The organism is Dactylosporangium vinaceum, assembly GCF_019904175.1.
In the GTDB taxonomy this organism is placed as follows: Bacteria; Actinomycetota; Actinomycetes; order Mycobacteriales; family Micromonosporaceae; genus Dactylosporangium; species Dactylosporangium vinaceum.
In genome coordinates, this window is the sequence record NZ_CP061913.1 from 746,775 (window position 1) to 801,541 (window position 54,767).

The following is a 54,767-nucleotide window of genomic DNA, read 5'->3' on the forward strand; positions in this document are numbered from 1 at the left end:
AGGGCCAGTTCGCCACCGGAAGCCCGGTCGCTGTCGGGCGCGCGGCCGTCGTCGGCCAGGTCCGTCGAGTTCCGCGCGTTTTCCCGGCGGAACGTCTCGTAGATCTGGGTGAGCGACTGCTTCTGGGCCGTGGTGAGGTCACTGTCCGCGGCGATCGCGGCCAGCACATCGTGCCCCTCGCGCTCCAGCAGCCCGGCCCGCAGGTACATCAGCGGGGTTGACACCCGCAGTGCGCTCGCGAGCTGGGCCAGGACCTCGGCGCTTGGTTTGCGCAGGCCACGTTCGATCTGACTCAGGTATGGGTTGCTCACTCCGGCCTGCTCGGCGAGCTGCCGCAGCGAGATACGCGCGTTGCGGCGCAGGTCACGGATGAACCCACCCAGGTCGCGCGGCTCTTCGTTCACGCTTACCGACGGTAGCGCGGAGTGCTAGCTGGTTGCAAGCAAAACGCTAACTCTGGCTAGCGTGAAGCCGGTCACGCCTACCAGACCGAGCGAACCACGCCGACCGGGCGCCCGCCCCCCAAAACCGCAACCTGCCCCGGCAGGTTCACCCCGAGGCGGCCGAACCCGGCCGCGAGCACCGGGAAGCGGGCCCGCATCGCCCCGTCGTCGATCTTGAGCGCGACCGCCCCGACGCCGGGCAGGGCGGCCGCCGCCACGCCCTCGGCGCCGCCCTTGAGCAGCAGCCCGGGCACCGCGCGCATGAGCCGCGTGTCGTCCTCCGCGGGGTCCTCACCGGAGACCAGCAGCGGGTGCTCCCGCATGGCGTCGGCCACCGCCCGCTCCTGGCTGCCCGGGGCCGCGCTGACCAGCCGCAGGAACGACGAGGCCAGCCCGCGCAGCGAGAACGCCGGCGTCGGCGCCCCGCACCCGTCGACCGCCATGGCCGCGATCGGCTCCCCGGCCAGCTCGGCCATCGTGTCGGCCAGCCGGCGCTGGAGCGGGTGGTCCGCCTCCAGGTAGGTCTCGAGCGGCCAGCCGTTGACCTTCGCGGTGCGCAGCATCCCGGCGTGCTTGCCCGAGCAGTTCATGAACACCCGCTCGCGCCCGTGCCCGGCCCGGACCACGGCGTCGCGGGCGTCCTCGGCCAGCGGATAGTCGGGCGGACACCGCAGGTCCTGCACCGTGAGGCCGGACCTGTGCAGCATGTCGCGAACCCCCGCGAGGTGTACTCCCTGCCCGCGATGGCTCGCCGCGACGAGCGCCAGCTCCGGGCCGTCCGCCGCGAGCCCGGCCCGCAGCATCCCGACCGCCTGCAGCGGCTTGACCGCCGAGCGCGGGAACACCGGCCCGAGCACGTCCCCGGCCCAGGCCGCGACCTCCCCGTCCGCCCCGAGCACGACGACCGACCCGTGGTGCCGGCTCTCCACGACGTCGTTGCGCACCACCTCGGCGAGCAGCTCCCCGCCGGCGTAGAGATCAGTCACGAGAGGCTCCGAACAGCGTGTGCGGGATATGGGCGGCGCGGCGGTCGACCGGAGCGGGGCCCGGGCCGTGGTCAGACATCGGCGATCCCGAGGAGCGTGCGGGCGTCGGCGGGGGTCATCGGCGGGCGTTGGGCGAGGCGGGCGAAGCCGGTGGCCCGGGCCACGAGCTGGGCGTTGCTCTCGACGGGCTGGCCCTTCGCGTAGGTGACGGTGTCCTCCATGCCGACCCGCAGGTGGCCGCCCGCGGCGAGGGAGGCCAGCAGGACCGGGAGCGAGGAGCGGCCGATGCCGGTCGCCGAGAACGTCGTGCCCGCCGGCAGGTCCTTGATCGCGGACTCGCAGGCGGCCAGCGCGGCGACAGTGCCGGGCATCCCGCCCGGGACGCCCATGACCAGGTCGACGTGGACGTGGCCGCCGGCCGGGAGGCCGTGCTTGTCGAGCAGGCGCTGCAGGGCGGTGAGCTGGCCCAGGTCGAAGATCTCGTATTCGGGGACGATGCCCCGCTCCTGCATGCGGGTGTGCAGGTCGACGATGAACGCCCAGCGGTTGAGGAACACGTCGTCGCCGAAGTTGACGGTGCCCATCGTGCACGAGGCCATGTCGGGCTGGGCCTCGAGCACGCGGAGCCGGTCCTCCTCGGGGTCGGTGACCGCCCCTCCGGTGGACAGCTGCACGATCAGGCCGCTGCCGGCGCGCAGGGCGGCCACGGTGTCCTTGAGGCGGCCGAGGTCCAGGGTGGGGTCGGCGGCGTCGTCGCGGATGTGGACGTGGATGACGCTCGCCCCGACCGCCTCGCAGTCGCGGGCCGTCGTCACCAGTTCGTCAAGGGTCACGGGCAGGGCCGGCGCGTCCGTTTTGCGGATCTCCGCGCCGGTCGGGGCCACCGTGATCAACGTCGTTGTCATCACGGCGCCGAGTCTTTCACGCCCCAGGTGTCAGCTCGGTGTCAACCGCTGCTGTCGAGGGGCCCACCCGCAGTACGGATGCGGCAGTCAGGTTCTGCTTGACGACGGCCAGCGCGATCATGCCCAGCTCGTAGTGGCGCACGGCCGTCCCCACGAAGCCGACCGGCCGCTCGTTGCCCTCGACCAGGACCGGGGTGTGGCGTGCGGGCAGCTCGTCGGTGGCGATGCCGTCCAGGTGGATCAGGACCAGCTTGCGCGGCGGGCGGCCGAGGTGGTGCACGCGGGCGATCGTCTCCTGGCCGCGGTAGCAGCCCTTCTCCAGGTGCACCGCCGGGGCGGTCCAGCCGACCTCCGCGGGGAGCGTCTTGTGGTCGGTCTCGAAGCCGGCCCGGGGGCGGACCGCGGCGACCCGCATCGCCTCGAACGCCCAGATGCCCACCAGCGGCAGGCCGAGGTCCTCGGTCAGCTCGGGGACGGTGGCGCGGGGGACGAGGAGATCGGCACCGTACGGCATCCGGCGGACCCAGCCGCCGCGGGGCAGTGCGGCCACCGCGTAGATCGCCGTCGCGCGGGGCGGCACCGAGCTGCTCGCGAACTTCGCCTCCGGCACCGGCAGCAGGTCGGGCGGCAGCATCGGGCCGACGCCGAGCGAGATCAGGGCCTCGTCGGTCTGCGGCCCGGCGATCGACAGCAGCGCCCAGTCCTCGGTGACGTCGGCCGGCTCGACCCGCATCAGGAACCGCATCCGCTCCAGGAACTGCAGCAGCCCGGGCGCGTCGGCCGTGTCCAGCCAGGTGGTGGTGCCGTCGTCGGTGAGCACGGCGTGGTGCTCGACGTGCCCGTGCGGCGAGAGGACCAGCAGCTCGGAGCCGGTCATCGGGGCCAGGTCGGTGAGGTGCTGGGTGGTGAGGCTGTGCAGCCAGCCGAGCCGGTCGGCGCCCGGGATCGCGATGATGCCCGTGTGCGAGCGGTCGACGAGGCCCGCGGCGGTGTCCAGGATGCGCTGCTCGCGGGCCGGGTCGCCGTAGTGGGCGACGGCGCCCGCGTCGGGGTCGGCGGGGTCGAGGGCGGCGACGGGTACGGCGCTCAGCATGGTGTGACTCCGGCTTCTCGGTTCGTATCGCAGTCGCCGCAGAGGCCGAACAGCGCCACGTGCCCGATGTCCAGGCGGAAGCCGCGGCTGTCCCGCAGCTCGCGGGCCAGGCCGTCGAGGACCGCCGACGGCAGCTCCCGCACCGAGCCGCAGCCCCGGCACACCAGGTGGGCGTGCTGGTGCTCATCGACCGCGTGGTAGGTGGGAGCGCCGTGCGACAGGTGCGCGTGGGTGATCAGCTCCAGCTCCTCGAGGAGCTCGAGCGTGCGGTACACGGTGGTGATGTTGACCCCGGCGGCCTTGCCCGCCACCTCGGCGTGGATCTGGTCCGGGGTGGCGTGGCGCAGCCGGTAGACGGCCTCGAGCACGAGCTGCCGGGGTGCGGTCAGCCGGAGCCCACGAGACCGGAGTACTTCCGCGAGGTCCACAGCACCTAATCTATCCCGCGGCGCGCCCCTACCCCGCGACCCGCTCCAGGCGGGCGGACAGGTGGACCTGGAGGGGCTGGCCGACGGCGGCCATGTCGAACGTGTACAGCAGCGCCTTGTCGACGATGCCGTAGAGACGCTGGCCGCCGCGCACCTCCTTGGCGGTGGCGGTGCGCCCGATGCCGTCCGTGGCCATCTGCCACTGGGTGGTGGTGATGATCTGGCCCGAGTACAACTCGATGATCCCGGTCGGTGAGGACGTCAGGATCTCCAGCTCCTCGGTGGCCTTGCCGTCCACGATGACCGGGCGCCACCAGCCGACCTCGCGGTGCGACGGGCGGATCGGGTTCGCGTCGGCGTCGATGATCCACGAGCGCGACTCGTAGAACAGGAACGGCCGGCCGTCGTGGCTGAACCGGATCTCCTGGCCGTAGTGGAAGCCCTCGATCGTCGGGTAGTCGCCCTGCCCGCGCCCGCGCCACACGCCGACGAGCGGCAGCAGCCCGAGCAGCGCGGGGTGCAGGTCCGGCCCCGAACGCAGGTCGTGCGTCTCCTCGAACGGATACTCGCCGACCGGGGCGAGCCCCTCCCACGGTGGTGGCTGCACGTCGGTCACCAACGCCCCCTCGAAACTCGTACCGCAAGATAGATCAGCCCGCCGGCCAGCGCACCCATGCCGGCGACGAGCAGGCTCACGAACCCGATCTCCGTAACCATCACCGGAATCCTATGCTGCGGGGTATGGCCCGTTCTCTCGTCGTCAAGGCAACCGCCGGATCGGATGCTCCCGAGCGCTGCTCGCAGGCGTTCACCGTGGCCGCAACCGCTGTCGCGGGTGGCGTGCCGACATCACTGTGGCTCACCGGGGAGTCGGCCTGGTTCGCCCTCCCGGGGCGGGCGGCCTCCTTCGAGCTGCCCCACGCCGCGCCGCTGCCCGACCTGCTGGAGGCGATCATCGCCGGCGGCTCGGTGACGCTGTGCACGCAGTGCGCGGCGCGGCGGGGGATCGGGCCGGACGACGTGCTGCCCGGCATCCGCATCGCCGGGGCCGCGGTGTTCGTGGAGGAGTCGCTGCAGGAGGGCGCTCAGGCGCTGGTGTACTGATCGGCCGCCGGTCGCCGGGTCAGCAGCCGGTGGTCGAGGTCACGGTGAGGGTGTCACCCTCGGTGCGCAGGGTGATGGCCGCCGCGGACGTGCGGTATGCGAACAGCTTCTCCGTGTCGAGCACGACCGAGCCCGCGTCCACCGTCGAACGCACCCGAGCCGCGTCCCCCGTGATGTCGGCCTCGACGGTGGACAGGGAGCGGCACGACGGGCTCGTGAGCTGATGGGTGCGCCACTGCGAGGCGGTGGTGCCGAGCGTGGTCAGGACGGCCTGGACCGGGGCGCGGTCGGGCGGGGTGGGGGTCGGCTCCTGGGCCGGTGCGTCCTGGACGCGGCAGCCGGTGTCGGCGGTGAAGCGGATCGTGCCCTGGTCGGTCACGGTGCCGCGGAGCAGGACGAAGTCGCCCGCGTCGGCGCTGAGGACGTCGGTCGCGCCGCTGTGGGTGACCGACGGCTCGTACGAGGCCGGCAGCGCGGCCTTCACCCGGTCGAGCGTCGCGGCCTCGGTGGACGGCTTGACGTACACGAGAAGCTCGCGGGTGAACCGGGTGCCGTCGCGGGCCGAGGTGACCCGGCAGCTCACCTCGGTGCGGCGGTATCCGCCGAGCACGGACACCGACGCCGACGGGTCGAGCGCCGCGTGGATGCGGGCCAGCGCGGTGTCGACGGTCGGCAGGGCGTCGGCGATGGTGGTCTGGTCGCGGGTGGTGGCCGGATCGTTGAAGTACGACCACAGCCCGGCTCCGGCGATGACCGCGATCCAGGCGAGCACTCCGGTGACGACCCAGCGACGCTTCACGCCGGACATCCTCGCAGCCGGAACGCGAAACGCCGCCCACCGGGGGTGAGCGGCGTTCGCGAAGCGGACGAGCGGCGTTTCGAACGTACTTACCCGACCGCGACCGCGACCTCGTTGATGCCACGGTTCGCGGCGACCGCGGCGTCGCCGTTGCCCGCGCGGGACAGGGCGCGCAGCGTCCAGTTGCCGGGGGCGGCGAAGAAGCGGAACTGCCCGGCCGGCGAGGTGACGACCTCGGCCGTGAACTCGCCGGTGGAGTCGAGCAGGCGTACGTAGGCGCCGGCGACCGGGTCGGAGCCGTTGCGCACGACGCCGGTGATCACGGTCTCCTTCTCGACGTCGACGCTCGCGGGGAGCGGGGCGCTCTGGTCGGGCGCGGCGCAGCTGTCAGCAGTGCTCATGGTCTCGATCCTCTCTCTCGCCCGGACTTAGTTGGCGCTGCCGGGCTCGTCGCCCAGGGCCACCGGCACGCCGACGAGCGAGCCGTACTCGGTCCACGAACCGTCGTAGTTGCGCACGTCGGAGTGGCCCAGGATCTCCTTGAGCACGAACCAGGTGTGCGAGGAGCGCTCGCCGATGCGGCAGTACGCGATGGTCGGCTTGCTGTTGTCGAGCCCGGCGTCGCCGTAGATCTTGGCCAGCTCGTCGTCGGACTTGAACGTGCCGTCCTCGTTCGCGGCCTTGCTCCACGGCACCGAGATGGCGGTCGGGATGTGGCCGGGGCGCTGGGCCTGCTCCTGCGGGAGGTGGGCCGGGGCGAGCAGGCGGCCCGCGAACTCGTCGGGGGAGCGGACGTCGACCAGGTTGGCCACGCCGATCGCCTTGACGGCGTCGTCGCGGAAGGCGCGGATCGAGAGGTCCTGGTCCTGCACGGCGACGTAGGTCGTGGCGGGCCGGTCGACCTCGTCCTTGCTCAGCGGGCGGCCGTCGAGCTCCCACTTCTTGCGGCCACCGTCGAGCAGCTTGACGTCGCCGTGGCCGTAGAGCTTGAAGTACCAGTACGCGTAGGCCGCGAACCAGTTGTTGTTGCCGCCGTAGAGGACGACCTGGTCGTCGTTGCCGATGCCCTTGCTGGACAGCAGCGCCTCGAACTGCTGCTTGTTGACGAAGTCCCGGCGGACCTGGTCCTGCAGCTCGGTCTTCCAGTTGATGCGCACGGCGCCGGGGATGTGCCCGCCATCGTAGGCGGTGGTGTCCTCGTCGACCTCGACGAACACGACGCCGGGGGTCTCGAGGTTCTGCTCGGCCCAGTCGGCCGTGACCAGGGCGGATTCGCGACTCATGGGTGTTCTCTCTCCCAGGATTGGTGGGCACACGGGCATGCAACCGCGCGCCCCAGAAGGACGGGATCACGGTTTCCCCGATGAGTCGGTCGCACAAGAAATGCCAGACCCATCGGTCTGGGGCGTCGCTGCCTCGAGCCGTTAGACGAGCACGCTGCAGGGCCGCACCACTAGGGGCGGCAACAGAGGCAGGTGGCCACGCGGCACAGGTCGACCGCGCGCCGCTTGGTGAGCAGCATGCTCATAGTCCGGCAGCCTAGCATCGCCGAGCGTGCCCGCCCAGGGTCCGCCGCGTCACTGGCTCGTGAGCTTGACGTCCGCGGCCGACGCCGTGACCTGCAGGCCCGTGTCGGTCGTCGTCACGGAGTTGACCACCAGGTTGTAGGGGAGGCCGGGCAGCTTGACCGTGACCTGAAGCTTGCTCTGGTACTGCTTGATCAGGTTGTTGACCTGCTGGGGCAGATTGCCCTTGTCGGTGGTCACCGACTCGAGCTTGAGCCGGACCTTGCCGGTCTCGACGACCATCGCACCCTTGGCGATGAGCGTGACCTTGATGCCCTGGAAGGACAGCGGCACCCGCATCTCGATCTTGTTGTCGACGACCTTGAGGTCCACATTCGAGGGGTCCACGCCCGAGGGCAGCCCGGCGACCTCCAGCAGCGGCCGGACGTTGTCCCAGCCCATCGTCGCGTTGCCGGTCACGACCCCGGCCACCACGTCGCCCTTGCCGTTCATGAGGTCGCGGGCGTCGGCCTTCACCGACCGGGCCTCGACGGTCAGGGTGTCGAGCTTGACGTTGTTCACCTGCGGCTTGGTGAGCGAGATCGTGATCTTCTTGTACTCCCCGGCGATCACCTGCGTCAGGAACGGGAACCCGGTGATGTCGACGTCGGGCTCGCCCTCGTACTTGACGTTGTTGGCCGCCAGCTGGGTCTTCGTCTCCTGGGTGATCCGGTCGTCGGCCGCGCCGGCCGCGATCCGGTCCACGACGATGAACACACCCACCAGGATGATCGCCAGCACGACCAGCACGATGCCGATCTTGGCCCCTCGCGTCGCCGCCACTGGCGCTCCCTCCAACGTGGTGCCCGCTGGTTACCCAAGCGAGAGAAGTTCGTACCCGATGTGCTGACGCCTATAGAAGCAGGAGCGTGCTAGCCACGTAGGCGGCCGGCGCGGCGAAGGCCATCGCGCCGATCGGACCCTGGATATGGCGGGCCAGCCACAGGGCCGGCTCGTCCCCGTCGATGATCCGGCTCGCCTCCGCGTAGCCGACCGACAGGTCCACCATCACCGCCACGATCGCCGTGGCCAGGCCGGCCAGCGCGCTGGACAGCGGGCTGAGCCCGTCCAGGTAGTTGCCGATGGCGCCGGCCGCGGCCGTGCCGACCATCGTGCCGAGCACCACGCCGGCGCCACCGCGGGGCACCTGCGGCGCGATCCGGGGCACGGCCGCGATCGAGTCGCTGAAGCGGGCGATGAACAGGGCGATGCCGGCCGCGGCGAGGCAGGCGACGATCGCCTGGGTGCCCTTCGGGCTGCGGCTCAGCACGATCAGGCTGGCGAAGGAGACGACGCCGAGGGTGACCACGAGCGACGAGCCCAGCGACTCGGTCACCCGCTGGCGCCCGGCCGGGCGGGTGAGCTGGCCGACGACGCCGATGATGAAGCCGGCCGCTGTCACGTACGCCAGCGGCGCCAGCGAGGCCGGCCGGGTGAAGACCGCCGCCGCGTCGGTGCCCAGGGCCACGGCCAGCCCGACGGTGCCGACGACCTTCGGCGCCGGCGGCCGGCTGGCCATCACCCAGACCGCCACGAAGAGCGCCTGGACGCCGAACATCACGACGGCGTACGACTCGTGCCGGGTCTGCGCGCCGACGATCAGGGCAATCGCGACCAATGCCGCGAACCCTGCCACGCCGAGCGAGACGAGCCGGCGGACCGGGGGCAGCGGCTGCGGTGGCCGGCTCTCCCGCTCACCCGTTCGGGGGTCATCGGCCGAGTGGTGTCCGTCACCGCCGTGGCGGCGATGGGCGGCCGGCTCGGCGGCCTCTGACCAGGCGCCGAAATCCTCGGCGGGCGACGACGGGGTTGCGGGCACGGACCGATCGTGCCAGAAACATCCGGATCCGGCCTCAGCGGGGACGCGCATAGCATGTCAGGGGAAAGGTTGGGGTGTGGCTCACCCGACTGTCTCGAACTGCGGTTCGGCGGGTCGCAAAACGTGAATACTCCGATATTCTCATGCGGGATACACCCACAACCGCCCGTCACTGATGCCGGGTCGACAGCGAGCCGCCGCCCTGTCCAGGGGCGCCACAGCGCCCCTCGATGAGGTGCGCCGCGGCCACGGAGGTGACTCGTGGAGATTCTGCTGCTGACCGCGGCTCCGGCGGGCCAGGTGGTCCTGCCGGGCCTGGACCTGCTGCCCCACACGGTGCGCACCGCCCCTCGGGACGTCCGCACACTCGTGAGCGGACCCAGCCCCGACGCCGTCGTCGTCGACGCCCGCACCGAGCTCGCCGACGCCCGGGCCACCTGCCGGATGCTGCACGCCACCGGGCTCGGCGTCCCGCTGCTCGCCGTCGTCACCGAGGCCGGCCTGGTCGCGCTGCACGCCGACTGGGGCCTCGACGACGTCATCCTCGCCACCGCCGGCCCGGCCGAGATCGAGGCCCGCCTGCGCCTGGCCGTCGGCCGCCTCAACTCCGCCGCGGCGGCCAGCGGCGGCACGATCAAGGCCGGCGAGCTCTCCATCGACCCGGACACCTACGCCGCGAAGCTCAAGGGCCGGCCGCTCGACCTCACGTACAAGGAGTTCGAGCTGCTGAAGTTCCTCGCCCAGCACCCCGGCCGGGTGTTCACCCGCGACCAGCTGCTGCGCGAGGTCTGGGGCTACGACTACTTCGGGGGCACCCGCACGGTCGACGTCCACGTCCGGCGGCTGCGGGCCAAGCTCGGCTCGGAGTACGAGTCGATGATCGGCACCGTGCGCCAGGTCGGCTACAAGTTCGTCGTCCCGCCGTCGCGCCCGCTGCACGACTCCGAGCCGGTCCGGGTCTGACCGCTTAAATTGATCTCATGACGCCCGTGCACCCGCTCGACCGTCTCTCGCCCGAGCAGGTCGAGCAGGTGCTGGCGCTCGCCCGCGCGGCCGACGACACCGACGGGACGGCACCGCTGTCCGAGCAGGTCATGCTGCATCTGGACAGGTCGGGCACGCACCTCGTGGTCGAACAACACGGACATGTCGTGGGCTACGCCCAGATCGACGACGACGCCGCGGAGCTCGTGATCCACCCGCTGCACCGGCGGCGCGGTCTCGGCCGCGCCCTGGCCGCCGCGGTCCTGGCGGCGAGGGGCGACGGGGACCTGAAGGTCTGGGCCCATGGCGACCACCCGTCCGCGTCGGCGCTGGCCATCCGGCTGCACTTCGACCGGGCCCGCGTCCTGCTGCAGCTGCGCCGATCGCTTTCCCGGCCGCTCGCCGACTTCCAGATGCCCGCGGGTGTACTGCTACGAGCCTTCGTCCCCGGTGCGGACGACGAGCGCTGGCTGGCGCTCAACTCGGCCGCGTTCGCCGAGCACCCCGAGCAGGGCCGGTGGACCCTCGACGACCTGCGCCTGCGCCTGGCCGAGCCCTGGTTCGACCCGGCCGGGTTCCTCCTGGCCGAGCGCGACGGCGAGCTGGTGGGCTTCCACTGGACAAAGGTGCACCCGGGGCCGGAGCCGATCGGCGAGGTGTACGTGCTGGGCGTGGCTCCCGGCGCGCACGGCGGCGGGCTCGGGCGGGCGCTTACCCTCGCCGGCCTGCACCACCTCCGGGGCCGGGGCCTGGCCCAGGTCATGCTCTACGTGGACGAGGACAATCCGCGGGCCGTGGCGCTGTACCGGGGGCAGGGCTTCGTGCGCTGGACCGGTGACGTTCAGTATCGGCGAGGTCACTGACTACTGCCGGTGACGGTGATCACGGGGCAAAACCGGGCACCAGGCATCACCTTTGGGCAGTTCACCCAATGGACAGCTCGCCTCCGGGCAGACGTCATCCGCTGCAAGTGACCTGTTCACTGCTCGTTCACCCTTCCCCGGAGGGGTGGTTACCTGCCGCTCTTAGCGTCCTTGCAAGTCGACGGCCTGCGTCGGCCTTCCGTGATCCTCCCCAGGCATCGGAAGTCGGTATACCCCCCGACGAAGGGACCGCAGTGAACTTCAAGCGGCACGGCCTCATCGCCGGCTTCGCGCTCACCGCGACGCTCGCGCTCGCCGCGTGCGGCTCGGACAACAACGACCCCTCCACCTCGGCCACGAACGGTGGCGCCTCGCAGGGCGCCGGCAGCACCGTTGCGTGTGCGAGTGGCACGCTTACCTCGCAGGGCTCGAGTGCCCAGGGCAACGCCATGTCCGAGTGGGCCAAGGCCTACCAGCAGAAGTGCTCGGGCGCCCAGGTGAACTACCAGGCGACCGCCTCCGGCGCGGGCATCACGGCGTTCCAGGGCGGCACGGCGGACTTCGCCGGCTCCGACTCGGCGCTGAAGGCCGGCGACGAGCAGACCAAGGCCGCCGCCCGCTGCGGCGGTGCCCCGGCGCTCAACCTGCCGATGGTGACCGGTCCGATCGCGATCGCCTACAACCTCGACGGCGTCAAGGACCTGCAGCTGAAGCCCGACACGCTGGCCAAGATCTTCGCCGGCACGATCAAGACGTGGGACGACGCCGCGATCAAGGCCGACAACCCGAACGCCACGCTCCCGTCGACCGCGATCCTCGCCGTGCACCGCGGTGACTCCTCGGGCACCACCGACAACTTCACCGGCTACCTGACCGCCGTCGCGCCGAGCGTCTGGACCTTCGGCAAGGACAAGGTCTGGAAGGCCCCGGGCGGCTCCGGCGAGCAGAAGTCCGACGGTGTGGCCGGCGCGATCAAGAAGACCGCAGGCGCCATCGGCTACGTCGAGTGGTCCTTCGCCAAGACCAACACCCTCGCGACCGCCAAGATCCAGAACGGCGCCGGTGAGTTCACCGCGCTGACCGGCGAGGCGGCCGGCAAGACCATCGCGGGTGCCAAGATCACCGGCACCGGCGACGACCTCGCCCTGTCGATCGACTACAAGACCACCGAGGCCGGGGCCTACCCGATCGTCCTGGTGACCTACGAGATCGTCTGCAGCAAGGGCAACGACGCCGCGAAGCTCCCGCTCCTCAAGGGCTTCCTCGGCTTCACGGTCAGCACCGACGGTCAGAAGCAGCTCGACAAGCTGGGCTACGCCCCGCTGCCCGAGACGGTTCGCGCCAAGGTCGAAGCCTCCATCAAGAACCTGGCCTGACAGGAAGTTTCGTTGAGCCAGACGACTCAGTCCGCCACCTCCGTCGGTTCGCCCGACGGGGGTGGCGGTCTTCCGCCGCGCAAGCGGTTCAGCGGAGACATGCTCTTCCGTGGAACCGCGACGGCCGCCGGCTCGATGGTGCTCGTCATCATCGCGGCCATCGCCATTTTCCTGCTGGTCAAGGCGATCCCGGCCATCAACAAGGACACCGAGAACTTCCTGACGTACAAGGACTGGTTCACCGACGGCGACCAGCCCAAGTTCGGCATCGCGGCCACCGCGTTCGGCACCGTGCTGACGGCGGCGCTCGCGCTGCTGATGGCGGTTCCGGTGGCTCTCGGTATCGCGCTGTGCCTCTCGCACTACGCGCACCGGCGCGTCGCCACGGCGCTGAGCTTCATCATCGACCTGCTCGCGGCGGTTCCGAGTGTCGTCTTTGGTCTCTGGGGCCGCGACTACTTCTACGAGCCCATCGCGAACTTCTCGAAGTGGCTCCACGACGTGGCCGGCTGGCTGCCGATCTTCGGCAGCAACGGCCCCTACGGCAAGTCGGTCCTGCTGGGCTCGGTCGTCCTGGCCATCATGGTGCTGCCGATCGTGACCTCCCTGTCCCGCGAGGTCTTCCTGCAGACCCCGCCGGAGAACCAGGAGGCGGCCCTCGCGCTTGGCTCGACCAAGTGGGAGATGATCCGCACCGCGGTGATCCCCTACGGCCGCGCCGGCATCATCGCCTCGGTCATGCTCGGCCTCGGCCGCGCGCTCGGCGAGACGATCGCGCTGGCCCTGACCCTCGGCAGCGTCTTCGCCGTCAACTTCGACCTGCTCGGCCCCGGCGGCGTCACGATCGCCTCCAACATCGCCAGCCGGTTCGGCGAGGCCAACGAGTTCGGCCGCAGCGCGCTCATCGCGTCCGGTCTCGTGCTCTTCGCCATCACCCTCGTCGTCAACATGGCCGCTCGCGCGATCGTGTACCGGCGGCGTGAGTTCGTGGGAGGCAGTGCGTAATGGCCGTCGAGACCCCCACTCCCACCCGCAGCACCGTCGGCGTGACCGACGCGTCGCAGCTGCGGACCAAGTCGCTGCCGAACTGGACCCCCTGGGTGGTCGTGGTCGCGGCGATCGCACTGGCGTACCTGCTGATCAACCTCACCGGCGCGGGCGGCTGGGTGCTGACCGGCGTCGTGGCGGCCGCCCTGTTCGTGATCCTCATGGGGGCCGCGGCGACGGTTGTCGAGGGCGGGCGCTCGGCTCGCAACCGCATGGCCACGATCCTGATCTACGGCGCGTTCGTCCTGGCCCTGCTGCCGCTGCTCTCGGTGGTGTGGACGCTGCTGAACAAGGGCACCGAGCGGCTGGACGGCAACTTCTTCAACAGCTCGATGAACAACATCGGCCCGTTCGACTCCAACGGCGGTGCCTACCACGCGATCATCGGCACGATCGAGCAGGCCGGCATCGCGACGCTCATCACGGTGCCGCTGGGCATCCTGGGCGCGATCTACATCGTGGAGTACGGCCGGGGCTGGTTCGCCAACACGATCCGGTTCTTCGTCGACGTCATGACCGGTATCCCGTCGATCGTGGCGGGTCTGTTCATCCTGTCCTTCTGGGTCTTCACGATCACGCCGCTGTACAGCTCCGACGGCTTCGCCCACTACTCGGGCTTCGCCGCCGGCCTGTCGCTCAGCGTGCTCATGCTGCCGACGGTGGTCCGCTCCAGCGAGGAGATGCTCCGGCTGGTGCCGACGGCGCTGCGCGAGGGCTCCTACGCCCTCGGCGTGCCGAAGTGGAAGACGATCACGAGCATCGTGCTGCCCACCGCCGGCCCGGGTATCGTCACCGGTGTCATGCTGGCCGTGGCCCGTGCGTGCGGTGAGACGGCACCGGTGCTGCTCGTCGCCGGTGGCGCCTCCGCGATCAACTTCAACCTGTTCGACGGCAACCAGTCGTCCCTCTCGCTGTTCGTGTATCAGCAGGCCGGTGTCGCCTCGGAGTTCTCGCCGGGGCGGGCCTGGACGGCCGCGCTGACGCTGGTTGTCCTCGTCCTGGTCCTCACCGTTGCGGCGAAGCTGCTCGCCCGCCGCAACAAGCTCGCCCGATAATCACTGGAGCGCCACTATGGCAAAGCGGATCGAAGCCCACGGCGTCACCTCGTACTACGGATCGTTCAAGGCCATCGACGGCGTGTCGATGACGATCGAGCCCAAGTCGGTCACCGCCCTGATCGGGCCGTCGGGTTGCGGCAAGTCCACGTTCCTTCGGTCGATCAACCGCATGCACGAGGTGCTGCCCAACGCGCGGATCGAGGGTCAGCTCCTGATCGACGGGCAGAACATCTACGACCGGGACGTCGACGTCACGGCCGTGCGCCGGATGATCGGCATGGTGTTCCAGCGCCCCAACCCCTTCCCGACGATGTCGATCTTCGAGAACGTCGTCGCCGGCCTGCGCCTCAACGGCGTGCGCAAGAAGTCGGTGCTGGAGGAGGTCGCGGAGAAGGCGCTGCGCAGCGCCAACCTCTGGAACGAGGTCAAGGACCGGCTGGGCCGCCCCGGCGCGGGCCTGTCCGGCGGTCAGCAGCAGCGGCTCTGCATCGCCCGGACGATCGCGGTCGAGCCGCAGGTCGTGCTGATGGACGAGCCCTGCTCGGCCCTCGACCCCATCTCGACGCTCGCGATCGAGGACCTCATCACCGAGCTGAAGAACCAGTTCACGATCGTCATCGTCACGCACAACATGCAGCAGGCGGCCCGCGTCTCGGACCGCACCGGCTTCTTCTCGATCGACAAGACCGGGGAGCCCGGCCGGCTCATCGAATACGACGACACGGCGAAGATCTTCACCAACCCGTCGGTGAAGAAGACCGAGGACTACATCACCGGCCGCTTCGGCTAGGCCGCTGCGTCAGGCGACAGGGCGGATGGCGTCGGCCGGGTTGCGGGCCGGCGCCGCCGCCAGGGCGCCGTCGATGCCGCCGGCCTCCGCGAGCTCCAGCAGGGTGTAGCGGGTCGGCGGCAGCATCGTGTACCGGCCGTCGGCCGCCTCCCCGGGCGGGCACCACACGTGGTCGTCGGCCTCGCCGCCCACGTCCCGGGTCACCTGGCCCTCGGGCAGCAGGGCGAGGAAGAAGTACGTGTCGAAGCGCCGCGGCTCGAACTCCGGCGTGATCCAGCGCGACCACGGCACCAGCAGGTCGCTGCGCAGCACCAGGCCGTTGCGCTCGAGGAACTCGGCGAAGCCCAGCTCCCGCGCGATGAGCGCCTGCCGTGCTCGCTCCCAGTCCGGGCCGCTGACGTCGCCGACCACCGTGTCCGCGTCGGCGCCGGCCAGCAGCACCCCGGACTCCTCGAACACCTCGCGCACGGCCGCGCACACGACCGACCGGGCCACCGACTCGTCGAGCTGCAGCCGGGCCGCCCACTCCGCCGGTGCCGGGCCGGCCCACCCGGGCTGGACGGTGGCGTCGCGCGGGTCGACACCACCGCCCGGGAAGGCGTACATAGAGGCCGCGAACGCCATCGTCGCGACCCGGCGGATGAGGTACACCTCGGAGGGCTCCCGCAGCAGCACCACCGTGCTGGCCAGCCGGGGCGGCACCGGCACGCCACCCTCACGCTCGAAGCGCCGGGCCATCTCGGCAAGTTCGGACGGAAGCTGGAACTCGACCATTCCTGTACGTTAGTCGGCCGTGGAGCTCGGCACCGCTTCGTGCCCGGCGCGCCCGTGGGTGCGGCGCCGCTCCTTCATCTCGGCCTCGAACAGGTGCCGGCGGCCACCGGCCAGCTTCTCGCGGGCCTCGCGCTCGACGTCCTTGAACGCGGTGTAGTACCCGTCGTCGAAGTCCTCCACGATCTGGAAGGTCCACCGGCCCGCGATGACGTTGCGCCCGAGCACGTCGGTCGCCACCCGCTCGGCCATGTCGCCGTGCCCGGCGGCGCGCAGCAGCTCGACCGCGTCGTCGAGCATGAGGTCGGCGTGGCCGATGAGCTGGTGCAGGTCGTAGAGGTGGCCGCGGGCCCGTTCGACGGTCTCCAGGGCTTCGCTGAGCTTGCCGAGCGCCTCGACCGTCTTGTCGTCGAGGCCGGCGGGGCGGGTGTGTGCGGCGTCCGGGCCGTCCCTGTGCTGGTCGTTCATGAGAGCGCTATACCCACCTAAGCTACGGTCATGAGCGATCGCATCCGTTGGGGAATCCTGTCGACCGGCGCCATCGCCGCCACGTTCGCCGAGGACCTGAAGCTGCTGCCGGACGCGGAGCTCGCGGCGGTCGGGTCCCGCACCGCCGAGTCGGCCGAGCGCTTCGCCGCCGCGCACGGCGTGGCCCGGGCCCACGGCTCGTGGCGGGCGCTCGTCGAGGACCCGGACGTCGACGCGATCTACGTCGCCACCCCGCACAACGCCCACTACGAGGCGTCGATGCTCGCGCTGCGGGCCGGCAAGGCGGTGCTGTGCGAGAAGCCGCTCACGCTCGCGGTGTCCGAGGCCGAGGAGATGGCCGCGGTGGCCCGCTCCGGCGGGGTGTTCCTCATGGAGGCCATGTGGATGCGGTGCATCCCGGCGATCCGCCGGATCGTGGAGCTGGTGCGCGAGGGCGCCATCGGTGACGTGGTCGCCGTGCACGCCGACTTCGGCATCCAGGGGCCGCTCCCGGAGGACTCGCGGCTGCGCGACCGCAAGCTCGGCGGCGGCGCCCTGTACGACGTGGGGATCTACCCCGTCACGTTCGCCCACCTGTTCCTGGGCGCGCCCGCCACCGTGCAGGCGTGGGCCCGGATGAGCGACGGCGGGGTGGACGAGAACACCGGCATGCTGTTCGGCTACGACTCCGGCGCCGTCGCCGCCCTGACCTGCTCACTGCTCGGCGACACCCCCCGCACCGGCAGCATCACCGGCACCCTCGGCCGCATCGACGTGCGGCGCGACTTCTTCCACCCGCAGGGCTTCACCCTGTGGCGGGGCGACGAACCCCGGGAGTTCGACCTGCCGTACGAGGGCAAGGGCTACCAGTTCGAGGCGGCCGAGGTGCACCGCTGCCTGCGCGAGGGGCTGCTCGACAGCCCGGTCGTGCCGATCGCCGAGACGCTCGACATCCTGCGCCTGCTGGCCGAAGTGTCGGGACTTGTCGGACTTGACTATTCAAGCTGAGGGCTGAACGGGGCGGACGCAGCGTCCCCCCGTCACTACGGTGCGCCGTATGGGACAGCAACTCCGGGCCGATCCCGACCAGCTGATCACCCTCGCCGCGGCCTGCCTGGACGCGGCGGCCACCATCGGCGAGCACTACCGCTCCGGCCTGCGCGAGCTGACGCTGCCGGCCGACGCCTTCGGCAACACGGCGGCGTCGGCCGGGCTGGCCTCGGCGGCCGCGGCCGTCGGCGCCAACGCCCAGCCCGCCGTCGCCGGGCACGTCGAGATCCTCGAGGAGGACGCCGACGCGCTCCTGCAGACCGCGTTCGCCTACCGCGAGGCCGACCGCGCCGCCGCGCAGACGACAGGCGACTCCCGGCGGGCGGGCCTGTGATGCGCAGCGTCGGGGCGCTCGAGGTGGCCGCCATCGCCGTGGATGACGTGTGGGAGCTGGGCGGGCGGCCGGAGGTGCTGGGCCGGGCGGCGGCGGCCTGGCGGGCGGTCGGGGCCGACGTGCGCGGCGGGGTCGAGGCGCTCGTGACGGCGGCGGCGCCGGTCGTATCCGGGGACTGGGACGGGGAGGCGGCCGAGGGGTTTCGGCGCCACCACCGGCAGTACGTCGAGAGCCTGGGTGAGCTCGACCTCGCCATCGGTGACACGGCGCTGGCGCTCGACGGCGCGGCCGCGCTGCTGCGGATCGGCCAGGAGCAGCTCGACACCGTGTTCGCCACGGCCGCGGGAGTACCGCACCACCGCGCCGCCGGCACCGTGACCTTCGCGCCCGCGGACGAGGGGCAGGCCGCGGCGGTCCGGGCGGCGATCGCGGAGGCCGGCGCGATCCGGGCCGACATCGAGCGCGGGCTGGCCGAGCACCACGGACGGCTGGACGGCGCGCGGACGCGGTGGGAGATGCTGGCCCGGACCTGGCTGCCGGTCATCGGGCGGGTGTTCGCCGACTGGGTGCCGCCGCCGGCCTCCGGTGCACCGGACGCGCGCCTGGTCGCAGACCTGTTCGTGGTGCAGGCCGGCGGGGGCGCGAACCGGGTCGAGGTCGGCGCCGGCTTCGTGGTCGTCGACGGCGAGCGGCTGGCGATCCCGGACGGCGCGCGGCTCGTGCTGCGCACCGGTGCGGGCGACGACACGGTGGAGGTCGCCGGGAGCGACGGGGTGACGGTGCTGGGCGGCGACGGTGACGACCAGCTCACCGGCGGGTCCGGCGACGACGTGCTCATCGCCGGGATGGGCGTGGACACGGTGACCGCCGGGGCCGGCGCGGACCGGGTGAGCCTCGGCGCGATGGTGCCGACCGCCCGGACGGCCCCCAGGGACGCGGTCGAGCGGGCCGACCTGGGTGACGGCGACGATCGCCTCTGGGGCAGCTTCGGAGGTGATGACGTGGTGGGCGGGTCAGGTGCCGACCTGCTGTTCGGGGGTACGTCCGGCGACCGCCTCTCGGGAGATGACGGCGACGACACCGTGGCCGGCGGGGGAGACGGTGACCACCTGCTCGGCGGGGGCGGGTTCGACCTGGTCGACGGCGGCGACGGGCGGGACTACCTCGACGGCGGGGCCGGGGACGACCGGCTCGACGGCGGGCGCGGTGACGACACGCTCTACGGGCTGGACGGCGCCGACGTGCTGCACGGCGGCGAGGGCGATGACTTCGCCGACGGCGGCGCCGGGGCCGACCTGGTGGCCGGGGACGACGGCGCGGACGTGGTCTCCGGCGGCTCGGGCGACGACCTCGTCGACGGCGGTGGCGGGGACGATGTGGCGTACAGCGGAGCCGGCCGGGACACGGTGAGCGGGGGCGCCGGGACCGACACGCTCTTCGGGCAGGGCGAGGATGACGCGGCGGGCGTCGAGCGGCTGGAGGCGACGGCGGCCGGCGGGGACCTGACCGGGTTCATCGAGGTCGGCGGCGACCCCGCGTACCAGGCCCGGGTCCGCGCCGACCTGGACCTGCTGGCGGCCTCGCCGGCCGGGCGGGCGATGCTCGAGGACCTGCGCGGCTCCGGGGTGCGGCTGCACATCGTGCCGACCGCCGACGCCAACGGCTACGCGAACTACGACGGCGGGGTGCCGACGATCCAGTACAACCCGGCGTACGACGCGCGGCCGCCGGCCGTCACGCTCTTCCACGAGATGGCGCACATCCACGACTACGAGCACGGCAGCACCGACCGGGAGCCGTACAACGAGGGCAGCGGGCCCGATTACCAGTATCAGGGCGGGCCGCCGGTGCCGAACTACGAGCGGCAGGCCGTGGGGCTGCCGATCGACGACGACGGCGACCCGCTGACGCCGAACCGGATCGATCCCGCGCACGAACTGCGGCTCACCGAGAACGGGCTGCGGGCCGAGATGGGGCTGCCGGCCCGGGAGCGCTACGGCTCGGCGTCGTAGCGGCGCGCGGCCGGGGTTTCAGGGGTCGGGAGCCCCTTGCTTTGCCGCTTCGTGCCCTAGAACGCGAAGTGGGCGACCGTGTAGGTGAGGATCGCGATCATGGCGGCGGCAGGGAAGGTCAGCACCCAGGCGATCAGGATGTTGCCGGCGACCTGCCAGCGGACGGCCGAGAGTCGCTTCGTGGCGCCGACGCCCATGATCGCCGAGGTGATGCTGTGGGTGGTCGAGATCGGCAGGCCCATCTGCGAGGTGGTGAAGAGCACGCCGGCGGCGACCGTCTCGGCGGCGAAGCCCTGCGCCGGGTCGAGGTCGATGACCTTGCGGCCGAGGGTGCGGATGATGCGCCAGCCGCCCGAGTACGTGCCCAGGGCCAGCACCGTCGAACAGGCCAGGAACACCCACTCCGGGATGTCGGTCTTGCTGGCGTGGTAGCCGCCCGTGTACAGCGCCAGCACGATGATGCCCATGGTCTTGGCCGCGTCCTGCATGCCGTGGCCGACCGCCATCGCCGCCGCCGAGACCGTCTGCGCGCGGCGGAAGCCCTGGCTGCGCGGGGGGCCGTTCCGGAACGCCCACATGATGGCGATCATCAGCAGGGCGCCCAGGACGAAGCCGACAAGCGGCGAGGCGACCATCGGCACGACGACCTTCTCGACGATGCCGGACCAGAGCACCTCGGCGTTCACGCCGAACCAGACGGCGCAGAGCGAGGCCCCGACCAGGCCGCCGAAGAGGGAGTGCGACGAGGAGGAGGGCAGGCCGAAGTACCACGTGATGAGGTTCCAGGCGATGGCGCCGACGACGCCGGAGAACACGATGCCCAGGCCGTTCAGGCCGGTGGGCGGGTCGATGATGCCGCTGCCGACGGTCTTGGCGACGTGGCCGCCGAGGTGCGCCCCGATGAAGTTGCCGAGCGCGGCCATGGTCAGACCGACCCGCGGCGTCAGCGCCCGGGTGGAGACCGACGTGGCGATGGCGTTGGCGGCGTCATGGAAGCCGTTGGTGTAGTCGAAGACCAGCGCCACCGTGATGACGGCCAGGACCGCGACGAGTTGCCCGCTGATGGCTACGACTCCTTGACCACAATGGTCTCGACCGTGTTCGCCACGTGCTCGAAGGCGTCGCAGGCGGCCTCGAGCTCGTCGATGACCTCCTTCATCTTGAGCACCGTCAGCGCGTCGTACTCGCCGGAGAAGAGCCGGACGAGGGCCATCCGGTAGGCGCTGTCGCCCTCGTTCTCGAGGCGGTTGCACTCCACCCAGTACGGCTCCAGGTCCTTCATGGACTTGAGCCGCGGCATGGCGTCGGCGGTCAGGCGGGACTGCTGGTCGAGCACCTTGACGATCTCGTGGATCTCGCGGGGGAGCGCCGGGAGCTTGGTGAGGCCGTAAAGGTACAGCAGGCTGCCCACCGCCTCCAGGTGGTCCATCACGTCGTCGAGCAGCGACCCGAGGCGGTAGATGTCCTCGCGGTCGAAGGGGGTGATGAAGCTGGAGTTGATCTTCTTGTACAGCTCGTGCGTGATCGCGTCGCTGTCGTGCTCGACCTCGACCAGCCGCTCGCTCACGGACTGGACGTCGGCACCCGGGACGGCCAGCTCGGAGAGCAGGTCTGTCCCCTTGACGAGATTCTGGGCCGCGCGGCTGAAGAGCTCGTAGAACGAATCGTCACTCGGACGCAGCCTGAACCGCACAGTCGACCTCGATACCTCAACGAAGGAGCGCCCAACACTTAAAGCGTGAATGTTAAGGCCATGCACACCCGCGCGTCGCCGCGAGATCCCTTGCACGCTGCGGGTTCATCCTACGTTTACCTTGAGTTTGCCTCCGGCGTCGCCGTGTATCGGACCGGTACCGCTCGGTGTTTGTACGTCCGGGCCACCGGTTGGCGCAGGAAGCGGGCCAGCGCACCCCGGTGCCGGCTCGCGATGACGTCGACCTCGGCCGCCCGCAGCTCGCGCCAGAAGGCGTTGCGGACGCGGCGCGGCGACTCCGGTACGTCCGCGAAACGAACACGGCGCCCGTCCGCGTGGGCCGCCCGGACGAGTGAGCGCAGGATGTGCCGCGCCTCCGCCGGGAACTCGGGCCACTCCTCCTGCGCGTCGAACCCGAGCCGGGCCGCGAGCGGCGCGGTCACGAACGGCGCCACGCCGGCCGGGAGACCGCCGGGCTCGAGGTCGCTGAACCGCCCCTCCAGGAACGCGTAACGCTCATAGGCCCCGAGCAGATCCGCCCGCGACCAGTGCGGCCCGGTCAGCACAACGGTGATGGCGCCGGGAATGACCCGTCCACCGAGGAACTGGGTGAAGATCCGGGCGTGCGGCCGGAGGAGCCGATCGAGGGTCTCGTACTCCAGCCCGGTAGCCCGCACGACCCCCGTCTCCGGGTCCGGCTCCGGCTCGGCGCAGACCATGAGCAGAAACGGCTCGGCCCGCCGCGCGTGCACCCGCCCGAGCGGATTCTGCGCCACCCGCGTGGCGAGGGGCGCGAGCACGGCCTGGTCGAACGTGGGCGCCGGCTCGCCGGGCGGCATGGCGCAGGTGAGCCGAAGCGTGGGCGCGGTGGTGTCCGCGTCGATCCGCACGCCGACCTCTACCCCGGCAAACCCGCTCCGGGCGGCCGCGGCCGCCGGATCGACGGGCCCGTCGAGCGCCACGAGAAGCCCGGTGGCCAGGTAGGGCCGCCCCCGCCGAACCCGAGCCGCCGCCACGGCCCCGACCACCCCACAGGTAGCCAGACCCGCAAGACCGGCGGCAACCGTCGCCAGGGCATCTTCCATACACAAAATGGTACTTAACGTACATTTCGCATGTAGCTGTTTTGGCTGTGTATATTGCTCGCTTCGCTCGCGGTGGGGGAGACGAGTCTCCACCCACACCCCCGCATGAGCTTCGCCGCGCGGCCGGGCCGCATCGGGTCGGGCCGCGGCACCGCCGTCCGCTGCCGGCGGCGGCCCGCTCCTGGACGGTTGCTACCGGCGACGCACTCGGCGGGGCGATGGGGGCCGGCTCTTCGTGCATCCGCTCCAGGAGGCCGGGCCGGCGAGGGCGGGCCTGTCTCACGGCGCGAGCCCTCTCACGGCGCGAGCCCTCTCACGGCGTGAGTCCGTTCTCGTGATGCGAGCGATAGGGGCGCACGGCCCGGACATGTCAAGCCGGATGCCGACCACGCCTCGGCGCGCGGCGAGGGAGCGGTGCGTCGGGCCTGGTGCCTGACCGGGAGGCACGGCAGGAGGGCGTTCGGCCGGGACGACAGCTCGCGGGAGCTTCAGCCAGGCGTGCGGCGAAGTTCAGCCAGACGGGGGACGGGAGCCGGGTGGCGCGATCAGCGCAGACCAGAGGCTCGATCGATGCCTGCGAAGGCGGGTCGGCGTCGACGGGCGACACGGGCCCCGGCGAGGTGTCCCGCCGGGGAGCCGGGGTGCAGCGGGCAAGCGGGCAGGTCAGGACTCGGCCAGGCGGCGCAGGGCGCCGCGGACGACGTCGGGCTTGGTGGTGTACCAGAACGGGGGCAGGGATTTGCGCAGGAAGGGGCCGTAGCTCGTCGCGTGCTCCAGGCGGGAGTCGAGCACCGCCACCACGCCCTTGTCGCCGCGGGAGCGGATCAGGCGGCCCACGCCCTGGGCCAGGCGGACGGCGGCTATGGGGACGCTCACGGCGGCGAAGCCGGAGCCGCCGGCGGACTGGACGGCGTCGGAGCGGGCGGCGGAGAGGGGTTCGTCGGGGCGGGGGAAGGGGAGGCGGTCGATGATGACCAGCTGGCAGGCGTCGCCGGGGACGTCGACGCCCTGCCAGAGGGACATGACGCCGAGCAGGCAGCTGTTGCGGTCCTGGCGGAACTTGCGGACCAGGATGGGCAGGGCCTCCTCGCCCTGCAGGAGGATCGTGATGCCGGGGGTGCGCAGGCGCAGGACCTCGGCGGCCCGCTCGGCCGCCTTGCGGGAGGAGAACAGGCCCAGCGTGCGGCCGCCCAGGGCCTGGACCAGCTCGACCATCTCGTTGGCGGCGGGCTCGGACAGCCCGGACGAGGACGGGCGGGGCAGGTGGGCGGCGACGTAGAGGATGCCCTGCTTGGCGTAGTCGAACGGCGAGCCGACGTCGAGGGAGCTCCAGGCCAGGCCGGCCGTGTCGCGCGACTCGTCGGCCCGCACGACCGTCGCGCGGGCCTCCTCGGCGGGGGTACGGGCGGCGGGCGGGCGGTCGGTGTTGGCCGGCAGGCCCAGGGAGCGGGCCACGGTGTCGAACTGGCCGCCGAGGGCGAGGGTGGCCGAGGTGGCCACGACGGTGCGGTCGGCGAACAGGTGGGAGCTGAGCGTGCCGGCCACCGAGAGAGGGGCGATGACGACGGCGCGGCGGCCGCGCTCGTCGCGCTCGATCCAGGTGACGTCGTGCTCGGCGTTGGCGACCATGCGCTGGGCGATCTTCACCAGATCGCCGATCATGGTGCGGGCCTGGGTCTTGCGCACGGGGTCGGCGTCGTCGGCGCGGACCTCGCCGATGGCGTCGAGGGCCTTGCGGCCGCCGGCGTCGAGGAGGGTGAGGGCCTCGGCCAGCACCGTCGGCAGGTCGCCCACGACCCGCCCGGCCGGAACCTCGGCCAGCGCCACGGTGAGCAGGTCGCCGGCCTCCATGAGCCGGTCGGCCACGTCGTCGTCCACGTAGGCCCGGCAGCGGCGGGCGGCCCGCTCCAGCGTCTCCGGGGTCAGCTCGGCCTGCGAGGCGGAGCTGACCCGGTCGGCCAGCTCGTGGGCCTCGTCGACGACCAGCAGCTCGTGCGGCGGGATGATCTGCCGGCCGGTCAGCATGTCGACGGCGAGCAGGCTGTGGTTGGTGACCACGATGTCGGCCTCGCGGGCCCGGCTGCGGCTGGCCTCGGCGAAGCACTCGGCGCCGTAGGGGCACCGCTGCGCCCCGACGCACTCGCGCGCGGGCATCGACACGAGCTTCCAGGCCGTGTCGTCGACGCCCGGGTCGAGCTCGTCGCGGTCGCCGGTCTCGGTCTCCTGGGCCCACTCGCGCAGCCGCTCGACGTGCTTGCCGAGCCGCCCGGCCTCCCCGAGCCACCTGGTCGGCTTCGCCTCGCCCACGTCGAACAGGCCGTCGTCGGGCTCGTCGGCGGAGGTGCCCTCCAAGCGGGCCAGGCACAGGTAGTGGTGGCGGCCCTTGAGCACCGCGAACGTCGGCCGCCGGCCCAGCACCGGCTCGACGGCGTCGGCCAGCCGCGGCAGGTCGTGGTCGACCAATTGGGACTGCAGCGCCAGCGTGGCGGTCGAGATCACGACCGGGCCGTCGACGAGCAGTGACGGCACGAGATAGGCCAGCGACTTGCCGGTGCCGGTCCCCGCCTGCACGAGGAGGTGCTCCTCCCGCTCCACCGCGGTCGTGATCGCCTTGGCCATGCTCTGCTGCCCGGGCCGCTCGGCTCCGTCGGGCACCGCGCCGACCGCGGCGGCCAGCAGGTCGAGCACTTCGGGGCGGGCGCGCCGGGTCTGGGGGGAGGCTGTCACGGCCAGGACGCTACTCCTCGGGTACGACAAATCTGGCGAGCCCTGGCCTACCGTGGCGACATGAAACGCACCCGGGTCGTGTACCGCAAGTACGACGGCTCGCTCCACTGGAACTACGAGACCGACCTGCTCGGCGAGGACGAGCACGGCATCTGGGTCGGCGCCGGCCCGGCCACCCGGATCTTCAAGGGAACCACCCTCAAGGGTGCCCCGGAGTCGCCCCACGTCCTGCTCTTCCCCCGCCAGGCGTGGTGGACGGCGTGCTTCAACGCGGCCCCGCACCGCACCGAGATCTACTGCGACATCACCACCGTCGCCCACTGGCTCGCGGACACCGAGGTGACGGCGATCGACCTGGACCTGGACGTCCGCCGCCGGCGCAACGGCACCGTGGAGCTGCTGGACGAGGACGAGTTCGCGGCGCACCAGGTCCGCTACTCCTACCCGGCCGACGTGGTGGCGCAGGCGCAGGCGAGCGCCGCGTGGCTGCTGGGTGCGGTGGAGCAGCGGGTGGAGCCGTTCGGCTCGGCGTATCACGAATGGCTGCGGCTCGTCACCTGACGGCGGGGCAGGGTGAGGACGACGCCGAGCAGCAGCAGGCCGCACAGCACCTGCTCGATGCGCAGCCAGACCGGGAACAGGCCGGGGATCGAGACCACGACGGCGATCGCCACCGTCATGACGATCGCGACGATGCGCAGCCGCCGCACATCGCCGCGCCAGGCCAGGACGTTGGCGACGACGGCGCTGGCCACCACGAGCGAGCCGCGGACCCAGACCGCATCGGTCACGAGGTCCGGGTGGTGGCGCAGCACGTAGGCGAGGACGAGGGCGGCCACGCTGAGCGTGAGGTAGCCCGCGGTCAGCAGGCGGGGAGTCAGGGTCATGCCGATCAGCCTGGCCGGGTGGGGCCGGGGAGCGCATCGGCGCCCGGGTAGAGAGTCGATCTCTAACCGAGGGTGGATGCCGATCCGCCGGAGCTTCGGTTGAATGGGGCCATGAGCTCCGAGGCGCTGGCCACCCTGGACACGGCCCGGGCCAGGCGGGCGGCCGTCATCCGCTGGCTGCGACCCCTGGCTCCGCTGGTCATGGCCGTGGTCGTGTGGTCGGTGGGCACGTCGCAGCCGGGGCGCCCGGCCGTCGTCGTGCTGGGGCTGTTCATCGCGGCCGGGATCGGCGCGGTCGCCACGCTGACCCGGCGGCCGAAGGTGCACCTGGCCTGCACCGGCGCCATCCTGGCCACGTCGGCCGCGCTGACCTGGCTGGCGCCGGACAGCGCGGCGGTGGCCGGCATCTTCGTCGGCGTCTCGTTCCTGGCCCCGCTGCTGCGCGGGCACGTCTCGATCCCGATCGCGGTGGTCGCTCTGATCCTGCTGGCCGTCGCGGTCGCGTCGGCGCACAACGGCGGCTCGCTCGTCGAGTCGCTGCTCGACGCGCTGATGGTCGGGGCCTTCTACGGGATGCTTGTCTTCGCGATCCGGCTGGCCGAGGCCAACGAGGAGGCCGAGCAGCTGGTCGAGGAGCTGGCCCGGGGGCGGGCGGCCCAGGCCGAGGCGGCCCGGCTCGCGGAGCGCCAGCGGCTGGCCCGGGAGATGCACGACGTGCTCGCGCACTCGCTGACCGGGCTGATGCTCCAGCTGGAGGGGGCGCGGATGCTGGCCGTGCGCACGCCCGGCGACCCGCGGCTGCCGGCCGCCCTGGAGCGGGCCCAGCAGCTCGGCCGGGCCGGGCTCGACGAGGCCCGGCGGGCGATCGGGCTGCTGCGCGACGACGAGCTGCCGGACCTGGCCGAGCTGACGAGGTCGTTCGCGCGCGACCACGGCGTCCGCTGCGAGCTCACCACCGAGGGCGCCGAGCGGGAGCTGGAGTCCCCGGCCCGGATGGCGGTCTACCGGGTGGCGCAGGAGGCCCTGACCAACGCGGCCAAGCACGCCGAGCCGACGCTGATCACCGTCCGCCTGCAGTACGAGGCCGAGACTGTCCGGCTGACCGTCGAGGACTTCGGGGTGCGCCCGGCCGTCGTGAGCGCGGGGGCCGGCTACGGGCTGACCGGCATGCGCGAGCGGGCCGAGCTGCTGGGCGGCACGCTGGAGACCACACCGACCGACAAGGGCTTCCGCGTGACCCTGGAAGTGCCCGCGTGACCGGTCCGGAGCGTAGCGGAGGGGGCATCACGATCCGGGTGCTGCTGGCCGACGACCAGCGGGTCGTGCGCGAAGGGCTGGCCCTCGTGCTCGGGCTGCTGGCCGACGTCGAGGTGGTCGGGGCGGCCGCCGACGGGGCCGAGGCCGTCGAGCTGGCGCTGCGCCACCGGCCCGACATCGTGCTGATGGACCTGCGCATGCCCCGCGTCGACGGGGTCGAGGCGACCCGGCGGCTGAAGCAGCAACTGCCCGAGGTCCGCGTGGTCGTGCTGACCACCTACTCCGATGACCGGTCGGTGCTGGAGGCGCTGCGGGCCGGCGCGAAGGGGTACCTCACCAAAGAGGCCGGCGGCGAGGAGATCCTGGCGGCCATGCGCCGCGTGCTCCAGGACGGGGCCGCGCTCGACCCGGCGGTGCAGCACCACGTCCTGAACGCCCTGCACAACCCGGTGCCGAACAACAGTGACGGCCTCACCCCGCGCGAGGTCGAGGTCCTCGCCCTCATCGCCGAAGGGCTCAGCAACGCCGAGATCGCGGCCCGGCTGTTCATCAGCGAGGGCACCGTCAAGAGCCACGTCAACCATCTGCTGGCGAAGATCGGCGGGCGGGACCGGGCCCAGGCCGTGGCCTACGCGTATCGGAACAACATCATATAGAAAAGAGGCGTGAATCAGCTGAAGACGACGGGGTCCGAGTTCTTCACCGGGGTACGGCTGCTGGGCAAGGGGTTTGCCCGCTATGGGCGCAATCCCCGGCTGCTGCTGCTCGGCACAATTCCGGCCGCGATCACGTTCGCGCTGTTCGTGATCGGCTGGGTCTTCCTGATCATCTACATCGACGACCTGGCGAACGCGGCGACGTGGTTCGCCGACGACTGGTCGGGCGTCTGGCGCGGGCTCATCGAGGTCGGCGCGGGCGCGGCCATCCTCATCGCCGCCGTCCTGCTCTCGGTGCTCACGTTCACCGCGCTCACGCTGCTCATCGGCGACCCGTTCTACGAGAGCATCTCCGAAAAGATCGAAGACGGCCTCGGGGGTACTCCGGGCGCGGTGGACCGGCCCTGGTACCGCACGCTGTGGCCGAGCCTCGTCGACTCCCTCCGCCTCGTCCTGCTGGGCGTGGCGGTGGCCATCCCGCTGTTCCTGATGGGCTTCATCCCGATCGTCGGGCAGACCGTGGTGCCGGTGCTCAACGCGCTCGTCGGCGGCTGGCTCATCGCGCTCGAGCTCACCGGGGTCCCGTTCACCCGGCGGGGGATGCGCCTGGCCGACCGGCGCAAGATCCTGCGGGCGAACCGGGCGCTCACGCTCGGCTTCGGCATCCCGGTCTTCCTGATGCTGCTGATCCCGATCGTGGCGATCGTCGTCATCCCGGCCGCCGTGACCGGCGCGACGCTGCTCACCCGGCGCGCGCTCGGGCTCGACATCGAGCACGAGGTCAGGCCAGCAGGCCCCGCAACAGCGTTGCGTCCCCGCTGACCAGGAGCGTGTCGAACGGCACCCGGCCCCACAGCGCCAGGGCCAGGTCGCTCGCGCTGCCGCTGGCCGTGGCCCGCTCGTGGTGCTCGTCGGAGTCGAGCAGCGTGTCGGTGTCGAGCAGGGCGATGCCGGCCCCGCGGAGCCGGACGTACCAGACCTGATCGGTGTCGGTGGCGTGCAGCGCGATCATCCCGGCCCGGTCGGCCGGGCCGCTGCGCCGCCCCGACGGGATCCAGGTGTCGAGCACCTCGGTGACGTTGTCGCTGGCCAGGCGGGCCTCGATCGGCTCGGCCAGGCCGCCGGCCATCTGCGCGTCCCAGCGGTGGATCGTCGTCTCGTGGGCCATGCGCCGGTGCCAGAACGACGCCTTCTTGGCCTGGGGCGCGAAGTTGTACGCCGGCAGCTCCGGGTCGACCGCGTCGAGCGTCGCCACGAGCTCGGTGAACGCGTCGGTCCAGGCGGCCGCCGCGTCGACGCCCGCGGGCAGCGGGTCGCTCGCGCGGTCGCCCGGCTTGTCGAGGACGCCCCGCGTGACGTGGCCGGTCACGTACGAGTACACCTGCGTCAAATGCCACGCGAGATCGGCCAGGCTCCAGCCCGGACAGCTCGGCACCGGTGCGTCGAGGGGCGTGCCGCTGCCCAGTGCGGTGCGGAAGGCGTCGCCTTCGGTCCGCAGGGCGGCCAGCCAGATGTCCTTGGTGAGCTGAGGCTTGCTCATAGCGAACTAGATTAGGGCACCGCTTACGCTGGTGCGGTGCCCGAACCCCGCACGCTCGCCGCGTTCACGACTCTGCGCCTCGGCGGCCCGGCCGGCCGCCTGATCGAGGCGGCCACCGAAGCCGAGGCGCTGGCCGCGCTGCGGACGGGCGGCGATCAGCTGATTCTGGCCGGCGGCAGCAACGTCGTGGTGGCCGACGAGGGCTTTCCCGGCACCGTCGTGCTCCTGCGCACCCGCGGGATCGCGGCCGAGGTGCGCGACGGCGCGGTCACCCTGACGGTCGCCGCCGGCCACCCCTGGGACGAGGTGGTCGCGGAGGCGGTCTCGCGGGGCTGGTCCGGCGTCGAGTCGCTGTCGGGCATCCCGGGCTCGGCCGGCGCGACCCCGATCCAGAACGTCGGGGCCTACGGCCAGGAGGTCGCCGAGACGATCACCGCGGTGCGGGCCTACGACCGCGAGCGCGACGAGATCGTGGAGCTCCCGGCGGCCGGCTGCGGTTTCGCGTACCGCACAAGCGTCTTCAAGCACAACCCGCGCTACGTGGTCCTGTCGGTGACGTTCCGGCTGCGGGCCTCGGACCGCTCGACCCCCATCGCCTACGCCGAGCTGGCCCGCACCCTGGGCGTCGAGCCGGGCGCCACGGCCCCGCTCGAAGAGGTCCGGTCGGCCGTGCTGAAGCTGCGGGCCGGGAAGGGGATGGTGCTGGACCCGGCCGATCCGGACACCTACTCCGTCGGCTCCTTCTTCACGAACCCGATCGTGCCGGCGGCCGACTTCGAGCGGGTCCGGGAGCTGGCGGCCGAGTTCGGCACCCCGCCTTCGTGGCCGGCCGGTGACGCGGTGAAGCTCAGCGCCGCCTGGCTCATCGAGCGGGCCGGGTTCGCCAAGGGCCACGGCGACGCCGCCCGCGGGGTCTCCCTGTCGGGCAAGCACACCCTCGCACTCACCAACCGCGGCCGCGGTACCACCGAGGCGCTCCTGGATCTGGCCCGTGAGATCCGCTCCGGCGTCGCGGACCACTTCGGGGTGACGCTGCACCCGGAGCCGGTGCTCGTCAACTGCGCGATCTAGGGCGCCACCGAGGAGTACGGGACGGTGATCTCGCCGAGGCGCCAGCGGGCCGGGCGGTCGAGCACCGGCCAGCCCGCCGACCGGGCCGACTCGACGGCCGCTCGCCAGCGCTGGCGCGGGCCGAAGACGGACAGCGGGGCGGCGGCCCGCCAGCCGGTGTCGAGGTCGGACAGCAGGGCGTGGATCCGCTCACCGGGGACGTTGTGGTGGATCAGGGCCTTGGGCAGGCGCTCGGCCAGGGTCCCCGGCGTGTCCAGGGTGGCCAGGCGGCCGGCCAGGGTGAGCGTGCGCGGGCCGGCGGGGGAGACGAGCACCCAGGCGGCCAGCCGGCCGAGCTCGTCGCAGGTGCCCTCGACCAGCAGCGCCCCGGTCGCGGTCATCGCGCGCCAGGCGGCCGGGACGTCCGGCTCGCCGTACTGCCGCAGCACGTTGAACGCCCGCACCAGGGTGGGGCGCAGGCCGGCCAGCTCGAACCCGCCCAGGCGGAAGCGCAGCCCGGCGGTCTCGTAGGGGCGGGCCGCGGCCACCCGGGCCGGGTCGATCTCCAGGCCGACGACCGGGACGCCGAGCCGGGCGTGCAGCTCGATCGCGGTGATCGGCGAGGCGCCGTAGCCGAGGTCGACCACGAGCGGGTCCGGCGCCCGGCGGAGCACCCCGCCGAGCGTCGCGGCGATCCAGTTGTCGACCCGGCGCAGGCGGTTGGGGTTCGTCGTCCCGCGCGTGATCGATCCGACAGGCCTCGGATCGGCTGGCTTCACTCGAATACTCGGTGGACCTTGTGCTGGGCGGCCTGGGCGAGCGGGCGCACGACGAGCCGGTCGATGTTGACGTGGTGCGGGCGGGTCGCGGTCCAGGCGATGCAGTCGGCGATGTCGTCGGCGACGAGCGGCTCGGCGACCCCGGCGTAGACGGCGGCGGCCTTCTCCGCGTCGCCCTCGAAGCGCTTGAGCGCGAACTCGTCGGTCCTGACCATCCCGGGGTCGATCTCCACGACCCGGATCGGGCGGCCGCTGAGCTCCAGGCGCAGGGTCTCGGCGACGGCGGTCTGGGCGTGCTTGGCCGCCGTGTATCCGCCGCCGCCCTCGTACACGAGCAGCCCGGCGGTCGAGCTCAGCACCACGACAGTGGCCCGGCCGGAGCGCTCCAGCAGCGGCAGGAGCGCCTTCGTCACCCGGACGGTGCCCAGCACGTTGACGTCGAACATCCACTGCCAGTCCGACAAATCGGCGTTTTCCACAGTTTCCGCGCCGATCGCCCCGCCCGCGTTGTTGACGAGCAGCTCCACCGAACCGCCGATGCCACTCACGTGATCGGCCAGATCCGCGACCGACGAGTCGGACGTGACGTCGCCGACGAAGTACGACGCCGTCGTCAGCGACCCGACCAGGTCCTTGAGCCGGTCCTCGCGCCGGGCGACCGCGACCACGTGGAAACCTTCGGCGTCCAGGCGACGGACTGTGGCCGCGCCGATACCGCTTGACGCGCCGGTGACGACGGCGATTCGAGTAGACATGTGGCTATCCTGCACGAAGTTGCCGGCGGCGCAGTGACCAACGCAACGGTGGGTTCATGCCCCGGAGCGAGGGAACATGGACGGTTGGGAAGATGTAACCGATTGGCAACAGACAGGAGCACGACGTGGCGCGGGTCGATTCGCTGCACGGCCATACCCCGCACTCCCGCCGTACCCTGCCGAGGCGGGTGGCCACGCTCTCCGTGCACACCTCGCCCCTCGACCAGCCGGGCACCGGCGACGCCGGCGGGATGAACGTGTACATCGTCGAGGTCGCCGAGCGGCTCGCCCGGGCCGGCGTCGAGGTGGAGATCTTCACCCGGGCCACCAACAGTGAGCTGCCGCCCACGGTGGAGATGGCCCCCGGCGTGCTCGTGCGGCACATCATCGCCGGGCCGTTCGAGGGCCTGGCCAAGGAGGACCTGCCGGCCCAGCTGTGCGCGTTCACCGGCGGGGTCCTGCGGGCCGAGGCGGCCCGGCCCTCCGGCTGGTACGACCTGGTGCACTCCCACTACTGGCTCTCCGGGCAGGTGGGCTGGCTGGCCAAGGACCGCTGGGGCGTGCCGCTGGTGCACACCGCCCACACCCTGGCCAAGGTCAAGAACCAGCTGCTGGCCGACGGGGACAAGCCCGAGCCGATCGCCCGCGTCATCGGCGAGGAGCAGGTGGTGGCCGCGGCCGACGGCCTGGTCGCCAACACCCCGTCCGAGGCGGCCGACCTCATCGACCTCTACGCCGCCCACCCGGGCAAGGTGTGCGTGGTGCCGCCGGGCGTGGATCTGGACCGGTTCGTGCCCCGCCCGCACCGCAAACTCGCCGCCCGGGAGCGCTTCGGCCTGCCCGCCGACGCCCGGATCGTCGCCTTCGCCGGGCGCATCCAGCCGCTCAAGGCCCCCGACGTGCTGCTGCGCGCGGCCGCCGAGCTGCGCGCGAGCGACCCGAAGCTGCTCGTCGTCATCTGCGGCGGCCCCAGCGGCTCCGGCCTGGACCGGCCCACCGCGCTCATGGAGCTCGCGGCCGACCTGGGCATCGCCGACATCGTCAGATTCCTGCCGCCGCAGTCGCGCGACGCCCTGGCCGAGCTGTTCCGGGCGGTCGACGTCGTCGCCGTGCCCAGCTTCAACGAGTCGTTCGGCCTTGTCGCTATCGAGGCGCAGGCGTGCGGGACGCCCGTGGTCGCGGCGGCCGTCGGCGGCCTCGTCACGGCGGTCCGCGACGGCGTCTCCGGCGTGCTCGTCGACACGCACAAGCCGGCCGACTGGGCCGCGGTGCTCGGACCGCTGCTGGCCGAGCCGGCCCGGCGGGCGGCGCTGTCGCTCGGCGCGGTCCAGCACGCGCGCGAGTTCTCGTGGGCGCACACGGCGAGCGGCCTGCTCGCCGCCTACCGGGACGCCCTGGAGTTCAACCGGACGGTGGTGGCGGCATGACCTCCCCGAGCGATGTGTCGGCGCTTATCGAGCGGGTCGCCGCCGAGCGGGAGATCCCGTGGGAGAAGACCGGCGACAATGCGTACGTCGTGACGCTGCCCGGCACCCACAAGCAGAAGACGAACTGCAACCTGATCGTCGGCGAGCACGCCGTGCGCATCGAGGCGTTCGTGATGCGCCACCCGGACGAGAACCGGGAGGCGCTGTGGGAGTGGCTCCTGCAGCGCAACGCCCGCATGTACGGGGTGGCGTTCAGCATCGACCAGGCCGGCGACGTGTACCTCATGGGCAAGCTCCCGCTGCACGCCGTCACCGAGGCCGAGCTCGACCGGCTCCTCGGTGCGGTGCTGACCTACGCCGACGAGAGCTTCGACCCGATGCTGGAGATCGGCTTCGGCTCGGCCATCCGCCGCGAGTGGGAGTGGCGGGTCAAGCGCGGCGAGCCCCTCGACAACCTCCGCGCCTTCACGGACTTCGTGAATCGACCGGCCTAGCTACCCTCTGCAGGTGTGACCGAGGAGAGGCCAATCCTGGCGTGGAGGCCGGTGAGCGCCGTCGCCGGCCTGACGGGGCTCCTGCTGCTGCTCACCATCGACCGATACGACTACCACCGCGACGAGCTGTACTTCCGCATGGTCGGCGCGCACCCCAAGTGGGGCTATGTCGACCAGCCGCCGTTCACCCCGCTCATGGTCCGGGGGTGCATCGAGCTCTTCGGTGACACCGTCTGGGCGATCCGCATCCCGGGCCTGTTCTTCCTGGCCGGGGCCGCGTTCCTGCTGGCGCTCATCGCCCGCGAGCTCGGCGGCCGGGCCGTCGCGCAGACCCTGGCGGCGGCCGGGACGCTCACGACCTTCCCGCTCGTGGCCGGCCACATCACCATCACCGCCGCGCCCGACCTGGTCATGTGGCTGCTTGTCATCCTGTGCCTGCTGCGCGCGCTGCTGCGCGACAGGCCCCGGTACTTCCTCCTGGCCGGCCTCGTCGCCGGTATCGCGCTGTACAACAAGCACCTCGTGATCCTGCTGCTGCTGACGTTCGCGGCCGGCCTGCTGATCGCCGGCCCGCGCCGGGTGCTGGCGTCGAAGTGGCTCTGGGCCGGGGCGGCGATCGCCGTGGTCGTCGGGCTGCCGAACCTGCTGTACCAGATCGCCAACGACTTCCCGCAGGTCCACATGGCGAACGCGCTGGCCGAGAACAAGGGCGACGACGCCCGGATCACGCTGCTGCCGCTGCAGCTGCTGTGGCTCGGCCCCTTCTTCGTCCCGATCTGGGGTGCCGGGATCGTGGCCCTGCTGCGGCGGCCCGAGTGGCGGGCGGTGCGGGCGTTCGCTGTCGCGTACCCCCTCATGCTCCTGCTCCTGTTCGTCATCGCCGGCCAGCCGTACTACAGCTTCGGGCTCCTGGCCGCGCTGTTCGCCATCGGCGCGGTCCCGGCCGAGCGCTGGCTCGCGGGCGGCGGCTCGCGGCGGTGGCTGCTGGGTGCGGCGGTCATCGTCAACTGCGGTGTGGCGATCGTCTCGTCGCTGCCGGTGCTGCCGATCGACGTCGTCGGCCGGACCCCGGTCCCGGCCATGAACCAGGGCATCGCCGACGAGATTGGCTGGCCCCGCTACGTGGCCCAGGTGAAGGCGGTCTACGACGCGCTGCCGCCCGGCGACCAGGCGCACACGGTGCTGCTCACCGGCAACTACGGCGAGGCCGGCGCGCTCGACCGCTACGGCGCGCCCCTCGGCCTGCCCGCTGTCTACAGTGGACAGAACGAGCTCTGGTACCTCGGCCCGCCGCCGGAGTCCGCGACAGTCGTGGTCCTGGTCTCCCAGAGCGACCCGGCCCGGCGCGGGGCGTTCGGCTCCTGCGTGGAGAAGGCGCGGCTCGACAATGGTTACGGCGTGGACAACGAGGAGCAAACAGCCCGGGTGTACGTCTGCCGGGACCGGACCGGCACCTGGACCGAGCTGTGGCCACGCTTTCAACATTTTGATTGATTTCAATTGTTTCACGTGTGTGAGCGAGGCGACAGTCCATTCATATTGGCGTAAGAAACGACTGCCGCGTAACGTCGTTGACGGATCCGGCGATTCCTGGAGTTGGGGAGCGGCGGGGGTGTTCCGGGCCGCAAGGCCCACTCGCGATGACGTGTCCGGGCGGGGCGTGTCATCGCAGACCGGCGGCACACAGCGGGTGCCGTGGACTGGGGGTGCACGCACCCGCTGCCGCCGGTTACGAGCCTTCGGCAAACTTAAGGCCCGCGTAAAGACGCCGGGGCCGCGCAGCCCGTAATTTCCTCGCATGCGTAGGCGCCTGCTGATCGCCGCCCTCGTGCTGAGCACACTTGCCGGCTGTGGGACCCAGGCCGCAAACAGCGCCCCGGCGAGCACCCCGGAAAGCCCCTCCGCGGCGGCCGCGGCTGAAAGTTTCGCCGGCTCCGACGGCAGCGCCGTCCCCGACGGCCACGCCGGCCTGGCGGCCCAGGGGACCACCCCGTCGGCGAAGGCGGCCAGCACCGCTGCGGCCGCGAACTCCGGCAAAGCGCCCACCCAGACCTTCGCGATCACGAACAGCACGTTCACGTTCACGAGGGCGGGGCGGACGCTGCGGACTGTCGTCTGGTACCCGAAGACCGCCGGCCGCTACCCGTTGGTGCTGTGGAGTCACGGCCTGCACGGCTCACCCGAGGGCTACTCGTCGGTCATCCAGAAGATCGCCACCGCCGGCTTCGTCGTCGCCGCCCCGGCCTACCCGTTCACCAACGACAAGGCGAACCCGTTCAACCAGAACGACATGGCCAACCAGCCCGCCGACGCCTCCGCCGTCATCACCGAGGTGCTCAAGCTCGACGCCCAGTCCGGCTCCCCGCTCAACGGCCGGATCGACACCGCCCACGTCGGCGCGGCCGGGCACTCCGCCGGCGGGTACACCACCGCCGGGCTGCTCTCCGGCAGCACCCGCGACGCCCGCCTCAAGGGCGCCGTCATCGTGTCCGGGGGCTCGATGGGCGGCAAGTTCTCCGGCGCCGCCACCCCGGTCCTGTTCATCCACGGCGACGCCGACGGCACTGTCCCGTACAGCAGCGGCAAATCGCTCTTCGACGGCACCTCCTGGCCGAAGGGCCTCCTGACGCTGCTCGGCGGCGACCACAGCGCCGGTCTGTGGAGCACCGACGCGGGCGGGGCGGCGGTGAGCAAGTCGATGATCGACCTGTTCCGCTACAGCCTCTACGGCGACGCGGCGGCGAAGTCCCGGCTGCGTGGCGACGGTACCGTCGACGGCGCCGCGAAGTACGACGGCACGCTATAGGAACAGCTCGGCCAGCCCCGTCATCTCCAGCTGCGCATGGGCGAGTGGGCGCGGGTTGCGCACCCGCAGCGCACAGCCGGCCCCGGCGGCGAGCTTCCAGCAGCCGACCAGGGCCCCGAGGCCGGCCGAGTCCAGCAGCGTCACCGCGTCCAGATCGAGAATCAGGGCGTCCGGGCGGAAAGCGGGCAGGACCGCCCGGACCGCCGCCGTCATCTGCTCCCGGGTGGCCAGATCCAGGATGCCGGCGAGCCGGATGACGACGGTCTCCGGCGAGGCGGGCTCGAGCGTCGCCGACAAACCGTCCACGACGGCGGCGCTACCCGGCGACCGGCACCGCAAACTCTTCGGCCGCCGCGAGCTGTGCGGCCACCCGGCGCTCGCGGGCCGGCTGGATCAGCAGGTGCCCGGCCGCGGCGATCAGGCCGAGGGCGCCGCAGACGATCCAGTGCCAGGCGCCGAGGTACTGCAGGCTCACCCCGCCGGCCGCGGGCGCGATGAAGCCCGCCGCCGGGAACGTCAGATAGAAGACGCTCTGGTACCGCCCGCGCAGTGCCTCCGGGGACAGCTCCGCGATGACCGCGGCGTTGGGCGGGGCGGCGATCATCGAGCCGGCGGTCCACACGGTCGCGGCGGCGAGGTAGCCCAGGATGCCGTCGGCGAGCGAGACGGCGGCGAAGCCCAGGCCCAGCAGGACGTTGGCCACGGCGAGCGCGGTGCCCTTGCGCCAGCGGCCGATGAGCCGCGGCACGAACAGCTGGCCGACGACGATGAGCAGCGCGGCGTACGCGACCACCGAGCCGTACGCCGACGGCCGCAGCCCGTCCGCGGTGATGGCCAGCGGCAGGATCGTCGACGTCTGCGTGCTCAGCACGGCCAGCAGCAGCGACAGCCCGACGAAGAGCATGTAGGCGCGGTCGGTGAGGGCCGTGTGCAGGCCGCCGGCCGACGTGGCCGTCGCGCGGTGGGCCGGCCGGGTCTCGCGGACCTTGCCCAGGATCAGCAGGGCGGTCAGCAGCGTGCCGGCCGCGTCGACCGCGAACAGCAGCGTGAAGCTCACCTCGGCCAGCGCGCCGGCCAGCACGGAGGCGACCGCCATGCCCAGGTTGAACGCCCAGAACTGCAGGTTGAACGCGCGGCTGCGGTCGTCGGCCGGGGTGACGTCGACGATCGCGGCGACGAAGGCCGGGCCGGGCATGGCGTGCATCATGCCGAGCAGCGCGGCCAGCACCGCGATCGCCGGGATGGGCCGGGCCACGATCAGCCCGGCCAGGACCGCGACGGCGCCGAAGTGGGCGAGCAGGAGTGTCGGCCGGCGGCCCCAGCGGTCGGCCAGGACGCCGCCGAGCAGGACGCCCGCGATGCCGCCGATGCCGTAGAGGCCCACCACGAGGCCGGCGACCGGGATCGCGAGGTGGCGGGCGGAGGTGAGGTACAGCGAAAGGACCAGCGCGACGAAGCCGCCGACGCGGTTGATGAGCATGCCGGTCCAGAGGTACCAGTAGAGCCGGGGGAGGCCGCCGATCGTGGTGCGGTACCAGGTGCGCACGTACTGTCGTCCTTTAGTTAACCGTCTTTACAGTTTGATCCTATCCACTTCTCGCTGGGTCAGCACGGCGACCCGGCGCTCGCGGGCCGAGGCGGTGGCCAGGCTCCAGGCCGCGGCCACCAGCCCGACGCCGAGGCAGCCGAGCCACAGCGCGGTGTTGCTCAGACGGTCGCGGACCAGGCCGCCGAGCGTCGGCGCCAGGAACGAGGCGCTCTGCCAGCTCAGGCTGAACAAGCCCTGGTAGCGGCCGCGCATGGATACCGGCGACAGGCCGGCCAGCAGCGCCGCGGTGGATGGCGCGTTGAGCATCTCGCCGGCCGTCCAGACGACGATCGTGGCGGCGTACAGCAGCGGCGTGTGCGCGAACGCGGTGAGCCCGAAGCCCAGGCCGACCACCACGACCGAGACCGGCATCACATAGGCCGGGCGGCGCCGGGTGAGCACCCTGGTGACGAGCATCTGCCCGGCCACGATGAGCACCCCGTTGAGGGCGATCACCACCCCGAACGTCTCGCTCGACAGGCCGTCGTCGACCATGGCGAGGGGCAGCATCGACTGGTGCTGGAGCATCACGAGGGCGATGAGCAGGTTGCAGGCCACGAACCCGAGGAACACCCGGTCCTTGAGCACGGCCGCGACGCCGCCGGCCTCGGTCTTCTCGACGAGTGGGGGCCTCGTCTCCCGGATGCGCCACAGCACCAGCAGGCCCGCAGCCGCGGTGGTGGCCGCGTCGGCCGCGAAGAGCGTGAAGTAGCCGGCCTTCGCCGCGAAGCCCGCGGCCGCCGCCGACACCGCGAAGCCGAGGTTGATGGCCCAGTAGTAGGTGCCGAACGCCCGCATCCGGTCCGCGGCCGGCACGATGTCGGCGATCATCGCCCCCAGCGCCGGGCGGGCCGCCTCCGTGGCCGCGCCGAGCAGCAGCGCGGTGCCCATGATCTGCGCCGGGCCGCGGGCCAGCCCCAGCGCGAGCAGGACCGCGCAGGACGAGAACAGCGACAGCAGCGCGGTCGGGCGGCGGCCCCAGCGGTCGGCCAGGTGCCCGCCCGCGGTGACGCCGATCGCGCCGCCGACGCCGTAGAGGCCGATCACCAGGCCGGCCGCGCCCGCACTGAAGCCGCGCTGGGTGGTCAGGTAGATCGTGAGGAAGATGACGACGAACCCGCCGGCCCGGTTGACGAGCGTCGCCGTCCACAGCACCCAGAACTGACTCGGTAAGCGCTGCTTCCCCGTAATGACTGCCACGGTCTGGCATCCTTACATCGGATGCCCCGTGATGTCGAAGGCATTCGGTGCGGGAGGATGGCGTCATGAGCGAAGTCGGGACACTGGTGCTCTTGCGGCACGGTGAGAGCGAGTGGAACGCCAAGAACCTGTTCACCGGCTGGGTCGACGTGGACCTCAGCGCCCAGGGAGAAGCCGAGGCCCGCCGGGGCGGCGAGCTGATCCGTGATTCCGGTCTGCGGCCGGATGTGGTGCACACGTCAGTGCTGCGCCGTGCCATCCGCACCAGCGAGATCGCCCTGCACACCGCCGACCGGCACTGGATCCCCGTCCAGCGCTCGTGGCGGCTCAACGAGCGGCACTACGGCGCACTGCAGGGCAAGGACAAGAAGCAGACCCTCCAGGAGTTCGGCGAGGAGCAGTTCATGCTCTGGCGCCGCTCCTACGACACGCCCCCGCCGCCGATCGCCGACGACGACGAGTGGTCGCAGGCGAGCGACGCCCGCTACGCGGCCCTGCCGCCGGAGCTGCGGCCGAAGACCGAGTGCCTCAAGGACGTCGTGGCCCGGATGCTGCCGTACTGGTACGACCAGATCGTGCCCCAGCTGCTCAACGGCAAGACGGTCCTCGTCGCGGCGCACGGCAACTCGCTGCGGGCGCTCGTGAAGCACCTCGACGGCATCTCCGACGAGGCGATCGCCAAGCTCAACATTCCGACAGGCATCCCGCTGCGCTACGACCTCGACGCGGCGCTGCGCCCGGTCACGGCCGGCGGCACCTACCTGGACCCGGAGGCGGCCAAGGAGGCGGCCGCCGCGGTGGCGAACCAGGGCCGGTAACGGTTTTCGGAGGCCGGCCCGCCCGGGCCGGCCTCCTTTGCCGTCTACTGCGCCGCGTCGCGGCTGCCGAGCGCCTCGCCCGTGACGAGGAAGACGACCTGGTGGCCGGCGTTGACGGCGTGGTCGGCGTAGCGCTCGTAGAAGCGGCCGAGCAGCGCGCTGTCCACGGCGGCCTCGGTGCCCTCGGACCAGTCGGCCGCGAACATGATGCCGAACAGGTCGGTGTGCAGCTTGTCCATCGCGTCGTCGTCCCGGTCGAGCTGGCCCGCGGCGACCACGTCGAGCTTCGAGATGGCGGTGGAGATCTTCCCGGCGATCCGGTCGGCGGTGGCGCCCATCTGCTCGAACGTCGCCACCAGCGGCTCCGGGATCGCGCGGGCGGGGTGCCGGCGCAGTGTGGTCTTGGCCACGTGCACGGCCAGGGCACCCATCCGCTCGATGTCGGCGGCCAGGTGCAGGGCGGTCAGCAGCAGCCGCAGGTCGGAGGCGACGGGCGCCTGGCGGGCACAGAGGTCGTACACCTTGTCCTCGACCAGCCGGTAGAGCGCCTTCACCTCAGGGTCGCGGGCGATGACCTCTTCGGCCTCCGTCTGGTCGGCGTTGAGCAGGGCGCTCGTGGCCCGGCTCATCGCGGCGCGCACCGCGTCGGCCATCCAGACGAGCAGCTTGTTGACCTGTAGAAGATCGGCACGGTATTCGTCGCGCATGGTGCTCCCATCGTTTGTGGCACCCACCGTATGGCCCGAACCCGTGGCCCCCGGTAAACACTGGCCGCCACCAGGGTGAACACTGGACCACATGAGCCCGATTCGTGCCTCAGTGCACGCTGGATGCGATAACGGGTCTCCTACGATCGAAGCGTGGATTGGAAGTTCCGGCAGCCGAAAGCCGAGGGACCGGCGATGACCGACATCCTCGACGCGCTGCAGGTCGGGGTCCTCGTCCTCGACGAGGCCGACAAACCCGTGCTCGTCAACGCGGCGGCCCGCGACATGGGCCTGGTCCGGCAGCGGCAGGCCGGTGCCGCGGCCCCGGCCGAGGAGGCGCACACGATCGTGCGCACCCTCGCCGGTCAGGTGCGCCGCACCGGCATCACCCGCGTCGTCGAGCTCGACCTGCCCCGCCTGACCCACGGCGAGCCGCTGGGCGTCAACGTCCGCGCGGTCGCGCTGGACGGCGGCCGGGTCGCGATCGAGGCGGCCGACGTCACCGAGGCCCATCGGGTCGCCCGCGTGCGCCGCGACTTCGTCGCCAACGTCAGCCACGAGCTCAAGACCCCGGTCGGGGCGCTGCAGCTGCTCGCCGAGGCGCTGCTGGACGCGACCGACAAGGACCCGGCGGCGGCCATCCGGTTCGCCGAGCGGATCAAGCACGAGTCGTCCCGGCTCGGCCGGCTGGTCTCGGAGCTGCTGGAGCTCTCCCGGCTGCAGGGCGCGGAGCCGCTGCCCGAGCCGGAGCCGGTCGACGTCGACAAGATCACCGTCGAGGTGCTCGACCGGGCCAAGACCCCGGCCTCGGCCAAGGAGATCGAGCTGCGCTTCCAGGGCGTGCGCGGGCTCACCGTCTACGGCAACGAGAACCAGCTCGTCACCGCCGTGGTCAACCTGGTCGAGAACGCGATCGCGTATTCGCCCGAGCGCACCTCGGTCACCGTGACGGTCAGCGAGGACAACGGCTACGTCGACATCGCCGTGGCCGACCAGGGTATCGGCATCGAGCCGCGGGACATCGACCGGATCTTCGAGCGGTTCTACCGCGCCGATCGGGCGCGCTCCCGGGCCACCGGCGGCACCGGGCTCGGGCTCGCGATCGTCAAGCACATCTCCACGAACCACGGCGGTCGCGTGACGGTGACGAGCGCCGTGGGAGTTGGCTCGACGTTCACGTTGCGGCTGCCATCGCGTCCGACGGAGGCCGCATTGGCGCTACCGCCGTCAGTTGAGATCGGAGGGGCCCCATGATCGTTACGCAACAGCAACCTTCCACCCGCGGTTCGCAGCGCAGTGCGGCTCCCCGGCAGCTACGAAAGGACAGCACGTTGGCGCGCGTACTCGTGGTCGAGGACGAAGAGTCCATCTCGGACCCGTTGTCGTACATGCTCCGTCGCGAGGGCTTCGAGGTGTCGATCGCCGCGACCGGCACCGAGGCGATGACCGAGTTCGACCGCACCGGCGCGGACATCGTCCTGCTCGACCTGATGCTGCCCGAGATGTCGGGCACCGAGGTGTGCCGGCAGATGCGGCAGAAGTCGAACGTGCCGATCATCATGATCACGGCGCGGGACAGCGAGATCGACAAGGTGGTCGGCCTGGAGATCGGGGCCGACGACTACGTCACCAAGCCCTACTCGCCCCGTGAGCTCGTCGCCCGCATCCGCGCGGTGCTGCGCCGCCAGGTCGACACGGTCGGCGAGCTGGCCCCGCCGACGCTCTCGGCCGGCCCGGTCCGCATGGATGTCGACAGGCACGTGGTGACGGTCGGCGGGGATGCGGTACAGCTGCCGCTCAAGGAGTTCGAGCTTCTCGAACTGCTCCTGCGCAACGCCGGCCGGGTGCTCACCCGCGGCCAGCTGATCGACCGCGTCTGGGGCGCCGACTACGTGGGCGACACCAAGACGCTCGACGTGCACGTCAAGCGGCTGCGCTCGAAGATAGAGCCGGAGCCCTCGGCGCCGCGCTACATCGTCACGGTGCGCGGCCTCGGTTACAAGTTCGAGCCCTGATGAGCGCTACCCGGCCGGGTGCCTAACCGGCATTGGCCACCGATTCGCGGTTGCGCCTGCGCTCCTCCATCTCACGGCGCAGGACGTAACCGCGGATCGCCCGGCCGATCAGCTCGGTCGACTCATACGTGATGATCACGTCGTAGGTGGCGTTCTCGTGATCCCGGCGCACGAACAGGACTGTCCCGCGCAGGGTGAGCGTCTCCGTCTCCAGCGCGACCTTGACGTCGACCCGGTCGTCGCGCTCGAAGCGGTCCTGGGTCATCCGGCACCGCGCGCCGCCCTCGGACAGGTCGATGATCCGGCCCTGGTAGGTCGTGCCGTCGTGGACCACCTCGACCCACTCGCCACCCCCGCCGCGCACGTAGTTGCGCCGGGTCTGCAGCCGGACCGAGCCGATCGCCTCCAGTGACCAGCGGGGCGGCTGCTCCCGGCTGAGCTCCACGAGGCGCACGTCGACGGCCTGCCGCCGGTCGCCCGCCACCCACGCCAGCTCCATCGATGCGCCGAGCTTCGGCAGGTCGACGGACTGGACGCCGAACGGTGCGGCCACGGTCAGGCGCTTGCCGCTCGTGTCCTCGACGCGGGACTGATAGGCCTCACCGTCCATCAGCACCACGTCGACCAGAGCGTTGATCGCGGGCAGGGTCGTCACGCCGGGACCTTCGGCTCACCCGGGCGAGACTTGAGGACTACGGTCCCGGGACACACCCGGCTGCCGTAGCGTTCTGGCCGGTGCGCAGCTTCAACACCGGCCCGGCCGGCACGTTCATGATGATCGTCGGCCTGCTGCTGGCGGTCAGTTCCGTGTATACGGCCTTCACGCAGTCGCGGTGGCCGGCGCTGCTGCCGAGCATCCTGATCGGCCTGGCGCTGACCGCCGTGGGCTACTCCCTGGTCGCCCGGGCCCGCCGCGCCCGGTCCCGCTCGCGCTCAGACGGGTCGGATGGGGATGAGTTTCAGGGCCCGGGCACTTGACGTGGCCGGGTGCTCGGCGATCATGCCCTGCGCGGCCCGGGCGGCGCACAGCTCGGCCAGCCGCGCGTAGGCGGCCTTGCCGATCAGCGCGGTCAGCTCGGGCTCGTACTCCTGGTAGAGCCGCTTGGCCCCGACGTGCGCCTCCGGCGAGGACGTGCACCACCAGTGCAGATCGTGGCCACCCTCGCCCCAGCCGCGCCTGTCGAACTCGCCGAGCGTCGAGACGAGCACCTTCGTGTCGTCGGGGCGCTTGCGCCAGTCCTGATCGCGGCGGACCGGCAACTGCCAGCAGACGTCCGGCTTGTACTCCAGCGGGTGCACCCCGTCGCGCAGGGCCTGCCCGTGCAGGGCGCAGCCGCCCCCGCCCACGAAGTCCGGATCGTTCTGGAAGACGCAGCCGCCGCCGGGCCGGGTCGCCGTGCGCAGCGCCTTGTTCTTGCCGTCGATGGTGTCGGTCTCGGTGAACCGCTTGAAACCCCGCCGGAAGTACTGCCAGTGCTCGGGCGTCAGCCGCTTGGCCGCCGCGCGCACCCGCTCCTGATCGTCGTCATCGGTGAAGAAGGCGCCGTGCGAGCAGCAGCCCTCCTCCGCCCGGCCCTCGATGATGCCGTGACAGCCGTTGCCGTACACACACGTCCAGTTGGACAGCAGCCACGTCAGGTCGGCCCGGATGAGATGGTCGGCGTCGGCCGGGTCGGCGAACTCGAGCCACTCGCGCGGGAAGTCGAGGCTGACCTCAAGATCCCTGGGATCGGGCTCTTCGAGGTCGTCGACCTCGACCGCGACGTGGATGTCCATTCGACGAAGCGTACGCCGTGCTCCGCATGCCCTCGAAACCCCACGCGGATACCGTTTGACCATGCGACTCGGCGTGCTCGACGTTGGCTCCAACACGGTGCACCTTCTGGTTGTCGACGCCCATCACGGCGCGCACCCCTGGCCCGCCCACTCACAGAAGGCGGAGCTGCACCTCGCCGAGCGCATCGGCAAGGACGGCGACCTCACCAGGGCCGGCGCCGACAGCCTCGTCGCGGCCGTGAAGCAGGCCCGCGACGCCGCCGCCCGCCTGGAGGCCGACGATCTGCTGGCCTTCGCGACCTCGGCCGTGCGCGACGCGAAGAACTCGGCCCGGGTCCTGCGCCGGGTCCGCGAGGAGACCGGCGTGGACCTCCAGGTCCTCTCCGGCGAGGCCGAGGCCATCATGACGTTCCTGGCCGTGCGCCGCTGGCTGGGCTGGTCGGCCGGGCGGCTGCTGGTGATGGACATCGGCGGCGGTTCGCTGGAGCTCGCGGCCGGCATCGACGAGGAGCCCGACGTGGCCCTCTCGGTGCCGCTGGGCGCCGGCCGCCTGACCCGGGAGCGCCTGCACGGCGACCCGCCGTCGGCCGCGTCGGTCGACTCGCTGTGCGCGTATGCGGAGGCTGAGGTACAGAAGGCGGCCAAGCGCCTGCTCGAGGGCGGCTGGGACCGCCCGGTCGCGACCTCGAAGACGTTCCGCACCCTGGCCCGCCTGGCCGGGGCCGCGCCGTCCGGCGCCGGCCTGCGCGTGCCCCGCCGCCTCACCCGCACCGGCCTGCACCAGGTGCTCTCCTTCATCCGCCGGATGCCGTCGGCCGCCCTGGCCGAGATCGACGGCGTCAGCCCGGGCCGCGCCCACCAGATCCTGGCCGGCGCCGTGGTGGCCGAGGTCACGATGCGCACGCTGGGCATCGACGAGGTCGAGATCTGCCCCTGGGCGCTGCGCGAAGGGGTGATTCTGCGCCGCCTCGAAGTGCTCGAGTCGTCGTGATCGACTTGATCGACAGGAGGCGCTGGTTGATCCGGGCTAGCCTGAAGTGGTGAGTCGCCAAGTTCCGGTCCTGCTGTCCACATCATCGGTCTTCCCCGAGCCGACCGCGGCCGGCTTCGAGATGGCCGCCCAGCTCGGCTACGACGGCGTCGAGGTCATGGTCTGGTCCGATGCGGTCAGCCAGGACGCCGGCGCGCTGGCCGGGCTCGTCAAGCACTACGGGGTGCCGGTGCGCTCCGTCCACGCGCCGTGCCTGATGGTCACGCAGCGGGTGTGGAGCCCCGACCCGTGGGTCCGGCTGCGCATGGCCGCCGAGCTGGCCCGCACGCTGGAAGCCGACGTCGTCGTGGTGCACCCGCCGTTCGCGTGGCAGCGGGACTACGCCCGGACGTTCTCCTCCGGCCTGCTGCGCCTGGGTCGCGAGTTTCCGGGCATCCGCTTCGCGGTGGAGAACATGTTCCCGCTGCGCGGCGTGGGGCGGGAGTTCGTGCCCTACGCGCCGGGCTGGGACCCGACCCTTACCGGCTTCGACGCCTACACGCTCGACCTCTCGCACTGCGCCGCGTCGCGCACCGACGTGATCGCGCTGGCCGACACGATGGCCGGCAACCTGGCCCACGTCCACCTGGGCGACGGCTCGGGCAAGGCCCGCGACGAGCACCTGGTGCCCGGCCGCGGCACGATGCCCTGCGCGCAGCTGCTGGCCTCACTCGACGTGCGCGGCTTCACCGGCGCGGTGGCGGTCGAGGTCGGCACCCGCAAGGCCGGGAGCCGCTCGGAGCGCGAGGCCGACCTGGCCGAGTCGCTGCGATTCGCCCGCCAGCACCTGGCCGTTCCCGTGGCATGAAAAACGGCCCCGGGCCGGGGCCGTTTTTGCAACGTCAGCGGTCAGATCTTGCGTACGGCCTCCGCCTGGGGGCCCTTGGGACCCTGCTTGATCTCAAATTCGACGCGCTGGTTCTCGTCGAGGCTGCGATAACCATCTGACTCGATGGCAGAGAAGTGGACGAAGACGTCGCTTCCGCCGTCGACGCTGATGAAGCCGAAGCCTTTCTCAGCGTTGAACCACTTCACGGTTCCCTGGGCCATGGTGCTGTTTCTCCTTCGTAGGGCGTTGTGATCCGGTGATGAACCCGGTGTCGGGGGCCGATCCGCGGGAGGGATCGGCACCGCATCGCCCAACCCCGCGTGTCCTGATGATCAGACGCGCGGTAAAGCGAACCACATGTCGCAAGATATGCCGAAGTGAGCAGCGCCGGAGGCGTTTTACGGGACTTATGCGGTGACGACCGCTCGATCGGCTTCACCGACCGCCGGCGCGCCGGTCTCCGCGGCGCGCTTGCGGGCGCGGTGGGCGGCGACGTGCGAGCGGGTCGCGCAGCGCTCCGAGCAGAACCGCCGGCAGCAGTTGGAGGACGTGTCCAGGTAGACGTTGCCGCAGCGCTCGTCGGCACAGACGCCGAAGCGGGTGCTGCCGTGCTCGCACAGCCACACCGCCAGGCCCCACGCGGCGCCGGCCAGCAGCTCCGAGCTCACCGACGAGCCCCGGCCGGTCACGTGCATGTGCCAGTCGTGGGTGTCGTGACCGGAGATGCGCGGCTGCATCGGGTATGCCTCCAGGAGCGCGTTGAGCTCCGCGACGGCCGCGACATCCCGGCCGGAAGACCCGTGCTCGAACACCTCCCGCAGCCGCTTGCGGGCGCGCCGGAGTGCGACCAGATCGCGCTCCGTCGCCTCGGCGGTCTGCCAGCTGTCCTCGCCGAATAGTGCGGCGAGATCTTGCATGCTTTCGAGCGGCGCGTTGACGATGTCGACGGCGGTCCGCGCATACGCGTCGAAGTCCACCCGACCAAGGTAGTCAAGAAATGCCACACTGGCGACCACGCGTCACCGGACGTCGTGGGATCTGTTTACGCTCGGCACATGCTCAGATCGGTCATCCTCGCCGCCGCCCGCTCAAACAGGGTCGAGCGGCTCGTTGAAACCGCCCCGGTCAGCCGCAGTATTGTGCGCCGATTTATTGCCGGGGAGCACGCGGACGATGCGCTACAGCGCACCCGCGAGCTGGCCGCCGACGGCCTCGCCGTCACGATCGACTATCTCGGAGAGGACACCGCCAATCCCCAGCAGGCCGAGGCGACCCGGGACGAGTACCTCAAGATCCTCGACGCGCTGCACGCCGCCGAGCTGACCCCGGCGGCCGAGGTGAGCCTCAAGCTCTCCGCGCTCGGCCAGCTCTTCGACGAGAAGGTCGCCTACGAGCACGCCCGGGCGATCTGCGCCAAGGCCAGCGAGGCCGGCACCACGGTGACGCTCGACGCCGAGGACCACACCACGACCGACTCGACGCTGGAGGTGCTGGCCCGGCTGCGCGCCGAGTTCCCGACCACCGGCGCGGTGGTGCAGGCGTACCTGCGCCGCACCGAGGCCGACTGCCGGGAGCTCGCGGTCGCCGGGTCGCGGGTGCGGCTGTGCAAGGGCGCCTACAAGGAGCCGGAGTCGGTGGCCTACCAGACCCGGCTCGACGTGGACAAGTCCTACGTGCGCTGCCTCAACGTGCTGATGGCGGGGGCCGGCTACCCGATGGCGGCCACCCACGACCCGCGGCTGATCGGCATCGGCGAGGACCGCGCGAAGTGGTACGAGCGCACGCCCGACGAGTTCGAGTTCCAGATGCTCTACGGCGTGCGGCCCGAGGAGCAGCTGCGCCTCGCCCGGCTGGGTTACACCGTGCGGGTCTACCTTCCGTACGGGACGCAGTGGTACGCGTACATGATGCGCCGCCTGGCCGAGCGCCCGGCCAACGTCGCGTTCCTGGCCAGGGCTCTGCGTTCGCGGGCATGACAACTGTCTGACGAAACCTGAGGAAACGGGCTCTTCGTCACATCACGTCGCTTCTCGTCCGTTAGGGCGACGCGCCCGGTTGACGGGTTCACGTACGGTCCGGCAGTGATGATTGAGGATGGAGGGCCGCGGGCGGACGTCGCCACCCGGCCGTCCATCCCACATCAGCGCGCAGGGTCCCGCCACCGTTACGTTGCGCAGCCCCAGGCCCCGCGCCGCGGCACCGTCTTCCGGACCGCACTGCTCGCCGCGCTGGCCGTCCTGCTCATCGCCCCGGCGAGCGCGATCGCGTTCGTCACGGTGCGCCACGAGCGGGCCACCGTCATGGCCGGGCAGGGCCTCGCCGGGGCCGCCGGGCACGACGCGGCCGGTCGGCCCAACGCCAGGAACGGCGGGGTGCAGTCGGGCCCACCCGACGCGACCCCGGGCGCCCGGCCGGCATCGCTCGACGGCCTGGTCCGGCAGGCGCTGCAGGACCAGGCGGCGGCGCTGCTCGCCGGCGACCGGGACGGCTTCCTGCGCCAGGTCGACCCCGGTGCGGCCGGGCTGCGCGACGACCTCGCACGCCGGTTCGGGTCGCTGCAGCAGCTGCACGTCAAGGTCTGGCAGCCCACTGTCGAAGGCAAGGCCAAGGCCGACGCCGGGGGTACCGCGAGCGCCACCGTCATGATCAAGTACTGCTTCGTGGTGCCGTCGTGCGACCCCATGAGCCTGGAGGCGCCGACGAGGTGGAAGGTCGCCGGCGCGGCCGTCACGCTGCTGGAGTTCGGCACGTCGAAGGATCTCGGGCCGCGGCCGTGGGAGGTCAGCGACCTGCGCACGGCCGTCGGCGACCGGGTGGTGATGTCGACGACCGCGAAGTACGCCTCCCGCCTGCCGTCGATGCTCGCCGCGGCGGAGAAGGCGGCCGCGCTCACCGACACCTTCGCCCGGTGGGGGGCGCCGCCCGCGCGGTACGTCGTCTACCTGGCCGGGCCGGACGAGTGGTCGTCCTGGTACGGCATCCGCCAGGAGGCGTGGGTGGCCGGCTTCGCGCTCCCGCTGACCGCGAGCGCGACCGAGATCGTGCTCAACGCCGCGCGGGTCGACACCAAGCAGACCCTCGACGTGCTGCGCCACGAGTTCACGCACGTGGTGACCCTGGCCGGGGTCGAGAAGGCCTACGACCACACGTGGTGGCTCGTCGAGGGCATCGCGGAGTACGTGCGGGTGAAGGGCGGCGGCAAGCCGTTCGACGGGCTCGGGGACGTGCGGACCTACGTGCGCAGCGGGCACTGGAAGGGCGAGATCGCGCTCGACGACCCCGACGCGGGCGCGACGACCGCCGACGTGAGCGGCCGCTACGGGGTCGCCTATCTGTCGCTGCAGCACCTTGCCGACCGCTTCGGCGAGGACCGGCTCCTCGACTTCTTCGACTACGCCGCCCGGCAGGGCCTGCCTCTCGACGCGGCGGCGCAGAAGGCGTTCAGCATGGGCTGGACCGACGTCGAGTCCGATTGCGCCCGCTATGTCCGGGGCCGCATCTAGGCTCCACCGCACCCCGGCAAAAGCGGAATTCACGTATCTACACTTGCGAGGTGTCTCGCGTACCCCCGCGAATGACCGCGGTCGCTGTCCTGATCGTCGTCTCGCTCACCGGCGCCTCCTGCACCGGCGGTGACTCCGGCATCGGCCTGGGCAGCGCCGGGCGATCCGACGTCGTCGAGGTCGTCGACGCCCCGGCCACCATCACCGCCCGCGCCGCCGCCACCCTCACCGCGGCCGCCGACGGCACGCTGATCTCGCTGAGCGTCAAGCCGGGCGACACCGTCGCCGCCGGCCAGGTGCTCGCGGTCGTCGACTCGCCGTCGGCGCAGCAGCGGCTCAAGGAGGCGGGCGAGGCCCTCAACGCGCTCAAGGGCGCCGGGGGCGGCACGGTGGGGGTCAAGAACCTCTCGGCCCAGCAGAAACAGACCGACGACGCCGCGGCCAAGGCGTTCGCCGACGCCCGCAACGCCGCCGCGCAGATCGCCGACGTCGCCGTGCGCACGACGCTCGTCACCCAGATCGACCTGGCCGAGCGCACCTACCAGGAGGCCGCCGCCTCGGCCCGGGCCGTGATCCAGAGCGTGCAGCGCGGCCTGGCCAGCGTCTCCCAGGCCATGACCGCCCTGACCCAGGCCCAGAAGGCGCAGGCCCAGTCCGCCTTCGACCTCGCGCAGTCCACTGTCGACCAGCTCACGCTGCGGGCCCCCGTGGCCGGCGTGATCCAGCTCGGCGGCACCTCGGCCGCCAGCGCCCCGTCGATCACGGACCTGATCGGGGCGGCCACCGGCGGGCAGGCCCCGGCCGCGGCGGCCGGCGCGGGCGGCACCGGCAGCGGCCCCGGGGTGGACCCGGCCGTGCCGATGGGCGGGCGGGTCAGTGCCGGGACCGCCATCCTCACCGTCGTCGACGTGTCGGAGCTGGGCCTGATGGCCGAGGTCGACGAGACCGACGTGCTGCTCGTCCAGCCCGGCATCACCGCGCACGTCGAGCTCGACGCGGCCCCCGGCGCGGTCTACGACGCCACGGTGAGCTCGGCCGACGTGCTGCCGACCACCTCGGCCCGGGGCGGCGTGGCCTACCGCGCGCGGCTCACGCTCGGCGCCGGCAAGTACGACGACGGCCGCCCGGCCCCGGCCCCTCGCCCGGGCATGAACGCCGTCGCCCACCTGCAGGTCCGCTCGATCCAGGGCGCGGTGACGGTGCCGGCCGCGGCGGTGTTCAACGTCGGCGGCAAGGACGTCGTGTGGCTGGTCCGGGGCGGCAAGGCGATCCAGCAGCCGGTAAGCGTCGGCGTCTCCGGCCAGGACCGCATCCAGGTGCTCAACGGCGTCTCCGACGGCGACCAGCTCGTGGTGCGGGGCACCGACAAGGTCAAGCAGGGCATGGAACTGCCGCAATGACGGCGGCCCTGATCGCCGAGAACGTCACCCGCGAATACGCCCTGGACGGCGTCACCGTCCCGGCCCTCAAGGGCGTCACCTTCAGCATCGACGCCGGCGACTACGTGGCGATCATCGGCCCGTCCGGCTCGGGCAAGTCGACGCTCATGCACCTGCTCGGCGGCCTGGACCGGCCCACGTCGGGGCGGCTGCTGCTCGGCGGCCGGGACGTCGGCGGCCTCGACCCGCGCGAGCTGGCCCGGCTGCGCAACGAGACCATCGGCTTCGTCTTCCAGTCGTTCCATCTGCTGGCCCGCACGAGCGCCGTCGACAACGTCGCGCTTCCCCTGGTGTACCGCGGCATGAAAGCCTCCGAGCGGCGCCGGCGAGCCGTCGCGATGCTCGAGCGGGTCGGTCTCGGCCACCGCCTGGACCACCGCCCGAACCAGCTCTCCGGCGGCGAGCAGCAGCGCGTGGCGATCGCCCGCGCCCTCGTCACCGACCCGCAGGTGCTGCTGGCCGACGAGCCGACCGGCAACCTCGACACGAAGAACGGCCAGGCCGTGCTCGCGCTGCTGGAGGCGCTCAACTCCGAGCAGGGGGTGGCCCTGGTGATCGTCACCCACGACCGCGAGGTGGCCGCGCGGGCGGACCGGCAGATCATCATGCGCGACGGCGAGATCGTGGACGCCCTATGAGGGTCGCTGAGGCCTGGCGGGTTGCCATCGATGCCCTGCGGGCCAACCGGCTGCGCAGCATCCTGACCATGCTCGGGGTGATCATCGGGGTCGCCGCTGTCGTCGTGCTCGTGGCCATCGGGACCGGGACCAAGAACGAGATCGAACAGCAGGTCGAGGGCCTCGGCTCCAACCTGCTCATCGTCGTGCCGGGCGAGGTCAACCTCGGCTCCGCGCCCTCGGTGTCGCGGATGGACCTCTCCGACGTCGACGCCGTGTCGAAGATCGTCGGCGACCGCAGCCGGGTGGCGGTGACCGTCGCCTCCGGCGAGACCGTGGCCGCCGGCAACGCGGAGACGTTCGCGAGCATCAACGGGGTCATCGAGACCACGCCCAACGTCTTCGTGCGGCACCTGGCGCGGGGGACGTACCTGACCCGCTCCGACGTCGACACCAACCGGCGGGTCGCGGTGCTCGGCTGGAGCGTGGCCCACAAGCTCTTCGGCGACCGGGACGCGGTCGGCCAGCAGTTGACGATCGCGGGCGTGCGCTTCCGGGTCGTCGGCGTTTTCGAGCAGCTCGGGCAGAGTCTCGGGATCGACCGCGACAACGAGGTGCACGTGCCGATCACCACCGCGCAACGGCTCCTCGCGACAAACCGGGTCGACGGGATCGCGGTCAACGCACCGAACCGCGAGGAGATCCGCGACCTGTCCACCCGCATCATCGCCGAGCTGACCCGGCGGCACCCGGGGACGCAGTTCAGTGCCGTGACCCAGGAGCAGATCCTCGGGGTGCTCGGCGACATCCTGGGGGTGCTGACCGGCGTGCTGGCCGCCATCGCCGGGATCTCGCTGCTGGTCGGCGGGGTCGGCGTCTCCAACATCATGCTCGTGTCGGTGCGGGAGCGCACCAAGGAGATCGGGCTGCGCAAGGCGGTCGGGGCCCGGCCGCGCGACATCGGGGTGCAGTTCCTGCTCGAGGCGGTGCTGCTGACCACGATCGGCGGCGCGATCGGGATCGCCCTCGGCATCGGCGCCGCTCTCGTCGTGGCCGCGCTGTCGCCGGTGCCGGCCGCGATCACGTGGTGGTCGCTGGCGCTGGCCTTCGGGGTGTCGGCCGGGGTCGGCATCGTCTTCGGCGTGGTCCCGGCCCAGCGTGCGGGCCGCCTCGATCCGGTGGTGGCGCTGCGGACCGAGTGATCAAGTTGCCGGAAAAGATTCCGACGAACCTGGGGTGCAAGTCACAGGCGTACCGTTACCGTACTGGTAACACGCTGATTGAGTAACGCTCGATCCGGGGCTGCCGGGCCGAGCGCTTGGGCGAGCACGCTGGTCGGAGGTCGCGATGTCGAGCACGCCACACACCACCGAAGGCCGGTTGGGCGAGGTCAGGTTTCTGACCGTCGCCGAGGTGGCCACCTTGATGCGGGTGTCGAAGATGACCGTCTACCGCCTCGTCCACGCCGGTGATCTCACCGCCGTCCGTGTGGGTCGGTCGTTCCGGGTGCCCGAGCACGCGGTCGACGCCTACCTACGCGAGGCGTTCCGCGAGACCGCCTAGTTGCTCTTGGAGCCCCGTTTTTTCATCCAGCGGCGATGCGGCTACCCTTGAACGGCTAACCATGTCTTAGGCGGGCCAGCGATGGCACGCGTTCCGCTGTATCGAGGAGATGCTCGTATGGGCTCTGTGGTCAAGAAGCGCCGCAAGCGTATGGCCAAGAAGAAGCACCGTAAGCTGCTGCGCAAGACCCGCGTCCAGCGTCGTCGTCTCGGCAAGTAGCCTTCTGTCCCATCACCCGGGGGCCCGTCGTGTGCCCGCCCGGGTGATGGGTCTGCGCTCAGCATTGGGCTCGTCGATCGGAGCCGCGTGACCGCGTCACCCAGCGTCGTGCTCGTGACCGGGGTGAGCCGGTATCTCGGCGCGCATCTGGCCGCCCGGCTGGCCGCCGACCCGCGCATCGAGCGCGTTGTCGGCGTCGACAACGTGGCGCCCACGGGGGACCTCGCCGAGGTGTTGTCCGCCGCCGGTCCGAAGATCGACGTCCAGCAGGTCGACCTGCGCACCCCCGGGGTGCTGCGGGTGATGGTCGACGCCCGGGTCGAGGCGGTGGCCCACCTGGCCGTGGCCACCGCGACCGACCAGCACGGCGGCCGCGGCGTGATGAAGGAGCTCAACGTCATCGGCTCGATGC

General features: G+C 71.8%; 61 protein-coding genes and 3 pseudogenes (2 of these 64 cut by a window edge). 33 read left to right on the forward strand and 31 right to left on the reverse strand.

Annotated elements, in window-relative coordinates; genetic code table 11:
• The 7 genes from Dvina_RS03425 to mtfM all read right to left on the reverse strand — a co-directional run.
• Positions 1-404 carry the 5' portion of a helix-turn-helix domain-containing protein gene (locus Dvina_RS03425; RefSeq protein ID WP_223100912.1) on the reverse strand. It extends 241 nt beyond the left edge of the window, so only the first 404 of its 645 coding nucleotides appear in the window; it begins with the start codon at positions 402-404; its stop codon lies beyond the left edge, outside the window.
• Between the two features lie 77 nt (positions 405-481).
• A complete protein-coding gene (locus Dvina_RS03430; RefSeq protein WP_223100913.1) occupies positions 482-1,429 on the reverse strand; it encodes an asparaginase in 948 nt (315 codons plus the stop codon).
• A 71-nt stretch (positions 1,430-1,500) separates the two neighbouring features.
• On the reverse strand, positions 1,501-2,334 hold the full coding sequence (locus Dvina_RS03435) for a beta-keto acid cleavage family enzyme (protein ID WP_223100914.1): 834 nt from the start codon (positions 2,332-2,334) through the stop codon (positions 1,501-1,503).
• 16 nt (positions 2,335-2,350) lie between these two features.
• Entirely contained in the window at positions 2,351-3,427 is a 1,077-nt protein-coding gene (ygfZ, locus tag Dvina_RS03440; RefSeq protein WP_223100915.1) for a CAF17-like 4Fe-4S cluster assembly/insertion protein YgfZ, read from the reverse strand.
• Positions 3,421-3,855 (reverse strand): Fur family transcriptional regulator, encoded by a 435-nt coding sequence (locus tag Dvina_RS03445; protein ID WP_223100916.1) that lies wholly within the window; start codon positions 3,853-3,855, stop codon positions 3,421-3,423. The genes ygfZ and Dvina_RS03445 overlap by 7 nt, the downstream gene beginning before the upstream one ends.
• 28 nt (positions 3,856-3,883) lie before the next feature.
• On the reverse strand, positions 3,884-4,471 hold the full coding sequence (locus tag Dvina_RS03450; protein WP_246655999.1) for a heme-binding beta-barrel domain-containing protein: 588 nt from the start codon (positions 4,469-4,471) through the stop codon (positions 3,884-3,886).
• A complete protein-coding gene (mtfM, locus tag Dvina_RS55080) occupies positions 4,468-4,572 on the reverse strand; it encodes a small membrane protein MtfM (RefSeq protein ID WP_033363477.1) in 105 nt (34 codons plus the stop codon). Before mtfM ends, Dvina_RS03450 begins: the two co-directional genes overlap by 4 nt.
• Before the next feature lie 12 nt (positions 4,573-4,584).
• Between mtfM and Dvina_RS03455 the strand changes: the two genes are divergently transcribed.
• Complete coding sequence (locus tag Dvina_RS03455) at positions 4,585-4,959, forward strand: DsrE family protein (RefSeq protein WP_223100917.1); 375 nt, start codon at positions 4,585-4,587, stop codon at positions 4,957-4,959.
• Positions 4,960-4,978: 19 nt separating this feature from the next.
• Here the strand turns inward: Dvina_RS03455 and Dvina_RS03460 are convergent, their stop codons facing one another.
• From Dvina_RS03460 to Dvina_RS03480, 6 genes are all read right to left on the reverse strand, one after another.
• Complete coding sequence (locus Dvina_RS03460) at positions 4,979-5,758, reverse strand: hypothetical protein (protein WP_223100918.1); 780 nt, start codon at positions 5,756-5,758, stop codon at positions 4,979-4,981.
• Between the two features lie 89 nt (positions 5,759-5,847).
• Complete coding sequence (locus tag Dvina_RS03465) at positions 5,848-6,159, reverse strand: DUF1416 domain-containing protein (protein WP_223100919.1); 312 nt, start codon at positions 6,157-6,159, stop codon at positions 5,848-5,850.
• Between the two features lie 27 nt (positions 6,160-6,186).
• Positions 6,187-7,041 (reverse strand): sulfurtransferase, encoded by an 855-nt coding sequence (locus Dvina_RS03470; protein WP_223100920.1) that lies wholly within the window; start codon positions 7,039-7,041, stop codon positions 6,187-6,189.
• Positions 7,042-7,211: 170 nt separating this feature from the next.
• Positions 7,212-7,304 carry an Ms5788A family Cys-rich leader peptide gene (locus Dvina_RS55640; RefSeq protein ID WP_390891029.1) on the reverse strand — a complete coding sequence of 31 codons (93 nt, stop codon included), beginning with the start codon at positions 7,302-7,304 and terminating at the stop codon, positions 7,212-7,214.
• Between the two features lie 31 nt (positions 7,305-7,335).
• On the reverse strand, positions 7,336-8,106 hold the full coding sequence (locus tag Dvina_RS03475) for an LmeA family phospholipid-binding protein (RefSeq protein WP_223100921.1): 771 nt from the start codon (positions 8,104-8,106) through the stop codon (positions 7,336-7,338).
• Positions 8,107-8,176: 70 nt separating this feature from the next.
• Positions 8,177-9,142 (reverse strand): hypothetical protein, encoded by a 966-nt coding sequence (locus tag Dvina_RS03480; protein WP_223100922.1) that lies wholly within the window; start codon positions 9,140-9,142, stop codon positions 8,177-8,179.
• 261 nt (positions 9,143-9,403) lie between these two features.
• Between Dvina_RS03480 and Dvina_RS03485 the strand changes: the two genes are divergently transcribed.
• The 6 genes from Dvina_RS03485 to pstB all read left to right on the forward strand — a co-directional run bounded on the left by Dvina_RS03485 (position 9,404) and on the right by pstB (position 15,260).
• Positions 9,404-10,105 carry a winged helix-turn-helix transcriptional regulator gene (locus Dvina_RS03485; protein WP_223100923.1) on the forward strand — a complete coding sequence of 234 codons (702 nt, stop codon included), beginning with the start codon at positions 9,404-9,406 and terminating at the stop codon, positions 10,103-10,105.
• 17 nt (positions 10,106-10,122) lie between these two features.
• Complete coding sequence (mshD, locus tag Dvina_RS03490; RefSeq protein ID WP_223100924.1) at positions 10,123-10,989, forward strand: mycothiol synthase; 867 nt, start codon at positions 10,123-10,125, stop codon at positions 10,987-10,989.
• 254 nt (positions 10,990-11,243) lie between these two features.
• Positions 11,244-12,365: a phosphate ABC transporter substrate-binding protein PstS gene (gene pstS / locus Dvina_RS03495; RefSeq protein ID WP_223100925.1), complete on the forward strand. Its 1,122-nt coding sequence runs from the start codon at positions 11,244-11,246 to the stop codon at positions 12,363-12,365.
• A gap of 99 nt (positions 12,366-12,464) precedes the next feature.
• The gene (gene pstC, locus Dvina_RS03500; RefSeq protein WP_223100926.1) at positions 12,465-13,370 is read left to right on the forward strand and encodes a phosphate ABC transporter permease subunit PstC; all 906 of its coding nucleotides are present in this window, start codon (positions 12,465-12,467) and stop codon (positions 13,368-13,370) included.
• Entirely contained in the window at positions 13,370-14,467 is a 1,098-nt protein-coding gene (gene pstA / locus Dvina_RS03505) for a phosphate ABC transporter permease PstA (protein WP_223100927.1), read from the forward strand. Before pstC ends, pstA begins: the two co-directional genes overlap by 1 nt.
• A gap of 16 nt (positions 14,468-14,483) precedes the next feature.
• Positions 14,484-15,260, forward strand: a complete 777-nt coding sequence (gene pstB, locus Dvina_RS03510) for a phosphate ABC transporter ATP-binding protein PstB (protein ID WP_223100928.1) — start codon at positions 14,484-14,486, stop codon at positions 15,258-15,260.
• Between the two features lie 9 nt (positions 15,261-15,269).
• Here the strand turns inward: pstB and Dvina_RS03515 are convergent, their stop codons facing one another.
• On the reverse strand, positions 15,270-16,034 hold the full coding sequence (locus Dvina_RS03515; RefSeq protein WP_223100929.1) for an NUDIX hydrolase: 765 nt from the start codon (positions 16,032-16,034) through the stop codon (positions 15,270-15,272).
• A gap of 9 nt (positions 16,035-16,043) precedes the next feature.
• Positions 16,044-16,499, reverse strand: coding sequence for a hypothetical protein (locus Dvina_RS03520; protein WP_223100930.1), 456 nt, complete (start codon positions 16,497-16,499; stop codon positions 16,044-16,046).
• Positions 16,500-16,529: 30 nt separating this feature from the next.
• On the opposite strand from Dvina_RS03520, the gene Dvina_RS03525 reads away from it, so the two are divergent.
• Genes Dvina_RS03525 through Dvina_RS03535 form a run of 3 tightly spaced genes read left to right on the forward strand, consistent with a single transcriptional unit; the run spans position 16,530 to position 19,895 of the window.
• A complete protein-coding gene (locus tag Dvina_RS03525) occupies positions 16,530-17,507 on the forward strand; it encodes a Gfo/Idh/MocA family protein (RefSeq protein WP_223100931.1) in 978 nt (325 codons plus the stop codon).
• 49 nt (positions 17,508-17,556) lie between these two features.
• Positions 17,557-17,883 carry a hypothetical protein gene (locus Dvina_RS03530; protein ID WP_223100932.1) on the forward strand — a complete coding sequence of 109 codons (327 nt, stop codon included), beginning with the start codon at positions 17,557-17,559 and terminating at the stop codon, positions 17,881-17,883.
• The gene (locus Dvina_RS03535; RefSeq protein WP_223100933.1) at positions 17,883-19,895 is read left to right on the forward strand and encodes a M91 family zinc metallopeptidase; all 2,013 of its coding nucleotides are present in this window, start codon (positions 17,883-17,885) and stop codon (positions 19,893-19,895) included. The genes Dvina_RS03530 and Dvina_RS03535 overlap by 1 nt, the downstream gene beginning before the upstream one ends.
• Positions 19,896-19,951: 56 nt before the next feature.
• On the opposite strand, the gene Dvina_RS03540 is transcribed toward Dvina_RS03535, so the two are convergent.
• The 4 genes from Dvina_RS03540 to Dvina_RS03555 all read right to left on the reverse strand — a co-directional run bounded on the left by Dvina_RS03540 (position 19,952) and on the right by Dvina_RS03555 (position 25,406).
• Entirely contained in the window at positions 19,952-20,959 is a 1,008-nt protein-coding gene (locus tag Dvina_RS03540; protein WP_223105294.1) for an inorganic phosphate transporter, read from the reverse strand.
• Between the two features lie 2 nt (positions 20,960-20,961).
• Complete coding sequence (locus Dvina_RS03545) at positions 20,962-21,588, reverse strand: DUF47 domain-containing protein (RefSeq protein ID WP_223100934.1); 627 nt, start codon at positions 21,586-21,588, stop codon at positions 20,962-20,964.
• Between the two features lie 116 nt (positions 21,589-21,704).
• Positions 21,705-22,673: a PI-PLC domain-containing protein gene (locus tag Dvina_RS03550; RefSeq protein WP_223100935.1), complete on the reverse strand. Its 969-nt coding sequence runs from the start codon at positions 22,671-22,673 to the stop codon at positions 21,705-21,707.
• A gap of 663 nt (positions 22,674-23,336) precedes the next feature.
• Complete coding sequence (locus tag Dvina_RS03555; protein WP_379993157.1) at positions 23,337-25,406, reverse strand: ATP-dependent DNA helicase; 2,070 nt, start codon at positions 25,404-25,406, stop codon at positions 23,337-23,339.
• A 54-nt stretch (positions 25,407-25,460) separates the two neighbouring features.
• Here Dvina_RS03555 and Dvina_RS03560 point away from each other — a divergent pair, with 54 nt between their 5' ends.
• A complete protein-coding gene (locus tag Dvina_RS03560) occupies positions 25,461-25,961 on the forward strand; it encodes a DUF402 domain-containing protein (protein ID WP_223100936.1) in 501 nt (166 codons plus the stop codon).
• Here the strand turns inward: Dvina_RS03560 and Dvina_RS03565 are convergent.
• On the reverse strand, positions 25,934-26,287 hold the full coding sequence (locus tag Dvina_RS03565) for a hypothetical protein (RefSeq protein WP_223100937.1): 354 nt from the start codon (positions 26,285-26,287) through the stop codon (positions 25,934-25,936). The two genes, Dvina_RS03560 and Dvina_RS03565, sit on opposite strands and share 28 nt — an antisense overlap.
• A gap of 111 nt (positions 26,288-26,398) precedes the next feature.
• On the opposite strand from Dvina_RS03565, the gene Dvina_RS03570 reads away from it, so the two are divergent.
• Genes Dvina_RS03570 through Dvina_RS03580 form a run of 3 tightly spaced genes read left to right on the forward strand, consistent with a single transcriptional unit; the run spans position 26,399 to position 29,022 of the window.
• The gene (locus Dvina_RS03570; protein ID WP_223100938.1) at positions 26,399-27,544 is read left to right on the forward strand and encodes a sensor histidine kinase; all 1,146 of its coding nucleotides are present in this window, start codon (positions 26,399-26,401) and stop codon (positions 27,542-27,544) included.
• Positions 27,541-28,200, forward strand: a complete 660-nt coding sequence (locus Dvina_RS03575; RefSeq protein ID WP_246656000.1) for a response regulator — start codon at positions 27,541-27,543, stop codon at positions 28,198-28,200. The genes Dvina_RS03570 and Dvina_RS03575 overlap by 4 nt, the downstream gene beginning before the upstream one ends.
• Positions 28,201-28,209: 9 nt before the next feature.
• Complete coding sequence (locus Dvina_RS03580; RefSeq protein ID WP_223100939.1) at positions 28,210-29,022, forward strand: EI24 domain-containing protein; 813 nt, start codon at positions 28,210-28,212, stop codon at positions 29,020-29,022.
• On the opposite strand, the gene Dvina_RS03585 is transcribed toward Dvina_RS03580, so the two are convergent.
• Positions 28,982-29,740: a maleylpyruvate isomerase family mycothiol-dependent enzyme gene (locus Dvina_RS03585; RefSeq protein ID WP_223100940.1), complete on the reverse strand. Its 759-nt coding sequence runs from the start codon at positions 29,738-29,740 to the stop codon at positions 28,982-28,984. The two genes, Dvina_RS03580 and Dvina_RS03585, sit on opposite strands and share 41 nt — an antisense overlap.
• 36 nt (positions 29,741-29,776) lie before the next feature.
• On the opposite strand from Dvina_RS03585, the gene Dvina_RS03590 reads away from it, so the two are divergent.
• Positions 29,777-30,811 (forward strand): UDP-N-acetylmuramate dehydrogenase, encoded by a 1,035-nt coding sequence (locus tag Dvina_RS03590; protein ID WP_223100941.1) that lies wholly within the window; start codon positions 29,777-29,779, stop codon positions 30,809-30,811.
• Here the strand turns inward: Dvina_RS03590 and Dvina_RS03595 are convergent.
• Together Dvina_RS03595 and Dvina_RS03600 are read right to left on the reverse strand one after the other, a co-directional pair.
• Positions 30,808-31,569 carry a class I SAM-dependent methyltransferase gene (locus Dvina_RS03595; protein WP_223100942.1) on the reverse strand — a complete coding sequence of 254 codons (762 nt, stop codon included), beginning with the start codon at positions 31,567-31,569 and terminating at the stop codon, positions 30,808-30,810. The genes Dvina_RS03590 and Dvina_RS03595 overlap by 4 nt on opposite strands.
• Positions 31,566-32,324, reverse strand: coding sequence for an SDR family oxidoreductase (locus Dvina_RS03600; RefSeq protein WP_223100943.1), 759 nt, complete (start codon positions 32,322-32,324; stop codon positions 31,566-31,568). The genes Dvina_RS03595 and Dvina_RS03600 overlap by 4 nt, the downstream gene beginning before the upstream one ends.
• Positions 32,325-32,449: 125 nt before the next feature.
• On the opposite strand from Dvina_RS03600, the gene mshA reads away from it, so the two are divergent.
• The 4 genes from mshA (at position 32,450) to Dvina_RS03620 (ending at position 37,051) form a co-directional block, all read left to right on the forward strand.
• Positions 32,450-33,751, forward strand: coding sequence for a D-inositol-3-phosphate glycosyltransferase (gene mshA, locus Dvina_RS03605; protein WP_246656001.1), 1,302 nt, complete (start codon positions 32,450-32,452; stop codon positions 33,749-33,751).
• Entirely contained in the window at positions 33,748-34,245 is a 498-nt protein-coding gene (locus Dvina_RS03610; protein ID WP_223100944.1) for a type III secretion system chaperone family protein, read from the forward strand. Before mshA ends, Dvina_RS03610 begins: the two co-directional genes overlap by 4 nt.
• 15 nt (positions 34,246-34,260) lie before the next feature.
• On the forward strand, positions 34,261-35,739 hold the full coding sequence (locus Dvina_RS03615; protein ID WP_246656002.1) for a glycosyltransferase family 39 protein: 1,479 nt from the start codon (positions 34,261-34,263) through the stop codon (positions 35,737-35,739).
• Between the two features lie 304 nt (positions 35,740-36,043).
• Positions 36,044-37,051 carry an alpha/beta hydrolase family protein gene (locus Dvina_RS03620; protein WP_223100945.1) on the forward strand — a complete coding sequence of 336 codons (1,008 nt, stop codon included), beginning with the start codon at positions 36,044-36,046 and terminating at the stop codon, positions 37,049-37,051.
• On the opposite strand, the gene Dvina_RS03625 is transcribed toward Dvina_RS03620, so the two are convergent.
• From Dvina_RS03625 to Dvina_RS03635, 3 genes are read right to left on the reverse strand one after another with little or no spacing between them, the layout of a single operon-like run.
• A complete protein-coding gene (locus tag Dvina_RS03625) occupies positions 37,046-37,357 on the reverse strand; it encodes an STAS domain-containing protein (RefSeq protein ID WP_223100946.1) in 312 nt (103 codons plus the stop codon). The two genes, Dvina_RS03620 and Dvina_RS03625, sit on opposite strands and share 6 nt — an antisense overlap.
• Positions 37,358-37,367: 10 nt before the next feature.
• Positions 37,368-38,597, reverse strand: a complete 1,230-nt coding sequence (locus tag Dvina_RS03630) for an MDR family MFS transporter (RefSeq protein WP_380027201.1) — start codon at positions 38,595-38,597, stop codon at positions 37,368-37,370.
• Between the two features lie 27 nt (positions 38,598-38,624).
• The gene (locus Dvina_RS03635; protein WP_223100947.1) at positions 38,625-39,839 is read right to left on the reverse strand and encodes an MDR family MFS transporter; all 1,215 of its coding nucleotides are present in this window, start codon (positions 39,837-39,839) and stop codon (positions 38,625-38,627) included.
• A gap of 65 nt (positions 39,840-39,904) precedes the next feature.
• On the opposite strand from Dvina_RS03635, the gene Dvina_RS03640 reads away from it, so the two are divergent.
• Entirely contained in the window at positions 39,905-40,657 is a 753-nt protein-coding gene (locus Dvina_RS03640) for a phosphoglyceromutase (protein WP_223100948.1), read from the forward strand.
• Between the two features lie 44 nt (positions 40,658-40,701).
• On the opposite strand, the gene phoU is transcribed toward Dvina_RS03640, so the two are convergent.
• Positions 40,702-41,364 carry a phosphate signaling complex protein PhoU gene (gene phoU, locus Dvina_RS03645; RefSeq protein ID WP_223100949.1) on the reverse strand — a complete coding sequence of 221 codons (663 nt, stop codon included), beginning with the start codon at positions 41,362-41,364 and terminating at the stop codon, positions 40,702-40,704.
• A 207-nt stretch (positions 41,365-41,571) separates the two neighbouring features.
• Between phoU and Dvina_RS03650 the strand changes: the two are divergent.
• Both Dvina_RS03650 and Dvina_RS03655 read left to right on the forward strand, forming a co-directional pair.
• Positions 41,572-42,618: pseudogene (locus Dvina_RS03650) on the forward strand (sensor histidine kinase); the annotation flags it as partial.
• A gap of 77 nt (positions 42,619-42,695) precedes the next feature.
• The gene (locus tag Dvina_RS03655) at positions 42,696-43,379 is read left to right on the forward strand and encodes a response regulator transcription factor (RefSeq protein ID WP_223100950.1); all 684 of its coding nucleotides are present in this window, start codon (positions 42,696-42,698) and stop codon (positions 43,377-43,379) included.
• Positions 43,380-43,401: 22 nt separating this feature from the next.
• On the opposite strand, the gene Dvina_RS03660 is transcribed toward Dvina_RS03655, so the two are convergent.
• Positions 43,402-44,034, reverse strand: a complete 633-nt coding sequence (locus Dvina_RS03660; RefSeq protein ID WP_223100951.1) for a PilZ domain-containing protein — start codon at positions 44,032-44,034, stop codon at positions 43,402-43,404.
• Positions 44,035-44,114: 80 nt separating this feature from the next.
• Here Dvina_RS03660 and Dvina_RS03665 point away from each other — a divergent pair, with 80 nt between their 5' ends.
• Positions 44,115-44,357, forward strand: coding sequence for a hypothetical protein (locus Dvina_RS03665; protein WP_223100952.1), 243 nt, complete (start codon positions 44,115-44,117; stop codon positions 44,355-44,357).
• Here the strand turns inward: Dvina_RS03665 and Dvina_RS03670 are convergent.
• Positions 44,313-45,155, reverse strand: a complete 843-nt coding sequence (locus Dvina_RS03670) for a DUF3109 family protein (RefSeq protein ID WP_380027196.1) — start codon at positions 45,153-45,155, stop codon at positions 44,313-44,315. The genes Dvina_RS03665 and Dvina_RS03670 overlap by 45 nt on opposite strands.
• A 61-nt stretch (positions 45,156-45,216) precedes the next feature.
• On the opposite strand from Dvina_RS03670, the gene Dvina_RS03675 reads away from it, so the two are divergent.
• Complete coding sequence (locus Dvina_RS03675) at positions 45,217-46,146, forward strand: Ppx/GppA phosphatase family protein (protein ID WP_223100953.1); 930 nt, start codon at positions 45,217-45,219, stop codon at positions 46,144-46,146.
• Between the two features lie 49 nt (positions 46,147-46,195).
• Positions 46,196-46,993, forward strand: a complete 798-nt coding sequence (locus tag Dvina_RS03680) for a sugar phosphate isomerase/epimerase family protein (RefSeq protein ID WP_223100954.1) — start codon at positions 46,196-46,198, stop codon at positions 46,991-46,993.
• A gap of 41 nt (positions 46,994-47,034) precedes the next feature.
• Here Dvina_RS03680 and Dvina_RS03685 read toward each other — a convergent pair whose 3' ends face one another.
• Both Dvina_RS03685 and Dvina_RS03690 read right to left on the reverse strand, forming a co-directional pair.
• The gene (locus tag Dvina_RS03685; RefSeq protein ID WP_223100955.1) at positions 47,035-47,235 is read right to left on the reverse strand and encodes a cold-shock protein; all 201 of its coding nucleotides are present in this window, start codon (positions 47,233-47,235) and stop codon (positions 47,035-47,037) included.
• 186 nt (positions 47,236-47,421) lie between these two features.
• Positions 47,422-47,991 (reverse strand): CGNR zinc finger domain-containing protein, encoded by a 570-nt coding sequence (locus Dvina_RS03690; protein ID WP_223100956.1) that lies wholly within the window; start codon positions 47,989-47,991, stop codon positions 47,422-47,424.
• Positions 47,992-48,069: 78 nt separating this feature from the next.
• On the opposite strand from Dvina_RS03690, the gene Dvina_RS03695 reads away from it, so the two are divergent.
• The 8 genes and pseudogenes from Dvina_RS03695 to Dvina_RS03730 form a co-directional block, all read left to right on the forward strand.
• Complete coding sequence (locus Dvina_RS03695; protein WP_223100957.1) at positions 48,070-48,990, forward strand: proline dehydrogenase family protein; 921 nt, start codon at positions 48,070-48,072, stop codon at positions 48,988-48,990.
• Between the two features lie 108 nt (positions 48,991-49,098).
• On the forward strand, positions 49,099-50,517 hold the full coding sequence (locus Dvina_RS03700; RefSeq protein WP_246656485.1) for a basic secretory family protein: 1,419 nt from the start codon (positions 49,099-49,101) through the stop codon (positions 50,515-50,517).
• 50 nt (positions 50,518-50,567) lie between these two features.
• Positions 50,568-51,917, forward strand: coding sequence for an efflux RND transporter periplasmic adaptor subunit (locus Dvina_RS03705; protein WP_246656003.1), 1,350 nt, complete (start codon positions 50,568-50,570; stop codon positions 51,915-51,917).
• Positions 51,914-52,582: pseudogene (locus Dvina_RS03710) on the forward strand (ABC transporter ATP-binding protein); the annotation flags it as partial. The gene Dvina_RS03705 and the pseudogene Dvina_RS03710, both read left to right, overlap by 4 nt.
• A gap of 8 nt (positions 52,583-52,590) precedes the next feature.
• Positions 52,591-53,775: an ABC transporter permease gene (locus Dvina_RS03715; RefSeq protein WP_223100960.1), complete on the forward strand. Its 1,185-nt coding sequence runs from the start codon at positions 52,591-52,593 to the stop codon at positions 53,773-53,775.
• Positions 53,776-53,920: 145 nt separating this feature from the next.
• Positions 53,921-54,136: a helix-turn-helix domain-containing protein gene (locus Dvina_RS03720; protein WP_033363444.1), complete on the forward strand. Its 216-nt coding sequence runs from the start codon at positions 53,921-53,923 to the stop codon at positions 54,134-54,136.
• Between the two features lie 117 nt (positions 54,137-54,253).
• On the forward strand, positions 54,254-54,355 hold the full coding sequence (locus Dvina_RS03725; protein ID WP_007465623.1) for a 30S ribosomal protein bS22: 102 nt from the start codon (positions 54,254-54,256) through the stop codon (positions 54,353-54,355).
• A gap of 87 nt (positions 54,356-54,442) precedes the next feature.
• Positions 54,443-54,767: pseudogene (locus Dvina_RS03730) on the forward strand (NAD-dependent epimerase/dehydratase family protein) (its annotated part continues 615 nt past the right edge of the window); the annotation flags it as partial.

Bases quoted from the DNA above. Each gene is read 5' to 3' on its own strand.
- Dvina_RS55640 (WP_390891029.1), bottom strand. From the start codon at position 7,304: ATGCTAGGCTGCCGGACTATGAGCATGCTGCTCACCAAGCGGCGCGCG.
- Dvina_RS03640 (WP_223100948.1), top strand. From the start codon at position 39,905: ATGAGCGAAGTCGGGACACTGGTGCTCTTGCGGCACGGTGAGAGCGAG.
- Dvina_RS03530 (WP_223100932.1), top strand. From the start codon at position 17,557: ATGGGACAGCAACTCCGGGCCGATCCCGACCAGCTGATCACCCTCGCC.
- Dvina_RS03565 (WP_223100937.1), bottom strand. From the start codon at position 26,287: ATGACCCTGACTCCCCGCCTGCTGACCGCGGGCTACCTCACGCTCAGC.
- Dvina_RS03620 (WP_223100945.1), top strand. From the start codon at position 36,044: ATGCGTAGGCGCCTGCTGATCGCCGCCCTCGTGCTGAGCACACTTGCC.
- phoU (WP_223100949.1), bottom strand. From the start codon at position 41,364: ATGCGCGACGAATACCGTGCCGATCTTCTACAGGTCAACAAGCTGCTC.
- Dvina_RS03610 (WP_223100944.1), top strand. From the start codon at position 33,748: ATGACCTCCCCGAGCGATGTGTCGGCGCTTATCGAGCGGGTCGCCGCC.
- Dvina_RS03465 (WP_223100919.1), bottom strand. From the start codon at position 6,159: ATGAGCACTGCTGACAGCTGCGCCGCGCCCGACCAGAGCGCCCCGCTC.
- Dvina_RS03535 (WP_223100933.1), top strand. From the start codon at position 17,883: ATGCGCAGCGTCGGGGCGCTCGAGGTGGCCGCCATCGCCGTGGATGAC.
- Dvina_RS03570 (WP_223100938.1), top strand. From the start codon at position 26,399: ATGAGCTCCGAGGCGCTGGCCACCCTGGACACGGCCCGGGCCAGGCGG.
- Dvina_RS03675 (WP_223100953.1), top strand. From the start codon at position 45,217: ATGCGACTCGGCGTGCTCGACGTTGGCTCCAACACGGTGCACCTTCTG.
- Dvina_RS03435 (WP_223100914.1), bottom strand. From the start codon at position 2,334: ATGACAACGACGTTGATCACGGTGGCCCCGACCGGCGCGGAGATCCGC.
- Dvina_RS03700 (WP_246656485.1), top strand. From the start codon at position 49,099: ATGATTGAGGATGGAGGGCCGCGGGCGGACGTCGCCACCCGGCCGTCC.
- ygfZ (WP_223100915.1), bottom strand. From the start codon at position 3,427: ATGCTGAGCGCCGTACCCGTCGCCGCCCTCGACCCCGCCGACCCCGAC.
- Dvina_RS03720 (WP_033363444.1), top strand. From the start codon at position 53,921: ATGTCGAGCACGCCACACACCACCGAAGGCCGGTTGGGCGAGGTCAGG.
- Dvina_RS03600 (WP_223100943.1), bottom strand. From the start codon at position 32,324: ATGTCTACTCGAATCGCCGTCGTCACCGGCGCGTCAAGCGGTATCGGC.
- pstB (WP_223100928.1), top strand. From the start codon at position 14,484: ATGGCAAAGCGGATCGAAGCCCACGGCGTCACCTCGTACTACGGATCG.
- Dvina_RS03455 (WP_223100917.1), top strand. From the start codon at position 4,585: ATGCTGCGGGGTATGGCCCGTTCTCTCGTCGTCAAGGCAACCGCCGGA.
- Dvina_RS03520 (WP_223100930.1), bottom strand. From the start codon at position 16,499: ATGAACGACCAGCACAGGGACGGCCCGGACGCCGCACACACCCGCCCC.
- Dvina_RS03685 (WP_223100955.1), bottom strand. From the start codon at position 47,235: ATGGCCCAGGGAACCGTGAAGTGGTTCAACGCTGAGAAAGGCTTCGGC.
- Dvina_RS03525 (WP_223100931.1), top strand. From the start codon at position 16,530: ATGAGCGATCGCATCCGTTGGGGAATCCTGTCGACCGGCGCCATCGCC.
- mtfM (WP_033363477.1), bottom strand. From the start codon at position 4,572: ATGGTTACGGAGATCGGGTTCGTGAGCCTGCTCGTCGCCGGCATGGGT.
- mshD (WP_223100924.1), top strand. From the start codon at position 10,123: ATGACGCCCGTGCACCCGCTCGACCGTCTCTCGCCCGAGCAGGTCGAG.
- Dvina_RS03560 (WP_223100936.1), top strand. From the start codon at position 25,461: ATGAAACGCACCCGGGTCGTGTACCGCAAGTACGACGGCTCGCTCCAC.
- Dvina_RS03470 (WP_223100920.1), bottom strand. From the start codon at position 7,041: ATGAGTCGCGAATCCGCCCTGGTCACGGCCGACTGGGCCGAGCAGAAC.
- Dvina_RS03695 (WP_223100957.1), top strand. From the start codon at position 48,070: ATGCTCAGATCGGTCATCCTCGCCGCCGCCCGCTCAAACAGGGTCGAG.
- Dvina_RS03585 (WP_223100940.1), bottom strand. From the start codon at position 29,740: ATGAGCAAGCCTCAGCTCACCAAGGACATCTGGCTGGCCGCCCTGCGG.
- pstC (WP_223100926.1), top strand. From the start codon at position 12,465: ATGCTCTTCCGTGGAACCGCGACGGCCGCCGGCTCGATGGTGCTCGTC.
- Dvina_RS03515 (WP_223100929.1), bottom strand. From the start codon at position 16,034: ATGGTCGAGTTCCAGCTTCCGTCCGAACTTGCCGAGATGGCCCGGCGC.
- pstA (WP_223100927.1), top strand. From the start codon at position 13,370: ATGGCCGTCGAGACCCCCACTCCCACCCGCAGCACCGTCGGCGTGACC.
- Dvina_RS03550 (WP_223100935.1), bottom strand. From the start codon at position 22,673: ATGGAAGATGCCCTGGCGACGGTTGCCGCCGGTCTTGCGGGTCTGGCT.
- Dvina_RS03670 (WP_380027196.1), bottom strand. From the start codon at position 45,155: ATGGACATCCACGTCGCGGTCGAGGTCGACGACCTCGAAGAGCCCGAT.
- Dvina_RS03715 (WP_223100960.1), top strand. From the start codon at position 52,591: ATGAGGGTCGCTGAGGCCTGGCGGGTTGCCATCGATGCCCTGCGGGCC.
- Dvina_RS03725 (WP_007465623.1), top strand. From the start codon at position 54,254: ATGGGCTCTGTGGTCAAGAAGCGCCGCAAGCGTATGGCCAAGAAGAAG.